General features: G+C 70.4%; 56 protein-coding genes, 1 tRNA gene and 2 rRNA genes (1 of these 59 cut by a window edge). 24 read left to right on the top strand and 35 right to left on the bottom strand.

What is annotated here, in order from left to right; genetic code table 11:
* The 3 genes from DS837_RS06990 to DS837_RS06980 all read right to left on the bottom strand — a co-directional run.
* Window positions 1–777, bottom strand: partial view of a cation acetate symporter gene (locus DS837_RS06990; protein WP_149164092.1) — the beginning only. The gene continues 936 nt to the left of window position 1, outside the view; only the first 777 of its 1713 coding nucleotides appear in the window; the start codon lies at window positions 775–777; its stop codon lies off the left edge, out of view.
* Window positions 777–1079: a DUF485 domain-containing protein gene (locus DS837_RS06985; RefSeq protein WP_149164091.1), complete on the bottom strand. Its 303-nt coding sequence runs from the start codon at window positions 1077–1079 to the stop codon at window positions 777–779. The genes DS837_RS06990 and DS837_RS06985 overlap by 1 nt, the downstream gene beginning before the upstream one ends.
* Before the next feature lie 218 nt (window positions 1080–1297).
* Entirely contained in the window at window positions 1298–1822 is a 525-nt protein-coding gene (locus tag DS837_RS06980; protein ID WP_149164090.1) for a DUF1178 family protein, read from the bottom strand.
* 132 nt (window positions 1823–1954) lie between these two features.
* On the opposite strand from DS837_RS06980, the gene DS837_RS06975 reads away from it, so the two are divergent.
* Window positions 1955–2587 carry a class I SAM-dependent methyltransferase gene (locus DS837_RS06975; RefSeq protein ID WP_149164089.1) on the top strand — a complete coding sequence of 211 codons (633 nt, stop codon included), beginning with the start codon at window positions 1955–1957 and terminating at the stop codon, window positions 2585–2587.
* A gap of 7 nt (window positions 2588–2594) precedes the next feature.
* Here DS837_RS06975 and DS837_RS06970 read toward each other — a convergent pair whose 3' ends face one another.
* The 4 genes from DS837_RS06970 to DS837_RS06955 form a co-directional block, all read right to left on the bottom strand.
* On the bottom strand, window positions 2595–3431 hold the full coding sequence (locus DS837_RS06970) for a carbon-nitrogen hydrolase family protein (protein WP_149164088.1): 837 nt from the start codon (window positions 3429–3431) through the stop codon (window positions 2595–2597).
* Complete coding sequence (grxC, locus tag DS837_RS06965; protein WP_014239199.1) at window positions 3428–3691, bottom strand: glutaredoxin 3; 264 nt, start codon at window positions 3689–3691, stop codon at window positions 3428–3430. The genes DS837_RS06970 and grxC overlap by 4 nt, the downstream gene beginning before the upstream one ends.
* Window positions 3692–3767: 76 nt before the next feature.
* Complete coding sequence (locus tag DS837_RS06960; protein ID WP_149164087.1) at window positions 3768–4511, bottom strand: ComF family protein; 744 nt, start codon at window positions 4509–4511, stop codon at window positions 3768–3770.
* Between the two features lie 25 nt (window positions 4512–4536).
* Window positions 4537–4803, bottom strand: coding sequence for a flagellar biosynthetic protein FliQ (locus DS837_RS06955; protein WP_149164086.1), 267 nt, complete (start codon window positions 4801–4803; stop codon window positions 4537–4539).
* 92 nt (window positions 4804–4895) lie between these two features.
* On the opposite strand from DS837_RS06955, the gene DS837_RS06950 reads away from it, so the two are divergent.
* On the top strand, window positions 4896–5792 hold the full coding sequence (locus tag DS837_RS06950; protein ID WP_149164085.1) for a methyltransferase domain-containing protein: 897 nt from the start codon (window positions 4896–4898) through the stop codon (window positions 5790–5792).
* 111 nt (window positions 5793–5903) lie between these two features.
* Here DS837_RS06950 and DS837_RS06945 read toward each other — a convergent pair whose 3' ends face one another.
* The 3 genes from DS837_RS06945 to DS837_RS31985 all read right to left on the bottom strand — a co-directional run bounded on the left by DS837_RS06945 (window position 5904) and on the right by DS837_RS31985 (window position 7599).
* Window positions 5904–6671: a sulfite exporter TauE/SafE family protein gene (locus tag DS837_RS06945; RefSeq protein WP_149164084.1), complete on the bottom strand. Its 768-nt coding sequence runs from the start codon at window positions 6669–6671 to the stop codon at window positions 5904–5906.
* A gap of 92 nt (window positions 6672–6763) precedes the next feature.
* Entirely contained in the window at window positions 6764–7369 is a 606-nt protein-coding gene (locus DS837_RS06940) for a general stress protein (RefSeq protein ID WP_149164083.1), read from the bottom strand.
* An 83-nt stretch (window positions 7370–7452) separates the two neighbouring features.
* Window positions 7453–7599, bottom strand: a complete 147-nt coding sequence (locus tag DS837_RS31985) for a hypothetical protein (RefSeq protein WP_170295772.1) — start codon at window positions 7597–7599, stop codon at window positions 7453–7455.
* A 104-nt stretch (window positions 7600–7703) separates the two neighbouring features.
* Between DS837_RS31985 and DS837_RS06935 the strand changes: the two genes are divergently transcribed.
* Window positions 7704–8267: an ankyrin repeat domain-containing protein gene (locus tag DS837_RS06935; RefSeq protein WP_149164082.1), complete on the top strand. Its 564-nt coding sequence runs from the start codon at window positions 7704–7706 to the stop codon at window positions 8265–8267.
* Window positions 8268–8274: 7 nt separating this feature from the next.
* Window positions 8275–9282 (top strand): CobD/CbiB family cobalamin biosynthesis protein, encoded by a 1008-nt coding sequence (locus DS837_RS06930; protein ID WP_149164081.1) that lies wholly within the window; start codon window positions 8275–8277, stop codon window positions 9280–9282.
* An 88-nt stretch (window positions 9283–9370) separates the two neighbouring features.
* Here the strand turns inward: DS837_RS06930 and DS837_RS06925 are convergent, their stop codons facing one another.
* From DS837_RS06925 to secA, 3 genes are all read right to left on the bottom strand, one after another.
* Window positions 9371–10879, bottom strand: a complete 1509-nt coding sequence (locus DS837_RS06925; protein WP_247889809.1) for a DEAD/DEAH box helicase — start codon at window positions 10877–10879, stop codon at window positions 9371–9373.
* A gap of 253 nt (window positions 10880–11132) precedes the next feature.
* Window positions 11133–11579, bottom strand: a complete 447-nt coding sequence (mscL, locus tag DS837_RS06920) for a large conductance mechanosensitive channel protein MscL (RefSeq protein ID WP_149164080.1) — start codon at window positions 11577–11579, stop codon at window positions 11133–11135.
* Window positions 11580–11714: 135 nt separating this feature from the next.
* On the bottom strand, window positions 11715–14465 hold the full coding sequence (gene secA / locus DS837_RS06915) for a preprotein translocase subunit SecA (protein ID WP_149164079.1): 2751 nt from the start codon (window positions 14463–14465) through the stop codon (window positions 11715–11717).
* 403 nt (window positions 14466–14868) lie between these two features.
* On the opposite strand from secA, the gene DS837_RS06910 reads away from it, so the two are divergent.
* From DS837_RS06910 to DS837_RS06870, 9 genes are all read left to right on the top strand, one after another.
* The gene (locus tag DS837_RS06910) at window positions 14869–15819 is read left to right on the top strand and encodes a peptidylprolyl isomerase (protein ID WP_149164078.1); all 951 of its coding nucleotides are present in this window, start codon (window positions 14869–14871) and stop codon (window positions 15817–15819) included.
* Between the two features lie 145 nt (window positions 15820–15964).
* Window positions 15965–17203 carry a bifunctional glutamate N-acetyltransferase/amino-acid acetyltransferase ArgJ gene (gene argJ, locus DS837_RS06905; protein WP_149164077.1) on the top strand — a complete coding sequence of 413 codons (1239 nt, stop codon included), beginning with the start codon at window positions 15965–15967 and terminating at the stop codon, window positions 17201–17203.
* A 16-nt stretch (window positions 17204–17219) separates the two neighbouring features.
* Window positions 17220–17738: a GNAT family N-acetyltransferase gene (locus tag DS837_RS06900; RefSeq protein ID WP_149164076.1), complete on the top strand. Its 519-nt coding sequence runs from the start codon at window positions 17220–17222 to the stop codon at window positions 17736–17738.
* Window positions 17738–18181, top strand: a complete 444-nt coding sequence (locus DS837_RS06895; protein WP_149164075.1) for a (deoxy)nucleoside triphosphate pyrophosphohydrolase — start codon at window positions 17738–17740, stop codon at window positions 18179–18181. The genes DS837_RS06900 and DS837_RS06895 overlap by 1 nt, the downstream gene beginning before the upstream one ends.
* 439 nt (window positions 18182–18620) lie before the next feature.
* A complete protein-coding gene (gene recQ, locus DS837_RS06890; protein WP_149164074.1) occupies window positions 18621–20549 on the top strand; it encodes a DNA helicase RecQ in 1929 nt (642 codons plus the stop codon).
* An 81-nt stretch (window positions 20550–20630) separates the two neighbouring features.
* Window positions 20631–20705, top strand: a tRNA-Thr gene (locus tag DS837_RS06885).
* Window positions 20706–20787: 82 nt separating this feature from the next.
* Window positions 20788–22359 (top strand): glycosyltransferase, encoded by a 1572-nt coding sequence (locus DS837_RS06880; protein ID WP_170295771.1) that lies wholly within the window; start codon window positions 20788–20790, stop codon window positions 22357–22359.
* A gap of 169 nt (window positions 22360–22528) precedes the next feature.
* Window positions 22529–22957, top strand: a complete 429-nt coding sequence (locus DS837_RS06875; RefSeq protein ID WP_149164072.1) for a hypothetical protein — start codon at window positions 22529–22531, stop codon at window positions 22955–22957.
* A gap of 52 nt (window positions 22958–23009) precedes the next feature.
* Window positions 23010–23924 (top strand): DMT family transporter, encoded by a 915-nt coding sequence (locus DS837_RS06870; protein WP_149164071.1) that lies wholly within the window; start codon window positions 23010–23012, stop codon window positions 23922–23924.
* 3 nt (window positions 23925–23927) lie between these two features.
* On the opposite strand, the gene DS837_RS06865 is transcribed toward DS837_RS06870, so the two are convergent.
* From DS837_RS06865 to DS837_RS06855, 3 genes are all read right to left on the bottom strand, one after another.
* Window positions 23928–25211: a TRAP transporter large permease gene (locus DS837_RS06865; protein ID WP_149164070.1), complete on the bottom strand. Its 1284-nt coding sequence runs from the start codon at window positions 25209–25211 to the stop codon at window positions 23928–23930.
* Window positions 25211–25720 carry a TRAP transporter small permease gene (locus tag DS837_RS06860; protein ID WP_247889808.1) on the bottom strand — a complete coding sequence of 170 codons (510 nt, stop codon included), beginning with the start codon at window positions 25718–25720 and terminating at the stop codon, window positions 25211–25213. The genes DS837_RS06865 and DS837_RS06860 overlap by 1 nt, the downstream gene beginning before the upstream one ends.
* Window positions 25721–25807: 87 nt before the next feature.
* Window positions 25808–26845 (bottom strand): DctP family TRAP transporter solute-binding subunit, encoded by a 1038-nt coding sequence (locus tag DS837_RS06855; protein WP_211102139.1) that lies wholly within the window; start codon window positions 26843–26845, stop codon window positions 25808–25810.
* Window positions 26846–26994: 149 nt separating this feature from the next.
* On the opposite strand from DS837_RS06855, the gene DS837_RS06850 reads away from it, so the two are divergent.
* Complete coding sequence (locus DS837_RS06850) at window positions 26995–27639, top strand: OmpA family protein (protein ID WP_149164069.1); 645 nt, start codon at window positions 26995–26997, stop codon at window positions 27637–27639.
* Window positions 27640–27862: 223 nt separating this feature from the next.
* Here DS837_RS06850 and tagF read toward each other — a convergent pair whose 3' ends face one another.
* The 3 genes from tagF to icmH are packed head-to-tail and all read right to left on the bottom strand — an operon-like array spanning window position 27863 to window position 31852.
* Entirely contained in the window at window positions 27863–28507 is a 645-nt protein-coding gene (tagF, locus tag DS837_RS06845) for a type VI secretion system-associated protein TagF (RefSeq protein ID WP_014239131.1), read from the bottom strand.
* Entirely contained in the window at window positions 28507–30498 is a 1992-nt protein-coding gene (gene tssM / locus DS837_RS06840; protein ID WP_247889807.1) for a type VI secretion system membrane subunit TssM, read from the bottom strand. Before tssM ends, tagF begins: the two co-directional genes overlap by 1 nt.
* A gap of 10 nt (window positions 30499–30508) precedes the next feature.
* Window positions 30509–31852, bottom strand: coding sequence for a type IVB secretion system protein IcmH/DotU (gene icmH / locus DS837_RS06835; RefSeq protein WP_149164067.1), 1344 nt, complete (start codon window positions 31850–31852; stop codon window positions 30509–30511).
* 101 nt (window positions 31853–31953) lie between these two features.
* Between icmH and DS837_RS06830 the strand changes: the two genes are divergently transcribed.
* On the top strand, window positions 31954–32343 hold the full coding sequence (locus DS837_RS06830; protein WP_170295770.1) for an STAS domain-containing protein: 390 nt from the start codon (window positions 31954–31956) through the stop codon (window positions 32341–32343).
* A gap of 1 nt (window position 32344) precedes the next feature.
* Here the strand turns inward: DS837_RS06830 and DS837_RS31980 are convergent, their stop codons facing one another.
* The 3 genes from DS837_RS31980 to msrB form a co-directional block, all read right to left on the bottom strand.
* Window positions 32345–32515 carry a hypothetical protein gene (locus tag DS837_RS31980; protein ID WP_170295769.1) on the bottom strand — a complete coding sequence of 57 codons (171 nt, stop codon included), beginning with the start codon at window positions 32513–32515 and terminating at the stop codon, window positions 32345–32347.
* Between the two features lie 139 nt (window positions 32516–32654).
* Window positions 32655–33674: an LLM class flavin-dependent oxidoreductase gene (locus tag DS837_RS06825; protein ID WP_149164065.1), complete on the bottom strand. Its 1020-nt coding sequence runs from the start codon at window positions 33672–33674 to the stop codon at window positions 32655–32657.
* Window positions 33675–33841: 167 nt separating this feature from the next.
* On the bottom strand, window positions 33842–34336 hold the full coding sequence (gene msrB, locus DS837_RS06820; RefSeq protein ID WP_149164064.1) for a peptide-methionine (R)-S-oxide reductase MsrB: 495 nt from the start codon (window positions 34334–34336) through the stop codon (window positions 33842–33844).
* Between the two features lie 119 nt (window positions 34337–34455).
* Here msrB and DS837_RS06815 point away from each other — a divergent pair, with 119 nt between their 5' ends.
* The gene (locus DS837_RS06815; protein WP_149164063.1) at window positions 34456–35142 is read left to right on the top strand and encodes a dienelactone hydrolase family protein; all 687 of its coding nucleotides are present in this window, start codon (window positions 34456–34458) and stop codon (window positions 35140–35142) included.
* A gap of 58 nt (window positions 35143–35200) precedes the next feature.
* Here DS837_RS06815 and DS837_RS06810 read toward each other — a convergent pair whose 3' ends face one another.
* From DS837_RS06810 to DS837_RS06795, 4 genes are all read right to left on the bottom strand, one after another.
* Complete coding sequence (locus tag DS837_RS06810) at window positions 35201–36832, bottom strand: alpha-D-glucose phosphate-specific phosphoglucomutase (RefSeq protein WP_149164062.1); 1632 nt, start codon at window positions 36830–36832, stop codon at window positions 35201–35203.
* A gap of 148 nt (window positions 36833–36980) precedes the next feature.
* On the bottom strand, window positions 36981–37811 hold the full coding sequence (locus DS837_RS33040) for a cold-shock protein (protein ID WP_149164061.1): 831 nt from the start codon (window positions 37809–37811) through the stop codon (window positions 36981–36983).
* A 151-nt stretch (window positions 37812–37962) separates the two neighbouring features.
* Window positions 37963–38178, bottom strand: a complete 216-nt coding sequence (locus DS837_RS06800) for a hypothetical protein (protein WP_149164060.1) — start codon at window positions 38176–38178, stop codon at window positions 37963–37965.
* Window positions 38178–38738 carry a hypothetical protein gene (locus DS837_RS06795; protein ID WP_149164059.1) on the bottom strand — a complete coding sequence of 187 codons (561 nt, stop codon included), beginning with the start codon at window positions 38736–38738 and terminating at the stop codon, window positions 38178–38180. The genes DS837_RS06800 and DS837_RS06795 overlap by 1 nt, the downstream gene beginning before the upstream one ends.
* Before the next feature lie 156 nt (window positions 38739–38894).
* Here DS837_RS06795 and DS837_RS06790 point away from each other — a divergent pair, with 156 nt between their 5' ends.
* The 4 genes from DS837_RS06790 to DS837_RS06775 all read left to right on the top strand — a co-directional run bounded on the left by DS837_RS06790 (window position 38895) and on the right by DS837_RS06775 (window position 42080).
* Complete coding sequence (locus tag DS837_RS06790) at window positions 38895–39686, top strand: nucleotidyltransferase family protein (RefSeq protein ID WP_149164058.1); 792 nt, start codon at window positions 38895–38897, stop codon at window positions 39684–39686.
* Window positions 39679–40410, top strand: a complete 732-nt coding sequence (locus DS837_RS06785; RefSeq protein ID WP_149164057.1) for a metallophosphoesterase family protein — start codon at window positions 39679–39681, stop codon at window positions 40408–40410. The genes DS837_RS06790 and DS837_RS06785 overlap by 8 nt, the downstream gene beginning before the upstream one ends.
* Window positions 40411–40538: 128 nt before the next feature.
* Window positions 40539–41450 (top strand): DMT family transporter, encoded by a 912-nt coding sequence (locus DS837_RS06780; protein ID WP_149164056.1) that lies wholly within the window; start codon window positions 40539–40541, stop codon window positions 41448–41450.
* A 117-nt stretch (window positions 41451–41567) separates the two neighbouring features.
* Window positions 41568–42080 carry a MarR family winged helix-turn-helix transcriptional regulator gene (locus tag DS837_RS06775; RefSeq protein WP_149164055.1) on the top strand — a complete coding sequence of 171 codons (513 nt, stop codon included), beginning with the start codon at window positions 41568–41570 and terminating at the stop codon, window positions 42078–42080.
* A 3-nt stretch (window positions 42081–42083) separates the two neighbouring features.
* Here the strand turns inward: DS837_RS06775 and DS837_RS06770 are convergent, their stop codons facing one another.
* The 5 genes from DS837_RS06770 to DS837_RS06750 all read right to left on the bottom strand — a co-directional run bounded on the left by DS837_RS06770 (window position 42084) and on the right by DS837_RS06750 (window position 47588).
* A complete protein-coding gene (locus tag DS837_RS06770) occupies window positions 42084–42860 on the bottom strand; it encodes an ABC transporter ATP-binding protein (RefSeq protein WP_149164054.1) in 777 nt (258 codons plus the stop codon).
* Window positions 42857–43837: an ABC transporter ATP-binding protein gene (locus DS837_RS06765; protein WP_149164053.1), complete on the bottom strand. Its 981-nt coding sequence runs from the start codon at window positions 43835–43837 to the stop codon at window positions 42857–42859. The genes DS837_RS06770 and DS837_RS06765 overlap by 4 nt, the downstream gene beginning before the upstream one ends.
* Window positions 43834–44745: a nickel transporter permease gene (nikC, locus tag DS837_RS06760; RefSeq protein ID WP_149164052.1), complete on the bottom strand. Its 912-nt coding sequence runs from the start codon at window positions 44743–44745 to the stop codon at window positions 43834–43836. Before nikC ends, DS837_RS06765 begins: the two co-directional genes overlap by 4 nt.
* Window positions 44746–44753: 8 nt before the next feature.
* On the bottom strand, window positions 44754–45773 hold the full coding sequence (locus DS837_RS06755; protein ID WP_149164051.1) for an ABC transporter permease: 1020 nt from the start codon (window positions 45771–45773) through the stop codon (window positions 44754–44756).
* A gap of 207 nt (window positions 45774–45980) precedes the next feature.
* Entirely contained in the window at window positions 45981–47588 is a 1608-nt protein-coding gene (locus tag DS837_RS06750; RefSeq protein WP_149164050.1) for an ABC transporter substrate-binding protein, read from the bottom strand.
* A gap of 228 nt (window positions 47589–47816) precedes the next feature.
* Here DS837_RS06750 and DS837_RS31975 point away from each other — a divergent pair, with 228 nt between their 5' ends.
* Window positions 47817–47975, top strand: coding sequence for a hypothetical protein (locus DS837_RS31975; RefSeq protein ID WP_170295768.1), 159 nt, complete (start codon window positions 47817–47819; stop codon window positions 47973–47975).
* A gap of 58 nt (window positions 47976–48033) precedes the next feature.
* Window positions 48034–48255, top strand: a complete 222-nt coding sequence (locus DS837_RS06745) for a hypothetical protein (protein WP_014239111.1) — start codon at window positions 48034–48036, stop codon at window positions 48253–48255.
* A 21-nt stretch (window positions 48256–48276) separates the two neighbouring features.
* On the opposite strand, the gene DS837_RS33035 is transcribed toward DS837_RS06745, so the two are convergent.
* On the bottom strand, window positions 48277–50097 hold the full coding sequence (locus tag DS837_RS33035; protein ID WP_211102138.1) for a tetratricopeptide repeat protein: 1821 nt from the start codon (window positions 50095–50097) through the stop codon (window positions 48277–48279).
* 45 nt (window positions 50098–50142) lie between these two features.
* Here DS837_RS33035 and DS837_RS06735 point away from each other — a divergent pair, with 45 nt between their 5' ends.
* Entirely contained in the window at window positions 50143–50550 is a 408-nt protein-coding gene (locus DS837_RS06735; RefSeq protein ID WP_149164049.1) for a hypothetical protein, read from the top strand.
* A 9-nt stretch (window positions 50551–50559) separates the two neighbouring features.
* Here the strand turns inward: DS837_RS06735 and DS837_RS06730 are convergent, their stop codons facing one another.
* Window positions 50560–52134: a helicase HerA domain-containing protein gene (locus DS837_RS06730; RefSeq protein WP_149164048.1), complete on the bottom strand. Its 1575-nt coding sequence runs from the start codon at window positions 52132–52134 to the stop codon at window positions 50560–50562.
* 184 nt (window positions 52135–52318) lie between these two features.
* On the opposite strand from DS837_RS06730, the gene DS837_RS06725 reads away from it, so the two are divergent.
* Window positions 52319–54187 (top strand): bifunctional diguanylate cyclase/phosphodiesterase, encoded by a 1869-nt coding sequence (locus tag DS837_RS06725; RefSeq protein WP_247889806.1) that lies wholly within the window; start codon window positions 52319–52321, stop codon window positions 54185–54187.
* Between the two features lie 155 nt (window positions 54188–54342).
* On the opposite strand, the gene rrf is transcribed toward DS837_RS06725, so the two are convergent.
* Window positions 54343–54458, bottom strand: a 5S ribosomal RNA gene (rrf, locus tag DS837_RS06720).
* Window positions 54459–54590: 132 nt separating this feature from the next.
* A 23S ribosomal RNA gene (locus DS837_RS06715) occupies window positions 54591–54730 on the bottom strand; the annotation flags it as partial.

Genomic DNA, 54730 nt, shown 5'->3' with positions numbered 1-54730 from the left:
CGCCATGATGGCGGTCGCCTTCGGGTGGACCTGCGTGGCCGTGGCGAACATCGCCTCCGGGCTGAAGCCGAACTTGGCGAGCACCGCGAAGGCCATGAAGGAGGCGCCCGACAGCAGCAGAACCGCCTTGATGATCTGCACCCAGGTGGTGGCGAGCATGCCGCCGAAGGTCACGTAGGCGATCATGAGAACGCCGACGATCACCACCGCCCACATGTAGTCGAGGCCGAACAGCAGCTGGATCAGCTTGCCGGCGCCGACCATCTGGGCGATCAGGTAGAAGGTCACCGTGGCGAGCGAGCCGCAGGCGGCCATCGTGCGCATCGGGGTCTGCTGGAAGCGGTAGGAGGCGACGTCGGCGAAGGTGTACTTGCCGAGGTTGCGCAGCCGCTCGGCGACCAGGAACAGGATGATCGGCCAGCCGACCAGCCAGCCCACCGAGAAGATCAGGCCGTCGAAACCGGAGGTGTAGACGAGGCCGGCGATGCCGAGGAAGGACGCCGCCGACATGTAGTCGCCGGCGATGGCGAGGCCGTTCTGGAAGCCGGTGATGCCGCCGCCGGCGGCGTAGAAGTCCTTCGCCGACTTCGTGCGGCGCGCCGCCCAGTAGGTGATGCCGAGCGTGGCCAGCACGAAGATCAGGAACATGACGATCGCCGAGAGGTTCGTCGCCTGCTTCTGAACCGCGCCTTCGACCGCCGCCGCGTGCACCGACGCGGGGATGAGCGCGCCGGCCGCGACGGCCGCGGCGCCCACACGATTGACCAGCGAACGCATCACTTCGACTCCTCCATGATCTGCCGGTTCAGCTCATCGAACTCGCCGTTCGCCCGATGCACGTAGATGCCGGTCAGGATAAAGGCCGAGACGATGGTGAAGAGGCCGACGGGGATACCCCAGGTGGTCACGCCGCTGCCGATCGGGGTACCCAGGAACCCCTTGCCGAAGGCGACCAGCAGGATGAAGCCGAAGTAGATGACGAGCATGGCGATCGAAAGCGTCCACGCGAATGCGCTACGCTTCTGCACCAGCTCCTGAAACTTGGGATTCGCGAGAATCCTCTGAGCGTTTTCTTTCATAGTGCGTCCCCTCGCGAGTGCCGAGCGATTTTTGCAAGGTCATATTAGACACTCGGGCCATATGGTCTTTGTAACGAACTATCCCGTCAACAACTTTGATGCAGGCCAGCCGCTAAAAAGCGGCTTGACGCAGCCCGCAGCCGTTGTTCCGGGGCATCGTTCACAAACCCATGGCAGCGAAAGGGCAAGGGGTACACGAAATATCGTGAGGCTCGGGCTTAGGAATTGGTGCGCGGAAGCCAAGGTATGCGACCAAAAGTCACACCTTCCTCCTTCAACTCGTCCGCTTCCTTGTCGGTGGCCTCGCCATAGATTCCGCGCGGGTCGGTTTCGCCATAATGGATGCGCCGGGCCTCCTCGGCGAAGCGATCCCCGACGTAATCGCAGCTCTCTTCAACCGTACGGCGAATTTCCGTCAACTGACGCATGACTTCCGCCGCGAAGCGCTCGCGCACCTCCGCCGGCACGGTCGGGGTTGCGGACGCCGGGGGAGCGGCAGGGGCCGGTGCGCCGCCAGCCGCCGTGGGCACCGCCTCCGGCGCGCCGCTCTCGCGGGGTGCGTCGTCCTTGGAGCGGCCGCCTTTGGCGATGCGCGGGGCCATGGGGGCCTTGGCGATGTGCGTGTCGCCGCAGACCGGGCAGGCAATGGCTCGGGCGGCGGCCTGCGTCTCATAGGCGTCGCCGTTGCGGAACCAGGCCTCGAACCGGTGGTCGGCCGTGCATTTCAGAACGAAGAGGATCATGTCCCCGTCGGATGCTCCAAGGTGAGAAGAACGGATGGTCATGATATACGGTCGGTGACCGGTTGCCAGTTCAGCACGACGCCGGCGTCGCGGTCAAACACACGTCATGAAAAGAGCGGGAGCATCCGTCCCTTGTCCACACCGTCCTCCGCCGGATCGCCCCCCATCGGCTCGCCCCATGCCGCGATCAGCCCGCCCTCTCCCTGGGTCGCGCGCTTCGCGCCGCTGGTGCGGGCGGGCGGCCCGGTGCTCGACCTCGCCTGCGGGTCGGGGCGGCATTTGCGGCTGTTCCAGGCGCGCAACCATCCGGTGGTCGGGCTGGACCGCGACCTGCGCGGGGTGACCGACCTGACCGGGACGGCGGGGGTGGAGCTGGTGGAGGCCGATCTGGAGAACGGGGCGCCCGTGCCGCTGCTGCACGACCGCCGCTTCGCCGCGATCGTGGTGACCAATTACCTGCACCGCCCGCTGTTCCCCATCCTTCTCGACGCGCTGGAGCCGGGCGGCCTGCTGCTTTACGAGACCTTCGCGCTGGGCAACGCCCGCTTCGGCCGCCCCGCCTCCTCCGCCTTTCTGCTGCGCAGCGGTGAGCTTCTGGAGGTGGCGCGCGGGCGTCTCCAGGTCGTCGCCTACGAGCATGGCGAGGTCGCCTCGCCCAAGGCCGCGGTGGTGCAGCGGCTGTGCGCGGTCAAGGACCTGGAGGCCGGCAGCGGACTGGACGGCGATCCGGAGCCCAGGCCCCTGCCCCACCCCCTGCCCGCATGACGGGCGGTCAGAAGCCGACCCGGTCGAGCGTGAAGGTCCGGTCGTGGGTCAGGGCCGGGACCATGCGGCGGGCCTCCTCGACGCGGGCCATATCCAGCTCGGCCAGGACGAAGCCCACCGCCTCCTCCGCGTCGGCCAGCACCTCGCCCCAGGGGGCGACGATCAGGGAATGGCCGTAGGTCAGCCGTCCCTGGTCGTGGCTGCCGGTCTGGGCCGGGGCCAGCACGAAGCAACCCGTCTCGATGGCGCGGGCGCGCAGCAGCGTGTGCCAGTGCGCCCGGCCGGTCGGTACGGTGAAGGCCGCCGGCACCGTCAGGATCGACGCCCCCGCCTGGGCCAGCGCCCGGTAGAGATAGGCGAAGCGCAGGTCGTAGCAGACGGTCATCCCCACCCCGCCCCAGGGCGTGGCGGCCAGGACCGCGCGGTCGCCGGGCCGGAAGGTCGCGGATTCGCGGTAGCTCTCCCCGCCCTTCAGGTCGACGTCGAACATGTGGAGCTTGTCGTAATGGGCGACGGTCCGCCCCTCGGCGTCGAACAGGTAACTGCGGTTGGCCACCCGCCCGTCGTCGAGCAGGACGCCCAGCGTCCCGGCGAGCAGCCAGGCCCCGGTCTCCCGCGCCAGATCGGCGAAGAAGGGGATCGCCGGATGCGCGTCGGCCGGCTTCACCCGCTCCAGCACCTTGGCGCGGCCCTGGACGATCATGCTGACATTCTCGGGCAGGGCGATGAAGTCCGCCCCGGCGTCGCGCGCCCGGCGGACCAGATCGCCCGCCGCCTGAAGGTTCGGAAGGATGTCCGTGCCCGCGTTGACCTGGACGCAGGCGGCCTTCAGGACACCGCTCATCCCCCGATTCCCAGAATGGGGTCGAGCTTGCCGGCGCGGTCCAGCGCGTGGATGTCATCGGAGCCGCCGTAGGGCTTGCCGTCGATGAAGACCTGCGGCACGGTCATGCGCCCCTCGGCCCGCTGCACCATCTCCTCGCGGCGGCCCGGCTGCATGTAGAGGTCGATCTCCTCATACGCCACCCCCTTGCTGTCGAGCAGACGCTTGGCGCGCGAGCAGTAGGGGCAGAAGGGCGTGGTGTAGATGACGACGTCGGCCATGCGGAGGGCTCCTTGGCTGTTTTGAACGGTTATAAGATCAACCGCCGCACGGCGTCACCCGTTACGTTTTCATGGCTCACGTCTTGACGACGCGCGCCAGGGTCAGCGCGTCCACCCGCTCCGCCCCGGCGCGCAGCAGCACCCGCGCGCATTCCGACAGGGTGGCCCCGGTGGTCAGGACGTCGTCGACCAGGACGATCCGCCGGCCCGCCACCCGCGGCTCCAACCCCGGCCGGACCGCGAAGGCCCCCTTGACGTTCCGCCGCCGCCCCGAGCGGTCGAGCCCGCCCTGCGACGGGGTGGAGCGGCGGCGGACCAGCAGGTCGGGGATCACCGGGCGCCCGCTCTGCCGGCCCACCGCCTGGGCGAGCAGGGCCGCCTGGTTGTAGCGGCGCCGGAACAGCCGCAGGCGGTGCAGCGGCACCGGGGCCAGCAGGTCGGCGTCGGCCAGCAGCTCCGCCCCGGCACGGGCCAGCCACGCGCCGTAGGCCCCGGCGGCGTGGATGCGGTCGCCGTGCTTGAAGCCGAGGACCAGCGGGCGGCTGCCGTCGTCGTAGGCCAGGACGGCGCGGGCGCGAGCGAAGACCGGCGGCTCGGCGATGCAGGCGCCGCACAGCGGCTCCCCCTCCAGCGCGAAGTCGAAGGGCGTGCCGCATCCGGCGCAGAGCGGCGGCGCGATGAAGGTCAGCCCGCTCCAGCACGGCGCGCACAGCCCGCCCTGCCGGTCCACCGCCCCGCCACAGCACAGGCAGCGCGGCGGCAGAAGCGTGTCGAGAATTCCCGCCAGAACCCTGGTCGCCAGCCGCTGCGGAAGGGTCATGGCGGCGCGCCCCCCTCAGTTCAGGTCAGTTCAGGCCGGCGATGCGGTCGAAGATCACGAAGGTGTAGTCGCGCAGCGCGATGTAGATCGCCGGGCCGGTGATGAACAGGATGGCCAGCGTCGCGAAGATCTTCAGGTCCTGCTGCAGCGTCGATTCGTTGATGTTGGTCGCCTGCTGGAAGATGGTCATCAGCATGCCGAGCACCGTGGTGACGACGAGGACGGGGGTGGTGATCTTGATGATGACGATCAGCGCCTCGTACGTGGCGCCGATGGCTTCCTCGATGCCCATGGCAAGCTCCCGCAGGTTTGCGGCCGACCATAGCACGGCCCGGCCCCTTCGCCGATGGTTGTAGCCCGCCGGGGCTGGGCTATATTGCGGGCATGACCACGCCCGACAGCATGACCGTCTTCGACCGCGCGCTCGTCCGCCGCCGCCGCGACCGCGCCGTCCCCGCATTCGCCGAACACGCCTTCCTGTTCGAAGAGGTCGCCGAACGCCTCGTCGACCGGCTGGAGGACGTGGCGCGGCCCTTTCCCACCGTGCTCGACCTCGGCGCCCATGACGGGGTGATGGGACGGACGCTACGCGGGCGCAAGGGCGTCGAGACTCTGGTCGCCTGCGACCTCTCCCCCGGCTTCGCCCGGCGGGCCGGTCCGCTGGCCGTCGCCGCCGACGAGGAGTTCCTGCCCTTCGTGCCGGAGACCTTCGACCTCGTGGTCAGCAACCTCAGCCTCCACTGGGTCAACGACCTGCCGGGGGCGCTGGTCCAGGTGCGGCAGGCGCTGAAGCCCGACGGCTTCTTCTGCGCGGCGATGCTGGGCGGGGAAACGCTGCTGGAGTTGCGCCGCTGCCTGTACGAGGCGGAGATGGAGGTGGCCGGCGGCGTGTCGCCCCGCGTGTCGCCCTTCGCCGAGATCCGCGACGTCGGCGGGCTGATGCAGCGCGCCGGCTTCGCCCTGCCGGTGGTGGACAGCGACGTCATCACCGTCACCTACAGCGACGCCTTCCGCCTGATGCGCGACCTGCGCGGCATGGGCGAGACCAACGCCGTCCTGGCCCGCCGCAAGGTGCCGGCCACGCGCGCCCTGCTGTTCGACGCCGCCCGCCGCTACGCCGAGCGCTACGCCGAACCGGACGGGCGCATCGAGGCGACTTTCCAGATCCTCTATCTGGCCGGCTGGTCGCCGCACGAAAGCCAGCAGCAGCCGCTCAAGCCCGGTTGTGGGGAGATCCCGCTGGGCGAAGCGCTGAAGGGATCGGCGGGGACGTTTCAGTAATTTAGAGCGAAAAAGAATTCACCACAGAGGCACAGAGCCACGGAGATACGCTTTCGCAAAACCTCTGTGTCTTTGTGCCTCTGTGGTGAATTCTCTCCAGATTCCGCCCCTTCACCCGATCATCCGGATCGCCATCCAGCCCAGCACCCCGGCGTTCACCACCATGATGACCGGCGCCGCCCGCGCCACCGCGGAGCGCCAGGTGCGCCCCGCCAAGTGCCCGGCAAGGCCGACCGCCAGCAGGCTCGGCAGCGTGCCCAACGCGAAGGCCGCCATGCCGAGCGCGCCGGTCAGCGCGCTGCCGCTGGCCGCCGCCACCGCCACCGCACCATAGAGAAGACCGCAGGGAATGAAGCCCAACGCCAGCCCCAGAGCGTAGCCGCGCCAGCCCGTGGGATTGCCGAACAGGGGGCGGGCCAACCGGGACACCCGGTCGCCCCACCAGCGCTGCACCGCGCCGTCGAGCTTCGGCACCCAGGCGGTCAGCCCCTTCACCGCATAGCCCAGGAAGAACAGCGCCGCGAAGGCCAGCAGCGCCACCGACAGCCATTTCAGCCCGGGCAGCGCCCCGACATGGCCGGCGACCGCCGCCGCCGCCGCGCCGATCAGCGTGTAGGTGGTGCCGCGCCCCAGATGGTAGGGCAGCACCGCCGCCCCGGCCAACCGGTGAAACTCGCTCATCCGCGAGGCCGGGACCTGCTCCAGCCGGGCGGTGACCTGGGCCAGCACGAAGGGACCGCACATGCCCGCGCAATGGGTCGATCCCCCGACCAGCCCCGCGGTCAGCAGCGCGACCAGCAGCCCGCCGTCGCGGTCGATGACGACGGCGCACTGGTTGAGGCCGGCTTCGAGAAGCGTCAGGGCCGAATGGGCGTCCAAGGCGGACCTCCGTTTGGAAGACCGTCCGTGTATAGGGGAAGCCCGCCGCGAAGGCCATGACCTGGGTCAACGGAGCCTGGACGCCCCCTCGCTCACCCCTCGGAGCCGGACTGCGCCACCTCATGCACCTCGACCGGCCGGGCGGCGTGGCGGTTCATGATCTCCAGCGCCTGCTGCTCGCGCCCGGCGTCGGCCAGATTGACCCACAGCAGGATGCCGCCCTTGTCGAGGTGCTGGAGCATCGGCTCGTTGCGCTTGTCGGTCAGCCAGTTCGACATGACCGAGCCCATCGCACCGCCGCCCACCCCCGCCGCCGCGGCCGCCGCCGCCGCCGCCAGGGCCGTGCCGCCGGTGGCCAGGACGGCGCCGGTCGCCAGGATCGCCCCGACATAGGCCGGGAACCCGACCGCCACGCCCTTCACGCTGCCGACATCCTCCGGCGAGACGTAGGACTGGCGCGGCGCGTCGGGGTCGTGGGCGATGTCCTCCGCCCGCTGCGGCACATGGCCGAGATGGTCGCGGATGGTTTCATCGTTGGCGAGCACGCTCAGCTCATGGCGCTGGAAGCCGGCCAGGGTCAGCTCATCGACGGCCTTTTGCAGGGCGTCGCGGCTGGCGAAGATGCCCACGGCCTCGCGCACGGCGCCGCGCAGATTGCCGCCGGAGCGGTTCGCGTTCACATCACTTTCGAAGGTCATGGCGGTCGTCCCCTGTTGCGCTTCCCGGTCGATGGTCAACCATGGGCGCCGAACGGAGGTTCCCATTGGGAGATCTGGCAGCATCAGGGCTTTCCTGCGACAGCGGGCGGAGTCACCACGCCGCGCGGCTCCGGCATGGTCCCGAGGAACCACCACAACCCCAACGCGATCAGCGCGGCCTTCACCGCCAGGAACAGGGCGATGTGGCGGGCGAGCGGGTTGCGGACCATGGGCGGCTCCATTGCAGCGGGTCGCCGTCGCCAAACCGGGCCAAACTGGATAGTATCCCCGGCCGAAAGACGGATCACACACGGATCGCACAAAAGGACGCGCCATGAAACGGTTGCTGATGCTCAGCCTGCTGGCCCTCGGCCTGACCGCCCCCGTCGCCGCGCCGGCCCTGGCCCAGATCAACCTTCTGGAAGGCCCCTCCATGGTCAAGGCGGTGACGTCGAACGACGCCAGCGCGCTGCGGCTGCTCCTGCTGAAGGGGGAAAACCCGAATCAGGTCGATGCCAGCGGGCGGCCCGTCCTGCTGGTGGCCATCGGCAACGGCCATCCCGAACTGGTGCGGCTGCTGCTCGACGGTGGGGCCAATCCCAACCGCGCCGACAAGTCCGGCAACACCCCGCTGCACTACGCGGTGGAGGCCGACGCGCCGGAGGCGGTGGACCTTCTGCTCACCAAGGGCGCCAAGGTCGATCAGGACAACCGCCAGGGCATCACCCCGCTGATGACCGCGGCCCGCTTCGGCCGCGTCGATCTGGTGGAGCGGCTGCTGAAGGCCGGGGCGCAGGCCGACCGCACCGACTTCACGGGCCGCACGACGCTGAGCTGGGCGCAGGACAGCCGCAACGCCCGCGTGGCGAACCTGCTGCGTCAGGCGGGAGCGCGGTGAGGCCGCGATGGGCGACGCCCTGCTCACCTCCGTCCTCGGCGCCGCCCCCCTGAACGGTCCGGGGCCGCTGTTCCTGCTGCTGCTGGCCCTGGCTATCGACGCCGCCGCCGGCGACTGGGTCGGGCGCGTCCTGCCCGACCCGGCGGCGCTGGCGCAACGCGTCTGCGCCTGGGCCGACCGGCGGCTGAACCGGGTGGAGCGCGGCAAGACCGCCCGCCTGCTGCGCGGCGCGCTGGTCGTGCTGGCCCTCGTGCTCGCCGCCGTCGCCGTCGGCCTGATCGTCGAGCGGATCGGCGCGCAGAGCCGCGGCTGGCTGCTGGAACTGGCGGTGATCCTCGCCGCCCTGCGCGGGCGGAGCGCCTGGGCGCGGGTGCGCGCGGTGCGGCGCGCCCTGGACAAGGGCGGCGTCGCCCCGGCGCGGGAGGCCGTCGCTTCCCTCACCCGCCGCCACGCCTTCAGCCTGGACGAGCACGGCGTCGCCCGCGCCGCCATCGAGGCCACCGCCAAGGGCTTCGCCCGCAAGCTGGTGGCCCCGGTCTTCGGCTACGCCCTGCTGGGGGTGCCCGGCCTGCTGGTCTGGGCGGTGGTGGACGGCGCCGACACCGCGCTGGGCCACGCCGGCGTGCGGCACGCGCGCTTCGGCCTGACCGCGGCGCGGCTGGACGACGCGCTGAACGCCATCCCGGCGCGGCTGGCGGCGGTTCTCCTGGCGCTGGCCGCGCCCTTCGCCGGGGCGAGGGCCGGCGGCGCCTTCCGCACGATGATGCGGGACGGCGGCAAGGCGGCCTCCCTCAACATGGGCTGGCCGACCGCCGCGATGGCCGGGGCGCTGGGTCTGGCGCTGGGCGGGCCGCACCGCGACGGCGGCGTGGTCATCACCGAACCCTGGATCGGCGAGGGCCGCGCCCGCGCCACCGCCGCCGACATCGGGCGGGCGCTGGCGGTCTACGCCGTGGCCGGATTGATCCTGGCTTTGCTGGTGGCGCTGCTGCTGTGGGGGATCGCGGGGGTGTGAAGTCCCGCCCCCGTCGCCACGGCCCGCCCAAGAAAAAAGGCGCGATCCCGAGGGACCGCGCCTTTTTCATGTCAGCGGCGAACCGCTGTTACCACTTGGACGCCCGGTGCGCCGGCTTGCCGCCCTGGGAGTCGCGGCGGGCATGGCCGCCGTGCTCGTTGCGGGCATGCTCGTTCCGGTTCGCCGGACGACCCTGCGGACGGCCCGAGTTGCCGGCAGGCTCGGCGCCACCGGCATTGCGGACCCACGGCTTCTTGCCGTAGCCGCCGCCGTTGCCGCCACCCGGACGACCCGAACGGCCCGCCGGACGGCCACCGCCGCCGCCGGTCTGGAACGGACGCTGCGGCTCCAGACCCGGAACGACGTGGATGTCGAGACGGGTGCCGGTGTAGCGCTCGATGCGGAACAGGGCGTCGCGGTCGGCGCGGGCGGCGAAGGAGACCGCCACGCCCGAGGCGCCCGCACGGCCCGTGCGGCCGATGCGGTGGACATAGTCCTCCGCCGAACGCGGCAGGTCGAAGTTGATGACGTGGGTGATGTCGCGCACGTCGATGCCGCGCGCCGCCACGTCGGTCGCCACCAGCAGGCGGACCTGACCGGTGCGCAGGCGCTGAAGCGTGCGGTTGCGCTTGAACTGGTCCATGTCGCCGTGCAGGGCGGCGGCGGCGTGGCCGGCGTCGCTCAGCTCCTCGGCCAGCGCATCGGCGTCACGCTTGGTGGCGGCGAAGATGATCGCCTTGCCGACCTCGGGCTGGTCCGCGAAGTGCTTCAGCAGGCGGCGCTTGTGGTCCATGTCGTCGGCGTGGTGCAGGCGCTGCTCGACGTTCACCGCGGTGGTGGCGCTTTCCACGGCGACGCGCACCGGGTTGCGCAGCAGGTTGCCGGCAAGCTGGGCCATGCGGCGGTCCAGCGTGGCGGTGAACAGCAGCGTCTGGCGGCTCTCCGGGCAGCACTTGGCGATGGTTTCCACATCGTCCAGGAAGCCCATGTCGAGCATGCGGTCCGCCTCGTCCAGGATCAGCACCTCGACGGCGCTGAGGTCGATGCGGTTGCGCGACACGTGGTCGAGCAGGCGGCCGGGGGTGGCCACCATCACGTCCACGGCGCGCGACAGCAGGCGGAGCTGGTCGCGGTAGGGCATGCCGCCGACGACGTCCACGATGTTGTACTTCATGAACTTGGCGTACTTGCGGGCGGCGTCGGTGACCTGCTTGGCCAGCTCGCGGGTCGGGGCCAGCACCAGCACGCGCGGGGCGGCGACGCCGAGGCGCGGCAGCTCGACGGTGCGGGTCAGCGCCGGCAGCATGAAGGCGGCGGTCTTGCCGGTGCCCGTCTCGGCGGTCGCCAGGATGTCGCGGCCTTCCAGGGCCGGCGGAATCGCCTCGGCCTGGACCGGGGTCGGGGTGTTGTACTCGAACGCTTCCAGCGCCTTCACGACCAGCGGGTGGACGCCCAGCCCGGCGAACGCGTTGGGGGTAACGGTTTCAGTGGTGTCGGTCACGGTTTCGCCGGCGACAGCAGTCTCGATGACAGAGGTCTCGGTGACGGTGGTCTCGGCAACGAGAACGTCGGCGGCGGTGATTTCGATGGACGACAAGTAGGGTAACCTTTCCTCAGGACCATGACGGCGCACGGCCGCAGCACCAGGATGGTGAGCGGTGGAACGCCGGCGTTTTCGCCGGGAGGAGGTCGGAAGAGGGAGAGGCGTCTGTCCGAAGCTACGGGCGACCGGGTCCCAAGGAAGGCCGTCCCGAAATATCAAAGCGCGTCTCGCTCAAGAGACGCGCGAGCCTCCAGCGATCAAGACGCCTTACATAATGGGTTGCGCTGCACAATCCAAGAAGATTCTTTCACGCCCCCGGTCGAGTCGTGTCCCCGGGAGCGGTTGCCTGCCGTGCGCGCAGCGCATCCCGGATCTCCTCCAGCAAAATCTCCTGGCGGGGCGGCGCCTTCGGCTTGGAATCGTGGAGGAAATGCAGGCGGTTGACCTGCCGCACGATGAGGAACAGTGCCCCCGCCACGATGAAGAAGTTGATCAGGGCGTTGATGAAGCGGCCGTAGTTGATGGTCGCCGCCCCCGCCGCCTCCGCCGCGGCGAGGCTCTCGTAATGGCCGCCGGACAGGTTCAGGAAATAGTTGGAGAAGTCGATCCCGCCCATGACCCAGCCGATTGGCGGCATCAGCATGTCCCTGACCAGCGAGTTGACGATGCCGGTGAAGGCCGCGCCGATGATGATGCCGACGGCCAACTCCACGACGTTGCCGCGGCTGATGAAGGTCTTGAATTCCTGCAACATGGCTGCGCTCCCGCTTGTTGATCGGAAGAACGCCACAGCCCAGCCGAAGTTTCCGGGACCGCAAAAGGAAAGGGGCCGGACCCTGCGGCCCAGCCCCCTCCGGAACATCCCTGACGGCGTTCTTTGCGGCGGCGCTTAGCCGACCTTGCCGTGGCAGTGCTTGTACTTCTGGCCCGAGCCGCAGGGGCACGGCGCGTTGCGCGGCGTGTTTGCCCAGGCGTTGGGGTCGGCCCCCGGCACCACCGAGGCGACAGCCTCGCGGCGGACCATGCCGGCGGGCAGCGGCGCGTCGGCCGGCGGGTATCCCTGAGCGGCGCCCGCTCCGGCCTCGGCCATCGCCAGCGCCGGATCGTCGCGGCCCTCGTGCATCTCCTGCGGCGGACGGGCGTACAGCTCCTCCGGCTGCGGGGCGATGCGGATCTCGACATGCATCAGCACGGCGGTCACCTGCTCGCGCAGGGTCGACAGCATGGTCTCGAACAGCTCGAAGGCTTCCCGCTTGTACTCGTTCAGCGGGTCCTTCTGGGCGTAGGCGCGCAGCGAGATGCCCTGGCGGAGATGGTCGAGCTGGAGCAGGTGATCCTTCCATTCCTGGTCGAGGATCTGCAGCAGCAGGCTCTTCTCCACGTGGCGCATCGTCTCGGCGCCGTAATTCTCCACCTTCTCCGCGTATTTGCGGTCGGCGGCCTCGCGGACGCGCTCCTCGATCTCCGGCTCGGCGATGCCCTCTTCCTTGGCCCAGTCGGCCACCGGCAGGTCCATGCCCAGCAGGCGGTTCACCTCCTCGTGCAGGCCGGCGATGTCCCAGGCCTCGGAGTAGGAGTTCGGCGGGATCGCCTTGTTGACCATGTTGGAGACGACCTGATGGCGCATCTCCAGGACGGTCTCGGCGATGTCCTCGGTGTCCATGATCTCGCGGCGCTGCTCATAGACGACCTTGCGCTGGTCGTTCATGACGTTGTCGAACTTGAGCAGGTTCTTGCGGACCTCGAAATGGTGGGCCTCGACCTTGGTCTGGGCCTTTTCCAGCGCCTTGTTGATCCAGGGGTGGATGATCGCCTCCCCCTCCTTCAGGCCGAGGCGCTGGAGCATGCCGTCCATGCGCTCCGACCCGAAGATGCGCATCAGGTCGTCGTCCAGCGACAGGAAGAACTTCGACGCGCCCGGATCGCCCTGGCGGCCCGAGCGGCCGCGCAGCTGGTTGTCGATGCGGCGGCTCTCGTGCCGCTCCGTGCCGACGACGTAGAGGCCGCCGGCCTGCTTGACCAGCTCGCGCGCCTCGGCGACCTCGGCCTCGATCTGCTTGACCTTGGCCTCGCGCTCCGGCCCCTCCGGCAGGTTGGCCAGCTCCATCTGGATGCGCATCTCGACGTTGCCGCCGAGCTGGATGTCGGTGCCGCGGCCGGCCATGTTGGTGGCGACCGTGACGGCGCCCGGACGGCCCGCCTGCGCGACGATGTAGGCTTCCTGCTCGTGGTGGCGGGCGTTCAGCACGTTGTGCGGGATGCCGCGCTTCTTCAGCAGCTCGGCGATCAGCTCCGACTTCTCGATGGAGGTGGTGCCGACCAGCACCGGCTGCTGGCGCTTGCGGGCGTCCTCGATCAGATCGATGATCGCATCGTACTTCTCCGACGCCTTGCGGTAGACCTCGTCGTCCATGTCCTTGCGCTGGACCGGCACGTTGGTCGGCATGTCCACGACCTCCAGGCCGTAGATCTCCGCGAACTCCGCCGCCTCGGTCATCGCCGTGCCGGTCATGCCGGCCAGCTTCGGGTAGATGCGGAAGTAGTTCTGGAAGGTGATGGAGGCGAGCGTCTGGTTCTCGCGCTGGATCGTCACCTTCTCCTTGGCCTCCAGCGCCTGGTGCAGGCCTTCCGAATAGCGGCGACCCTCCATCATGCGGCCGGTGAACTCGTCGATGATGATGACCTTGTCGTCCTTGACGATGTAGTCCTTGTCGCGCTGGAACAGCGTGTAGGCGCGCAGCGCCTGCTGGGAATGGTGGACCAGCGCCACGTTCTGGATGTCGTACAGCCCGCCCACCTTCAGCAGCCCGGCCTCGGCCAGAAGCTGTTCCATATGCTCCTGGCCGGTCTCGGACAGGCTGACCGTGCGGTTCTTCTCGTCCAACTCATAGTCGTCCCGCGTCAGCTGCGGGATCAGGCGATCCACCTGCACGTACATCTCCGACGAATCGGTGGACGGGCCGGAGATGATCAGCGGGGTGCGCGCCTCGTCGATGAGGATCGAGTCGACCTCGTCCACGATGGCGAAGTTGAAGGGCCGCTGGACCATGTCCTCCAGCCGGAACTTCATGTTGTCGCGCAGATAGTCGAAGCCGAATTCGTTGTTCGTGCCGTAGGTGATGTCGGCAGCGTAGGCGGCGCGGCGCTCCTCGTCGTCCAGCCCGTGCACGATGCAGCCGGTGGTCAGGCCGAGGAAGCCGTAGATCCGGCCCATCCAGGCGCTGTCGCGCGAGGCCAGATAGTCGTTCACGGTGACGACGTGGACGCCCTTGCCCTCCAGCGCGTTCAGATAGACGGCCAGCGTGGCGACCAGCGTCTTGCCTTCGCCGGTGCGCATCTCGGTGATCTTGCCCTGGTGCAGGACCATGCCGCCCATCAGCTGCACGTCGTAGTGCCGCTGCCCCAGCACGCGCTTGCCCGCCTCGCGCACGGTGGCGAAGGCGTCGGGCAGGATGGCGTCGAGCGTCTCGCCCTGCGACAGCCGGCCGCGCAGCCAATCGGTGCGGGCGCGCAGCGCGTCGTCGGAGAGCACCGCCAACTCGGGCTCCAGCGCGTTGATCTGCTGGACGGATTTTTGCAGCGCCTTGACGGTGCGCGTGTTGGCGGTGCCGAAAATCTTGCGGGCGAGAGCACCGAACATGAAAACCTCGGGGGTGGAACGTCGTGAAGCCGGCTTTTTGACCGGTCTCACATAGGCCCGAAGCAAGTTTCTGTCAACGAGACCCGCCCCTTTGCCCGGCCCTTTGCGGCGCGCATCGCGGGGGTGCCGGCCCCGCATCGGCTGTGGATCGGCGTGTGATGCGCCCTGGAAGCACCACCGTTCCGCCGCCATATCGCCTTGAACACGGTCGAAGCAAGGCGCCGAAGCAAGGCGTCATGGCCGCGCATCACGACCGCTTGCCCCGCGCCGCGAACCCATGCTTAATCCCCCGCGGATTCGGGCGCGGGGCCGGACAGCCGGCGCAGCTGGTCATCCGTCATAAGAAGCCCCCTGTCATAACGTTGCCTGTGACAAGACACATCCGCCGGAAGGAAAAGACTCCATGGTGAATCGAGTGTTCCGCGCCGCCCTGCTGTCGATGGCCGCCTGCGGCCTCGCGCTGGCCGCACACGCCCAGACTCCGGCGCCGACTCCGGCTCCCGCCGCCACGCCCGCTCCCGCCGCGCAGGCCGCCCCCGCCACGGCGGACGCCGATCCGGTGGTGGCGCGCGTCAACGGCGAGGCGGTCCACCGCTCCGACGTCCAGCGCATGGTCGCTCAGCTTCCGCCGCAGGTGCAGCAGATGCCGCTGGAGATGATCTACCCGGCGGTGATCGAGCAGCTCGTGAACTCCAAGCTGGTGGCCGAGGCCGGCTACAAGGCCAACCTCGCCGGCTCGCCGGAGGTCAAGGACGAGATCAAGCGCGCCGAGGAGCGCGCGGTGCAGCGCGCCTACATCCAGAAGGAAGTGCAGTCGCGCATCACCCCGGCCAAGCTGGACGAGGCCTACCAGGCCTTCCTGAAGCAGAACCCGGCCCAGGAAGAGGTCAAGGCCAGCCACATCCTCGTCGAGAAGGAGGATGAGGCCAAGGCGATCATCGCCCAGCTCAAGAAGGGCGGCGACTTCGCCAAGCTCGCCAAGGAGAAGTCCAAGGACCCGGTGGCCGCCGAGCAGGGTGGCGATCTCGGCTACTTCACCAAGGACACGATGGTCGAGCCCTTCGCCGACGCCGCCTTCGCCATGAAGAAGGGCGAGGTGAGCAAGGAGCCGGTGAAGACGCAGTTCGGCTGGCACATCATCAAGGTCGAGGACAAGCGCACCCAGCCGCAGCCGTCCCTGGACGAGGTGAAGCCGCAGCTCGAGCAGCAGCTCAGCAAGGACATCGTGACCAACGTCGTCGACGACCTGCGCAAGGTCGCCAAGGTCGAGACCTTCCAGCTCGACGGCTCGCCGATGCCGAAGGAAGAGCCGGCCCAGACCGCTCCGACGGCCGAAGAGCCGAAGAAGAACTAAACTCCGGCAGCGGTTGCCCCCACCCTTCCCACGGCTGACGCCGCGGTCCCCTTCCCTCCCCCGCCCAGCGGGGGAGGGTCAGGGTGGGGGCAAGCGCCTTACATCTCAACACCCCCCGCTCCACCAGCCCCGCGAGCCCGTCCCCATGGCCACGACCGTCTCCCCCTTGGCACCCGCCGGCTTCCCGACGCTCCCGCCCGTGGCGGGCGTGCGCATCGCCACCGCCAACAGCGGCATCCGATACAAGGGCCGCGACGACCTGATGCTGGCCGTGCTCGACGCGGGCACGACGGTGGCCGGCGTGCTGACCAAGTCGCTGACCTGCTCCGCCCCGGTGATCTGGTGCCGCGACAGCCTGCCCCGCGGCTCGGCCCGCGCGGTCGTGGTCAACGCCGGCAACGCCAACGCCTTCACCGGCAAGGCCGGCGACGCCACCGTCCAGGCGACCGTCGAGGCCGCCGCCAAGATCGCCGGCTGCGCCACCGACGAGGTCTACGTCGCCTCCACCGGCGTGATCGGCATCCCGCTGGCCGCCGACGCCATCGCCAAGGTCCTGCCGGGCATGGTCCCGGCCCTGAAGGACGACTCGGCGGCGCTGGAGGCCGGGGCGCGGGCCATCATGACCACCGACACCTTCGCCAAGGGCTCGACCCGTCAGGTCGCCATCGGCGGGACGACGGTGACGATCAGCGGCTTCGCCAAGGGCTCCGGCATGATCGCCCCGGACATGGCGACCATGCTGGGCTTCCTCTTCACCGACGCGGCCATCGCCGCCCCGGCGCTCCAGTCCATGCTGTCGGAGTTCACCGAGCGCAGCTTCAACGCCATCACCGTGGACGGCGACACCTCGACCAGCGACACGCTGCTGCTGTTCGCCACCGGCAAGGCCGGCAACGCCCCGGTGACCGACGCCAACGCGCCGGAGCTGGCCGCGTTCCGCAAGGCGCTGGAGGAGGTGATGCTCGACCTCGCGCTGCAGATCGTGCGCGACGGCGAGGGGGCAACCAAGTTCGTCTCGATCACGCTGGTCGGCGCCGAGAGCGACGCCGCCGCCAAGCGCATCGCCCTCACCGTCGCCAACTCCCCGCTGGTCAAGACCGCGCTGGCCGGCGAGGACGCCAACTGGGGCCGCATCGTCGCCGCCATCGGGCGGGCCGGCGAGCGGGCCGACCGCGACCTCATCAAGATCACCATCGGCGGCACGCTGATCTGCGCCGAGGGCATGGAGGTTCCGGGCTACGACGAGGCGCCGGTCGCCACCCACATGAAGGGCCAGGAGATCGACGTGCACATCGACCTGGGCATCGGCGGCGGCACGTCCCGCGTCTGGACCTGCGACCTGACCCACGGCTACATCGACATCAACGGCTCCTACCGGAGCTGAGGCCGGCCTTGACGCCATGACCGGCGCGCCCCTGCCCGACCGCCTCGACACGCCGCGGCTGACGCTCCGCCCCTTCCGCATGGAGGATGTGGAGCGCTTCGTTCCGCTGATCGGGGATTGGGAAGTGGCGCGCTGGCTTGCCCGCGTGCCCCATCCCTACGGCCCGGAGGACGGGCGCGCCTGGGTCACCCTGGCCGCCCGCAACCGGGCGGAGCGCGCCTCCCTCGACCTGCTGGCGGTCCGTAGGGACGATAATCAGCCCGTCGGCGGCATCGGGGTGATCTTGGCGGACGGCGAAGTCGGCTATTGGCTCGGCCTGCCGCACCAGGGCATCGGCTACGGCACGGAGATGCTGCGGGCCGTCGCCCCCGCCGCCTTCGCGCTGGGCCTGCCCCGCCTGTGGGCGCGGACCGCGCCGGACAACCACCGCTCCCGCCGCGTGCTGGAAACGGTCGGCTTCCTGCCGCTCGACGCTGCCGACCAGTATGAACTGACCGCCGAACGATGGCGGTTCCTCACCCCGGAGACCGCCTGATGCCGGCCTGCTTCGATCCCTCCTCCACCCCGGCCCCCGGTTCCCTGCCCACCCTGCTGGTCGTCGCGGTCGCTCTGGTGGACGCCGACGGCCGCGTCCTGCTGGCCCAGCGCCCGCCCGGCAAGTCGTTGGCCGGGCTGTGGGAGTTCCCCGGCGGCAAGGTCGATGCGGGCGAAACGCCGGAGGCCGCCCTGGTCCGCGAGTTGAAGGAGGAGCTGGGCATCGACACAGCGGCGAGCTGCCTCGCCCCCTTCACCTTCGCCTCGCACAGCTATGAGACGTTCCACCTGCTGATGCCGCTGTTCGTCTGCCGCGTCTGGGAGGGTGACGTGATGGCGCGGGAGGGTCAGAAGCTCGCTTGGGTCTACCCGAACCGCATGGGCGACTACCCCATGCCCCCCGCCGATGTGCCGCTGGTGGCGATGCTGCGCGACCTGCTGTAGCCGGTTGGGGATTTGCAACGCCGGGGAATTGCGCTACCTTGTCGGGAGTGGCCGGCAGGTGCTGCGAACACCCACCGGCACGCTCCTAGTGCTTAGTCAACGGTGGTGCGGATTTCGATCCGCCATCGCCGCCACTGGAGCACCAGGAAAAAGGGCATTTTTGGCATGCCTCTTTCTCCTTTCGAAACGGCGGGTGGCCAATTCCACCCGCCGCTTTCACCTTACACGCGATTGGATGCATTCGCGCCACAGTTTTCCCGCATCGCGCGATGCGCCACCCTTGTCCCCAGGCTCTTTCCGGATTGCGTCTTCACGAATCGGGCGATCTGTGCCACATCATAGCCGTCTCGTTCGGGATCGCATCCCGACCACCAGATTCTGACCCGAACACCAGATTCTAAATCGTCCAAAAACGGACCCGCATCTGAACCGCATCGGCGTGGACTCGCTCTTCAATTTCAAGGCCCATCCGGCGGAGGCGGCCCAGGACCCTGACGGCAACCCCGCCCTGGAGGTGCTGGCGTCGGTCTTCGGCTATTCCGCCTTCCGCGGGCAGCAGGCCGACATCATCGCCCACGTCATCCGTGGCGGCGACGCGCTCGTCCTCATGCCCACGGGCGGCGGCAAGTCGCTGTGCTACCAGGTGCCCGCGCTGGTGCGCGACGGCGTGACGGTGGTGGTTTCGCCGCTGATCGCGCTGATGCGGGACCAGGTGACGGCGCTGCGCGAGTTGGGCGTGCGGGCGGCCTTCCTCAACTCCTCCCTCGACGCCGCCGAGGCGCGCGAGGTGGAGCGGGCCATGGTCCGCGGCGAGATCGACCTCGTCTATGTGGCGCCGGAACGTCTGGTCACCCCGCGCTTCCTCGATCTGCTGGACCGCACCAAACTCGCCCTCTTCGCGCTGGACGAGGCGCATTGCGTCAGCCAGTGGGGCCATGATTTCCGGCCCGAGTATCTCCAGCTCTCCATCCTGCACGAGCGGCACCCGACCGTGCCGCGCGTCGCGCTGACCGCCACGGCGGACGCGCAGACCCGCGCCGAGATCAAGGACAAGCTGGGGCTGACCGAGGCCCGCGTCTTCCTGTCCAGCTTCGACCGGCCCAACATCACCTACCGCGTCGTCCCGAAGAAGAGCGAGCGTCAGCAGATGCTGGCCTTCCTGCGGGAGAACCACCCCGAGGACGCCGGCATCATCTATTGCATGTCGCGGGCGAAGGTGGAGGACACCGCCAACTGGCTGAACCAGCAGGGGCGGGAGGCGCTTCCCTACCACGCCGGGCTGCCGTCGGAGGTTCGCGAAGCGAACCAGGACCTGTTCATCAAGGGCGAGGGCATCGTCATGGTGGCGACGGTGGCCTTCGGCATGGGCATCGACAAGCCGAACGTGCGCTTCGTCTGCCACCTCGACCCGCCCAAGAGCCTGGAAGCCTATTACCAGGAGACCGGCCGCGCCGGGCGCGACGGCCTGCCCGCCGACGCCTGGATGAGCTACGGCATGGCCGACGTGGTGGGCCTGCGCCAGATGCTGGAGCAGTCGGAGGCCGGCGATTCCCACCGCCGCGTCGAGCGCTCCAAGCTGGAGGCGCTGCTCGGCTTCTGCGAGACCTCGGCCTGCCGCCGCAAAGTGCTGCTGAACTATTTCGGCGAGACGCTGGAAGCGCCCTGCGGCAATTGCGACACCTGCCTGGAGCCGGTCGAAACCTGGGACGGCACCGTCGCCGCGCAGAAGGCCCTGTCCGCGGTCTACCGCACCGGCCAGCGCTACGGCGCCGGGCACCTGATCGACGTGCTGCTCGGCAACGCGACGGAGAAGGTGGCGCAGCAGGCTCACGACGCGCTGAAGACCTTCGGCTGCGGCAAGGAGCTGTCGAAGGCGGAATGGCAGTCGGTCTACCGCCAGCTTGTCGCCGCCGGCTATCTCACGGTCGATCTGGAGGGTTATGGCGGCTTCCGCCTGACCGACGCCGGCATCCCGGTCATCAAGGGCCAGCAGACAGTGAAGCTGCGCAAGGACCCCGTCGTCGAGAAGCGCCGCGGCGTCCACGACGCGCTGCGCCGCCACGTCTCCCGCGGCGGCTCCTCCTCCTCCAGCGGCTTGTCAGGAGAGGGCGTGTCGCGGGCGGGTGCGCGCGGTGCCCTGTCGCCGGCCGACGACGCGCTGTGGCACGCGCTGAAGGACTGCCGCACCGAGCTGGCCCGCGCGCAGGGTGTGCCGCCCTACGTGATCTTCCACGACAGCACGCTGCTGGAGATGGTCGCGACGCGCCCGATGGACCGCGCCGCCTTCGCCCGCCTGCCCGGCGTCGGCGCCCGCAAGCTGGAGCGTTATGCCGACCCCTTTTTGGACGTCATCCGCCAGAAAGGATAATTTTATCCATCTCCCAAAAAAGCGCTTGCGCCGGTCCGCCCCCCCGGTTAATTTCCGCGCCCACGACGCACCGACGTCGGCGCCGCAGTAGCTCAGGGGTAGAGCAACTGATTCGTAATCAGTAGGTCCGGGGTTCAAATCCCTGCTGCGGCACCACTCTAAGGCCCTGGAAGGTAACGCCTTCCGGGGCCTTTCCATGTGTGGCAATACTCATCGCGCCCTTTTCCCGACAAGGCCGATGCACCAGCCCCCCTCCCCGTCCCCCCTCACCGACCTCGCCACCATATTGCGTCGTCCCGTGACGAACGGGCACGACCTGAAGGCCATCGAGACCCTCTGCGCGGCCTTTCTCGACCGCCACAGGGCCGAGCGGGCGCGGGCGGCGCGGGAGTTGCCCCGGCTGGCGCGGGGAGCGGACACCGTCCTGCTGCTGTCGGCCATGGCCGCCGTCTCGGGCGATCTGCGCTATTACGACGAACTGCTCGACGCGGTTGAGGGCAACATCGCGCAATCCGGGCTGGAGGGGTTGCTGCACATCCACGCCGGCATTGGGCGCCAACTCTTTTTGATGCGCATGAACCCGGCCAGCCGTCCCGGCTTCTTCGAGGAGCGGCAGTTCCCCTTCTACCGCCGCATCCTCGACGAGATCCGCCGCCGTCAGACCATCGTCCCGCCCGCCCGCCGGGCCGGGGGAGGGGACACAGGGCGGGTCGTGCTGGTGACCAACCAGTTCCTGTCGCTGCGCCACCAGCCGTCGCGGGACCTGCTGTCCTACGCCGCCTTGCTGGAGGACCGCTGCGGGCGGGAGGTGGTGATCCTCAACACCAACATCATGCCGACAGAGGTCCACAGCCTGTTCGTGCCCTCCTTCGCGGCGTCGGTGGAGCCCGCCTTCTCGGGCGATCAGAGGATCGAGGCGGACGGACGGGCCTACCGGATGCTGTCCTCGGTCGAGCCCTGCGTCAGCCCCGGCAAGATCGCCTGGTTCCTGGAGGTCATCGCGGCGCTCGATCCTGACGCCGTGCTGTCGCTCGGCGGGTCGTGCGTCGTGGCCGACCTGATGGCCGGGGCGCGCCCCACCCTGTGCATCCCGACCACCAGCGGGGCCACCCTGTCCTTCGCCGACATCGTGCTGGATTTCGGCGGCGGTACCGCCCCCGCCCAGGGGCCGCTGGCCCGGTCCTGGCGGCCCTTCCGTTTCCTGCATTCGCTGGCCGGGGCGGCGGCGCGGACGGACGCGGCGCGTGCCGCCTTCGGGCTGGATGAGGGCGCCTTCGTCTGCGCCGTCGTCGGCAACCGTCTGGACGAGGAGGCGGACGGCGCCTTCCTCGCCATGCTGGAGGCGCTGTTCGACCGCGTGCCGCGCGCCGTCGCCGTCTTCGCCGGGCACGCCGTCGCCCTGCCCCGGCGGCTGGCCGCGTCACGCCACGCAGCACGGCTGCGCGGCCTGGGCTATGTGTCGGACATGGGCGCCCTGCTGGCGGTCTGCGACGCCTATGTGAATCCCCGGCGGACCGGCGGGGGCGCCAGCGCCGCCGAGGCCCTGGCCGCCGGGGCGGTGCCGCTGTCGCTTCCCGGCGGCGACGTCGCCAGCGTCGTCGGCCGGCACTTCATCCACCCCGACTATGGCGCTTTCGTCGAGCGGCTGGCCGCTCTGGCCGCCGACCCCGCCGCCCTGGCGGCCGCCGCCGCGGAGGCCCGCGTCCAAGGGTCGCTGCGCACCGGGCCGGAGGAAGCCGCCGCCGACCTGTCGCGCTATCTCGACGAGGCGGCGGCGCTGTTCCGCAGCCGGCGGTCCCCAGCGGATTGATTTGGGTGGAGTGATCCGGGCCGCCGCCGTCAACCGCTTTATCGCACAGGCGGAGCAAACTCCCGGCTTGCTTTGGCGCCGGTGCCTTTCCAATATTCCGCGCTCCCCGACCGGGCGTCCGCTGGGACGCCACGGCGGGTGTCTTATTTTCTGCAACGAGGACCTTTTCATGCGCGCCTTCGACGGCCAGCATTCCGACAACGTCGCCATCAAGCGCACGCGGGAGCAGAAGCAGCTTCAGCTCCAGCAGTTGAAGGAGCAGCTCGCCACCCTGAAGTCCCACGCGGCCCCGGCGATCCGTGAAGCGCTGATGAAGCGCATCGCCGAGCTGGACGCGGAGATGCGCCAGCCGCCGAAGCCCCCGCGCGAGGGCCGTGGCGACGGTCCCCGTGGCGAGGGGCGCGGCCCCCGTGGTGATGGTCCGCGCGGTGATGGTCCGCGCGGTGATGGTCCCCGTGGCGATGGTCCCCGTGGCGACCGCCCGCGCCGGGAGGGCTTCTCCCGCAGCGAGACCTTCCGGTCGGATGGTCCGCGCGGTGACGGCCCCCGTGGCGATGGTCCTCTTTCGCCCTTCGCCTCCCCGCGCCGCCGCGGCTGAGCCGCGAAACGCCCCTTGACGGGTCCACGTCCAGCCCCATGAGTCGCCAGCCGTGAGCGAAAACGCCACCCCCGCCCGCCGCCGCCTGTTCGATCAGGCGTGGCTCCTGATGATGTTGCCGCCGCTGTTCTGGTCCAGCAACGCCGTCCTGGGCCGCGCGGTGTCGGGCGAGGTGCCGCCGGTCGGGCTGGCCTTCTGGCGCTGGACGCTGGGGATGCTGCTGGTGCTGCCCTTCGCGTGGCGGCACCTGCGGCACGACGCACGGGTGCTGGCCGCCCAATGGCCGGTCGTCCTGCTGCTGTCGGCGCTGGGCATCGCCGTCTTCAACACTTTCCTCTATGTGGGTCTGCACACCACCACGGCGCTGAACGCGGTGATGATGCAGTCCTCCATGCCGGTGCTGATCGTGCTGATGAGCCTGGCCCTGTTCGGCGACCGGGTGACCCCGCTGCAGGGGGTGGGCATCGCCGTGTCGCTGACCGGCGCCCTGACGCTGATCGCGCGGGGCGACCCGGTGGTGCTGATTGGGCTTCAGCTCGCCGCCGGGGATTTGTGGGTGCTGGCGGCGGTGCTCGGCTACGCCGCCTACACCGCCCTGCTGCGCCGCCGCCCGACGGTGCACGGGCTCAGCTTCATCGCCGTCACCTTCGCGGGCGGCGCGGCGATGCTGCTGCCCTTCTATCTCTGGGAAAGCGTCGGCGGGAACCCCATGCCGATCACCCCGACGGCGCTGGGGGCGGTCGCCTACGTGGCACTGTTCCCGTCGATCGCCGCCTATCTCTGCTTCAACCGCGCCGTGGCCCTGGTGGGCGCCAACACGGCGGGGATGTGCATCCATCTGATGCCGGTGTTCGGAAGCGTCCTCGCCATCCTGTTCCTCGGCGAGCAGCCCCACCTCTACCATGCCGCCGGCATCGGCCTGATCGCGGCGGGCATCCTTCTGGCCACCCGCCGCGCCAAGGCGTAAGGGCTACAGGTAACCGAGCTTCCGCGGCAGCCAGAGCGACAGTTCCGGCACGAAGGTCACCAGAACCAGCGCGCAGAGCATCGCGGCGACCATCCACAGCACCCAGCGCACCGTCGATTCGATGCTGATGCCGGCCACCCGCGTGGTCACCATCAGGTTCACCGCCATGGGCGGGGTGAACTGGCCGATGGCGAGATTCATGGTCAGCATCACGCCGAACCACACCGGGTCCCAGTGGAAGGCGGTCATGATCGGGGTCAGCAGCGGCAGCAGGATCAGGAAGATCGACACCGCGTCCAGCACCATCCCCAGCGCCAGCAGCGCCACGTTCAGCAGCAGCAGGACGAGGACCTCGCTGCCCACCCCCTCGATCGCCAGGGCGGCCACCCGGTCGAAGGCGCCCATCGTGCTGCCCGCCCAGGCGAAGACGCTGGACAGCGCGATGATGAGCAGAACCACGGCGGACATCTCCGCCGCCTCGGCCAGCACCTCGTACAGCTCGCGCCAGGTCAGGCTGCGGTAGACGAAGACGCCGACGGCCAGACCGTAGAAGACGGCGACCACCGCCGCCTCGGTCGGGGTGAAGGCGCCGGTGCGCAGGCCGCCCAGGATGATCACCGGGGCCAGCAGCCCCCAGATCGCCTGCCGCAGGCTGCGCCAGAAGGGCGGGCGCGGCCCGGCGTCCTTTAGGCCGAAGCCGTGCTTGCGCGACAGCCAGATCGTCGGCGCCAGCAGCGACAGGCCGGCCAGGATGCCGGGAACCATCCCCGCCGCGAACAGCGCCGGCACCGACGCTTGGGGCACCAGGACGCTGTAGATGATGAAGGCGACCGAAGGCGGGATCAGGATGGCCGTCGCCGCCGCCGCCGCGATCACGCTGGCCGAGAAGGCCTTCGGATAGCCGGCCTTGTGCATGGACGGGATCATCACCGTGGCGACCGCCGCCGCGTCGGCGGGGCCGGAACCGGAGATGCCGCCCATGACCATGCAGACCAGGATCGCCACCACCGCCAGCCCGCCGTTCTTCGCCCCGACGATGGAGGACGCGAAGGTGACGAGCTGCTTGGCCACGCCCGCCCGCTCGAAGATCAGCCCAGCCAGGATGAAGACCGGGATGGCCAGCAGCGGGTATTTGGCGATGCCGGCATAGACGTTGGTCGGAACCGACAGGATGCCGAGCTGCGCGTCCAGGATCGCCAGCGACCCCGCCAGCCCCAGGGCCACCGCCAGCGGCGCGCCGATCACCAGAAGCAGCAGGAAGCCGCCGAACAGAATTGTCAACGCCATCAAGCCGTTCCCTTCGCCGTGCGGATCAGGCGCCCGATCACGCGCAGGGCGACGACCGCCGACAGCAGCGGAAGCCAGACCGTATAGAGCCACTGCGGGTTGCCCAGGCCGGGCGAGGTTTCCTCGAACCGCCACTGGTCGTAGGTCAGGCGCCCGCCGTACCAGACGAGCAGGCCGAACATCGCCAGAGCCGCCGTCCAGGCCACCAGCTCCGTTACCCGGCGCAGGGCTGGCGGCAATTTCTCGGCGATAAAGGTGATGCGGATGTGCCGGTCGGCGGCGACGGCGACGGCGGAACCGAACAGCGTCATGACCACCAGCAGGAAGATCGAATATTCCTCGGTGAAGGCCAGGGACACGTCGGTCAGGTAGCGCGTCACGACGTTGGCGAAGGTGACGAGGCACAGGGCGGCCATGGACAGGGCGGCCAGCGAACGCTCCAGCGTCACCGGCACCCGCGTCTTGGGCTGCTCCGTCGCCATGCCGGCTTCCAGCAGATCGTTGTTCATCGGAAAATCTCGAAGTGGGAATCGATTGCCCCCACCCTCTCCCCTCGCGGATCAGGATGGGGGCAATGACTTGGGCAGGCTGCAGGCTTACTTCCGGTTGGCGACGGAGGTCTCGGCGGCCTTCACGAGATCGGGGCCGATGGTCTTGGCCCACTTGTCGTAGACGGCCTGGGTGGCCTTCTGGAAGGCCTTCTGCTGCTCGGGGGTGAGCTGCACGACCTCCACGCCCTGGGCGGCGATGTCCTTCAGCAGGCTGTCGTCCTGGGCGGTGATGCCCTTGCGGGCGATGGCGACCTCCTCGGCGGCGGCCTGGACGGCGGCGGCGCGCACCGCCTCCTGGTCTTCCTTCGACCAGCTGTTCCAGACCTCCTTGTTGACCACGAAGATCAGCGGGTCGGCGACGTAGCCCCACAGGGTCAGGTGCTTCTGGCCGAGCGTCGGCAGCTTGCCGGCGACGAACACGCCGACCGGGTTCTCCTGCCCGTCGACGGCGCCGGTGGACAGGGCCGGCTGCGCGTCGGCCCAGCTCATCTGCGTCGGGTTGGCGCCGAGCGCGGTGAAGGTGTCGAGGTAGAGCGGCGAGCCGACGACGCGGATCTTCAGGCCCTTCAAGTCTTCCGGCTTGCGGATGGCGTGCTTGGAGTTGGAGACCTCGCGGAAGCCGTTCTCGCCCCAGGCCAGCGGCACCACGTCCTTGGTGGCGAGCAGGTCGAACAGCTGCTTGCCGACCGGCCCCTGGGTCAGCGCGTCCATCGCCTTGTGGTCGGGCATCAGGAAGGGCAGCGAGAAGAGGTTCAGCTCCTTCACCTGCGGCGACCAGTTGATGGTCGAGCCCACCGCCATGTCGATCACGCCCTGGCGCAGCGCGGTGAATTCCTTGGTCTGGTCGCCGTTCACCAGGGCGGAGCCGGGATACATCTTCACATTGATGCGCCCGTTGGTCTTCTCCTTGACCAGCTCGGCCCAGCGGTCGCCGCCGATGCCCCAGGGGAACGGCTTGCCCAGCACGGTGGACAGCTTGTACTCGGCCTTGTAGTCCGCCGCCGCCGCGCTGCTGGCGACGACGCCCGGCAGAACCATGGCGGCCAGCGCCAGACCGGCGAACAGCGCCTTCATCGACTTCATTCTTGTTTCCTCCCACATACCGCAAACGAAAGATCGGACCGGGATCGTACAGAGGCACGCACGTCTGTTCCACGCGGAATTTGACGGCCCGCCCCCAAGCCTGGAACAATGCGGTCATGCATATGCGCAAAATCCCAACAATCGGGGCATTGACGGTCGGACTTTTAGGGGGCTGGCTGGCTCTTCCGGCGGGTGCGGCCCTGGCGCAATCGGCGACGCCCGCCGCCCCGCTCGGCCCCAACCCCAGCGAATGCGAGATCCAGGCCGCCCTGTTCGGCGCCGCCGGCCCCGGTTGCCCGCCCATCGTCATGAAGCGCCCGCCGCCGCCGCCCGTCGCGGCGGCACCGCCCCCGGCTCCCGCATCAGCCTCCGCACCGGCTCCCGCCCCGGTGGCGGTGCCCGCCCTGCCGGGGCCGCCGCCGGACCCGCCCGTCGCGGCGCTGAAGGCCGGGCTCCGCGCCGCCTTCCGGATCGGCTTCGATTTCAACTCGGCGCGCATCCGCCCGGACTCGCGGGCGGTGCTCGACCGCATCGGCGCGGTGATGACGGCGCCGGAGGCGGCGACCGCCCGCTTCCGCATCGTCGGCCACACCGACGCGGTGGGCGGCGACGCGGCCAACCGGGCGCTGTCGCAGCGCCGGGCCGACGCCGTGGCGGATTATCTGGCGGAACAGCACGGCGTGCGCCGCGACCGGCTGGACACCGCCGGCATGGGCGCGCGGGAACCGCTGCTGCCCAGGACGCCGAAGGCCGCGGAGAACCGCCGGGTGGAGATCGTCAATCTGGGAGGGTGAGGTGGGAGTGGTCGCTTTGTGCGCCCTTCCGGCGTTTTGGCGTCCAATCCCTCTCCCGCCCCGGGAGAGGGTGCCCGCGCAGCGGGCGGGTGAGGGTCATGCGAGGATCAAGGTCCCTGCCCGTTGATGTTACCCTCACCCTTCCCACGCCGGTGGCGTGGGCCCCTTCCCTCTCCCGGGGCGGGAGAGGGAATATCAAAGGCGGCGGTCCTGCCCACTCCCCCTACCCGTCCAGATCGTCCCAGCCCCGCCGCTCCCAGGCGCCGTCGATGAAGGCCGCGGCGCGGGACGAGCGCGGCAGGCCGCAGCAGGTCAGCACCGAGGGCGGAACCCGCCCGCCGCCGCGGCTCCACCACAGGCTGGCGCGGGGCGGCAGCGGGCCGACGCGCTCCTCGACCACGGTCGCGACGGTCGGGTCGGCGCCGTTCGGTTCCGGGCGGCCCAGGATCGCCATGCGGGCGGGCAGCGCGTCCACGTCGGCCCCGGCGCGGCAGGCGTCGGCAGCGATGGATTCCGCGCGGGTGAACCAGTGCAGGCAGGCCACCGGCACCACGGCCAGATCGGTGCCGTAGGGCAGAGTGCCGACGATGGTGAAGGGGTACTGCCGCCCCACCCGGTCGGCGCTGGGCATCATGATGCCGGCCAGCGGCGGCTCCCCGCACAGGCCGGGCGACAGGGCGAAGCGCCAGACCGGGGCCGATTGGAACAGCCGCTCCCAGGGCGAGCCGAGCTGGCGCACCGCCGCGTCGAGAACCTCCGTCAGCCAGGCGTCCCAGGGAAGCAGCACGCCGCGCGGCAGGCCGTAGCCCACGAAATCACCGCGCGCCGGCACCTTCCCGTGGAAGCCCACCGCGAAACCGGGGCTCATCAGCCGGCCCCGCCGTCGTTGGGGGGGCGGGGCATCGGCGCGGTCGGCTGGCCCAGCACGTCGAGGACGCGCGACACCAGCGCCTCGTCCGGCGGCACCGGGGCGAAGCCGGCCTCGACCAGCGCCGCCAGATGGTCGCCGAGCGCCCGGCGCTCCGCCTCATGGGCGGCGCCGGGGAGCGTGCGCTGCCAGTCGGCGGCCAGCCATTCGGCCAGGACCGCCGGGTCCAGCGGCTCCCGCCCGCCGATCATGGCGTAGGCGCGCAGGCTCTGCCGCAGCAGGTCGGGCCGCGCCCAGCCGGTGCGCAGCTGCTCCTCCAGCCGCAGCACGATGCGCGACAGGAACACGCTGCGCAGCGCCCGCCGGTAAACCTCCTCGGCGGGCAGGCCGACGCGCTCCCCCTGCGACAGGCCGAAGCCGAGCAGGGACGCCCGCCGCTCCGCCCGCTCGGTCCAGCCGGCCGGCAGGGCGCGCAGCGCGTCGAGCGCCGGCAGGACGGCGAGAAAGTCGGAATCCTCCACCCGCGTCAGCGAGCGCGGCGGGGTGTCGAGGGCGCGCAGCCGCTCCTCCGCCACCGCCACGGCGGCCTCCGCCCGCACCAGCAGCGCCTCGTTGGCGCGGTGGCTGCTCAGCCCGGCCAGCCCGAGCAGCACACCCGCCGCCGCCGTCCCGCCGAGCGCCCAGACATGGCGCCGCCGCCGCGCCCGCTCCAGCGCGCGGTCCACCCCGACCATGTTGGCCTCGGGGAAGACCACCTCGGGCAGCAGCCGCTCCAGGAAGAAGGTCTGGGCCGGCGATTCCGCGGAGGCGCCGGGCTGGGTGGCGCTGGTCAGGTAGATGCCGCGCAGCAGCGGCACCGCCTCGTTGGCCTCCGCGGTGAAGGCGGTGTCGACGAGGTCGGCCAGCGCCGCCTCGAAGCCCGCCATGCGCAGCGGAAAGGCGAAGGCGTCGCCGCGCCGCTGGATGTCCGGCTCCTGGTGCAGCCGTTCGGGAAGCCGCTCCTCCAGCCGGCGCAGCAGCGCCGCGTACTGCGCGTGGAAGCTGGCCAGCGGGCCGGGCGGCAGGTCCTCCACCGGGAAGGTGATGCCCCAGATCTGGGCGCGCTCCGCCCGGTCCAGCGGGTCGAAATAGGTGGTGAAGCCGTCGACGAGGTCGGCCTTGGTGCACAGCAGATAGACCGGCACGCGGATGCCGAGATGGGCGCGCAGCTCGCCCAGCCGCTGGCGGATGGTGATGGCGTGGTTGTGCCGCTCCGCGTCGCTCCAGGAGGCGAGGTCGGTCAGGCTGATGGTCAGAAGCACGCCGTTCACCGGCTGGCGCGGGCGGTGCTCCTTCAGCAGGTCGAGCAGGCCGGACCAGACGCGGCCGTCGATGGCGCGGCGGCTGTCCTGGGTGGTGTAGCGGCCCGCCGTGTCGATCAGCACCGCCTCGTCGGTGAACCACCAGTCGCAGTTGCGCGTGCCGCCCAGATTCTGCACCGGCATGCCGTCCAGCCCGCCGCCCAGCGCCGCGCCCAGCCGGGCGTTGGCCAGCGCCGTCGTCTTGCCCGAGCCGGGGGCGCCGATCACCAGATACCAGGGAAGCTGGTAGAGATACTGGCCGCCCCAGCGCGCGCCGAAGCGCTGCGTCTTCAGCCGGTCGATCACCGCGTCCAGCCGCTCGCGCACCGTGCCCAGCTCGTCCAGCGACGCCTTCAGCTCGGGATCGCGGGACGCCGCCAGCGCCTCGACGAAGCGGGCGTTGGCGGCGCTCTGCCGGCCGTCCTCGTGCCGGTTCAGCGCGTACCACAGGCCGAGCAGGACCAGCGCCGGCAGCAGGCGGGCGAGACCGCCGAAGCCGAGCAGCGGCATCACCGCCCAGCCGAGCAGCCCGACCGACAGGGCGACCGCGAGCGTGGTCCACCAGCGCAGGCGCGGCGCCATCGCCGGATCGGCGCGGCGGACCCTGCCCTGGGGCGTCTTGGAGCGGGTGTGCGGGGACGGTTCGCTCATGGACCGCGGCCTATTCGGGGTAGAGGCGGACATCGACGCGCCGGTTGGCGCCCCGGTTGGCCGGCGTGGTGTTGGGGGCCAGCGGCTCGCGCTCGCCCCGCCCTTCGGCGGTCAGGCGCTCGGCGCCCAGCGTGCGCTCCAGGATCTTCAGCACGGCCACCGCCCGCGCCTCGGTCAGCGCCTCCGGCGTCGGCAGCCCGCCGCCGCGCGGCGTCTGGTCGTCGGTGTGGGCGACCACCACCACGCGCCCGGCCTCGGGACCCAGCGCCTGCCCGACGCGGTCGACCACGGCGCGGTAGCGGGCGCGGATGGCGTCGCTGCCGGTGGCGAACATGCCCGCCCCCTCGATGCGGATGACCAACGCCCCGTCGTCGCCGGCCAGCACCGCCACGGCGCCGGAGCGGATTTCCGGCTGGAGCAGGGCGGTCACCCGGACGGCCAGCGCCGGCCCCGCGCTGGGCGGCGGCGGCGGGACGGTGCGGACCAGCTCCAGCGGCCGGTCGGGAAGCAGCGCGCCCAGCCGCGTCACCACCGCGTCCGCCCGGCCGCCCAGCGAGGCCGACAGGGTCAGGAACAGCCCGCCGAGCAGCGTCGCCACCGCCACCGCGGCCAGCCAGGGCGGCAGCACATGCCCCAGCGGGCGGAAGCGTTCGGCGACGCCCCGCCATTGCGGCGACAGCGCGCGCTCCCGCTCGCCGCGCAGGCGGCGCAGCACGCGGAACAGCTCGTCCCGCAGATGGGCGAGGTCGTGGGCGCCGCGCGGCTTGTCGCGGAACTTGCCCTCGAAGCCCAGCGACAGGCAGGCGTAGAACAGCTCCAGCTCCAGCCGGTGCAGGCGCGGGTCGCTCAGCATGGTGTCGAGCAGGTCGAAGAAGCGGTCCGGCCCGCCGGCGCCGGGATCGACCACCACCGCCAGCCCCTCGCGCGCCCAGCGGCAGCGCGCCCCCCAGGGGGTGGCCCGCACCACATCGTCCAGCATGGTGCACAGGGCGAAGCGGGCGACGCGCACCTCCTCCGGCGGGACGCCGATGGCGGCGGCCTCCGCCTCGAAGCGGCGGACCTCGGCGAGGATGGCGTCGCGCAAGCCTTCCGGGTTCTCGTGGCCCGAGCGTTCGCGCAGCGACCCGGCGAGGTCGAGCAGCGGCCCGGCGGCGGCCAGCAACGGGTTCAGCGCCCCGCGCAGCCGCGCCGGCTGGTCCGGCGGCGCCTCCGCCTGCGGGCGGTCCTCCGGGGCCACGGCGGGCCCCGCCGCGAGGAAGGCCGGGAGAGCGCGCGGCCCGCCGCCGGACTCGTCGGAAAACTCCCCGCCGTCCCGCAGCCCCGCCCCGCCGCCGAAGCGTCCGTCCGATTCCATGCCCCCGCCGCCGCTCTGCTGTATGATGATCCGTGTGATGGGAATTCCCCCGCCGGAGGAGGTATAGCAGGCCCAGCCGGATGGGGAAATCGGAGGGTTTGATGCAAATCGCGGAAGAGGTGCGCGGCGACGTGACGATCCTGAGCCCGGTGGGGCCGATCGACAGCGCCGCCGCCCCCCGGTTCGAGGCGCGGCTGTTCGCAGCACTGACCCCCGCCGCCTCGGATGAGCCTGGAAAGACGCCGGCCGGGCTGGTGCTCGACCTGTCGGCGGTGACCCAGCTGACCCCGGCGGGGCTGCGCTCGCTGCTGCTGGCGGTGCGGCAGGCGCGGCCGGGCGCGGGAAACGCCGGCGGGCGGTCCGGTGTGCGGATCGTGCTGGCGGCGGTGCCCGGCCCGATCCGCGGCGTGCTGGAGGAGGCCGGGCTGGCGGCGCTGCTGGAAAGCCACGGCGACCTCGACGCCGCCGTGCGCGCCGCCTCACGACAATGAACTAATCCATATTGCGAAGACTGGAATCATAGAGCTGCTGCGCCAGGATAGTCTTCAACAGGGCCTCGACGGTAACGCTCATGTAGCGCGCCTGCTGTTCCAGACGCCGATAGACGTCGAGCGGGAGATCAAGCGTCACGTTGACCCTGCTGGCGTGGGGAAACTCAGGCATATCCCCTCTCCATCTCTGTGAACCGCGTCACGCGACGCCGGGCCACAGACGATAGGACTCCCCTCCGGCGCGGTCCATGGCGCAGTCCGCGAAGCGCGCTGTGCGGTTGCGCCGGACCGCTCCCCCAATTTGGAGCGCGTCAGGCCGCGGCCCGCAGCGCCCCATGGACCTCCGCCAGGATTTCGTAGGAGCGCACCCGCGCCGCGTGGTCGTGGATGGCCGAGGCCACCATGATCTCGTCGGCCCCGGTTTCGGCGAGGAAGGACTCCAGCCCGCGCCGCACCGTCTCCGCCGAGCCGACGAAGGAGCAGGACAGCATGTTCATCGCCTGCGCCTTCTCCAGCGGCGACCAGAAGCTCTCGATGTCGTCGATGGGCGGCGGCAATTGGCCGCGGGTGCCGCGGATCAGCCGGGCGAAGCTCTGCTGGGCGGAGGTGAAGAGCCGGCGCGCCTCGGCGTCGGTCTCGGCGGCGACGACGTTCACCCCGACCATGGCGTGGGGCCGGTCGAGCTGCGCCGAGGGCGTGAAATTCTCCCGGTAGACCTGCAGCGCCCGCATCAGTGCGTCCGGCGCGAAGTGCGAGGCGAAGGCGTAGGGCAGGCCGAAGGCCGCCGCCAGCTGCGCGCCGAACAGGCTGGAGCCGAGGATCCACAGCGGCACCTCGGTTCCGGCGCCGGGCACCGCCTGCACGCGCTGGCCCGGCTGGACGGGACCGAGCAGGGCCTGAAGCTCCAGCACGTCCTGGGGGAACTGCTCCGCCACCGACGGGTCGCGGCGCAGGGCGCGCAGCGTCATCTGGTCGGTGCCGGGCGCCCGGCCCAGCCCGAGGTCGATGCGGCCGGGGAACAGCGATTCCAGCGTGCCGAACTGCTCGGCGATCACCAGTGGCGAGTGGTTGGGCAGCATGATGCCGCCGGCGCCGACGCGGATGGTTGCGGTGCCCGCCGCCACATGGCCGATGACGACGGAGGTCGCGGCGCTGGCGATGCCGGTCATGTTGTGGTGCTCGGCCAGCCAGTAGCGGCGGTAGCCCAGCCGCTCGGCGTGCCGGGCGAGGTCCAGCGTGTTGCGCAGCGCGTCGCCCGGCGTGCTGCCTTCCGGCACCGGGGCGAGGTCGAGGACGGAGATGGGCGGGCGGGATGTGTCGTCGGTCGGCATGAAGGGGGTATCCAATGAAACGGGACGATCGGGGGAGGTGCAGGCTTTGCGAACTTGCCCCCACCCCGGCCCTCCCCCGCGTTGCGGGAGAGGGTGCCTTCCGCGAAGCGGCGGCAGTCCCCTCCACCTCGTAGAGGGGGAGGGCTAGGGAGGGGGCAGAACGCCCGCTAGAACGCCGCCCCCTCCTCCACCCAATCCTGAACGCTCCTCGCCGGCGCCTGCCCTTCCGGCAGGAAGGCCAGCGAGACGGAGTTGATGCAGAAGCGCATCCCGGTCGGCGGCGGGCCGTCGGGGAAGACGTGGCCCTGGTGGCTGCCGCAACGGGCGCACAGCGTCTCCACCCGCACCATGCCGTAGCTGTTGTCCTGCACCAGCTTCAGATGCGCGTTCTCGTAGGGCGCGGTGAAGCTGGGCCAGCCGGTGCCGGATTCGAACTTCGTCCCGGAGCGGAACAGCGGCAGGCCGCACAGACGGCAGGCGTAGATGCCCGGATTCTTGTTGTCGAGCAGGCCGCCGCAGAAGGGCGCCTCCGTCCCGTGGCTGAGCAGGACGTGCCGCTCCTCGTCCGACAGGCGCTCCACCAGCACCGCGCGCTGGTCCGGCGTCGGCGGCGTCAGGTCGAAGGGTCCGGCGGTCGGGGAACGGTCGGCGGGGGCGGACATCGGGCGGCTCCAGTGACGGGGTGACGGTCCTAGGGGATATGGGCCGGTCGGTCGCGGATGACACCCGGCGTCAGGCTGCTATCTTCCCTGCACGGAACGAATGGAGGGAGAGACCAGCCATGACCGGCACGACCACCGGAACGACCGGCGCCTGGACGCACCTGACCGCCTCCGACGGGCACCGGCTGACCGCCTACGAAGCCCGGCCCGTCGGGCCGGAAAAGGGGCGGCTTCTGATCGTCCAGGAGATTTTCGGGATCAACAGCCACATCCGCCGCGTCTGCGACGGCTACGCGGCGGACGGCTACCACACGCTGGCCCCCGCCCTGTTCGACCGGGCGCAGCGCGGGGTGGAGCTGCCCTACGACGAGGCCGGCGTCCAGCGTGGCCGCGAGTTGATGGGCGCGATCAGCGTCGACGACGCGCTGACCGACGTGGCGGCGGGGCTCGCCCATCTCGGCGGGGCGGAGGGGGCGGCCGTCGCCGGCTATTGCTGGGGCGGCACCATCGCCTGGGCCGCCGCGTCGCGCCTGCCGGTCCGCGCCGCCGTCGCCTATTACGGCGGCGGCATCGGCAACCGGCTGGCCGAGGCGCCGCGCGCCCCCGTGCTGCTGCATTTCGGCGAGACGGACCACGCCATTCCCTTGACGGTGGCCGAAGCGGTGCGCCAGCGCCATCCCGCCGCCATCACGCACCTCTATCGGGCCGGCCACGGCTTCAACTGCGACGAGCGCGCCAGCTACGACGCGGCCAGCGCCGCCCTGGCCAAGCGGCGCACGCTGGGCCTGCTCCAGGCGGTGTTCTGAAAAAGAAAAAGGCCCTTCCCCCAGCGTGGGAGGAAGGGCCTTCTTTCAGAACAAATCTTTAGGTGGCGACATCCGGCTTGGTGCGCCCGGTGTGGCGTTCGATGCCGGCCAGCTCCGCCGCCAGATCGGCCAGCGGCTTCAGCGCCGCGGGGGCGTCCAGCCCATGCTCGCCGCCGACCGGCTCGTACCGCTCGAAATAGACGCGCAGCGTGGCGCCCGACGTACCGGTGCCGGACAGGCGGTAGACGATGCGCGACCCGTCCTCGAACCCGACGCGCAAGCCCTGCCGCTCCGACCGGCTGCCGTCCACCGGGTCGGTGTAGGCGAACTCGTCCGCCGCCGCGACGGTGCGCCCATCGAGAACCGTGCCGGCCAGCCCCGACAGCTTCCCGCGCAGCTCGGCGATCAGGGCGTCGGCGGCCTCCTGCGGGATGGCCTCGTAATCGTGGCGGCCGTAATAGGTGCGCCCGTAGGTGCCCCAATGCTCGTCCATCAGCTCGGCGACCGACAGGCCGCGGGCGGCCAGCACGTTGAGCCACATCAGGACGGCCCACAGCCCGTCCTTCTCGCGCACATGGTCGGCGCCGGTGCCGAAGCTCTCCTCGCCGCACAGGTTGATGCGCCCGGCGTCGAGCAGCGTGCCGAAGAACTTCCAACCCGTCGGCGTCTCGTAGCAGGCGATGCCCAGCTTGGCCGCCACGCGGTCCACCGCCCGGCTGGTCGGCATCGAGCGGGCGACGCCCGCCAGACCGCCCTTAAAGGCCGGGACATGGGTGGCGTTGGCGGCCAGCACGGCGAGGCTGTCGCTGGGCGAGACGAAGACGTTGCGGCCCAGGATCATGTTGCGGTCGCCGTCACCGTCCGAGGCGGCGCCGAAGTCCGGCGCGTCCGGCCCGAACAGCCGCCCGACCAGCTCCTCCGCATGGGCGAGGTTCGGGTCGGGGTGATGCCCGCCGAAATCCTCCAGCGGCGTGCCGTTGATGACGGTGCCGGCGGGGGCGCCCAGACGGCGCTCCAGGATCTCCGTGGCGTAGGGGCCGGTGACCGCGTGCATGGCGTCGAACACCATGCGGAAGCCCGACGCGAACAGCTTGCGGATCGCCGCCATGTCGAACAGCGAGTCCATCAGCTCCGCGTAGTCGGCCACCGGATCGATGACCTCCACCGCCATGCCGCCGAGCGCCGTCTCGCCGAGCCGGTCGAGGTCGAGATCCGGCGATTCCAGCGTCTTGTACGCGTCGATGGCCTTGGAGCGGGCGAAGAAGGCGTCGGTCAGCGATTCCGGCGCCGGGCCGCCGTTGGCGGCGTTGAACTTGATGCCGAAATCGCCGTCCGGGCCGCCGGGGTTGTGGCTGGCCGACAGGATCACGCCGCCGATGGCGCCGCGCTTGCGGATGACGCAGGAGGCCGCCGGGGTGGACAGGATGCCGCCGCGTCCGACCACCGCGCGCGCGACGCCGTTGGCCGCGGCCATGCGCAGGATGGTCTGAACGGCGGTGCGGTTGTGGTACCGCCCGTCGCCGCCGATCACCAGCGTGGCGCCGGACAGGCCGTCGACGCAGTCGAAGATGGATTGGACGAAGTTTTCCAGATAGCGCGGCTGCTCAAAGACCTTCACGGCCTTGCGCAGCCCGGAGGTGCCGGGCTTCTGGCCGTCGAAGGGCGTGGTCGGACAGGTGACGGGAACCACTGGACGTCCTCTCTTGGTCGTGTCGGGCCGGGGCGGCGTGCCGTCGCACCGCCGCCCCGCTCCGCCACGATGCGCGGCTTTGCGCCGCCGTTCAACCGGGCCGAACGACACCTTACCTTCGGAAGCCCAACTTCAATGGACCGACGCTTTACGCCTCTTCGACCGAGACGGCTTCCGGACCCTTGTCGCCTTGGCGGACGGAGATGCGGACGCGTTGGCCGTCGTTCAGCCCCTGCAGGCCCGAGCGCTCCACCGCCTTGATGTGAACGAACACGTCCTGGCCGCCGCCGTCCTGGGCGATGAAGCCGAAGCCCTTGGTGGCGTTGAACCACTTCACGGTGCCCTCGGTCTGGGTGGCCGGGCCGCCCGCCGCCGGACGGCGCGGGCCAGCGAAGCCGCCACGGTCACCGCCCCGATCGCCACCGCGATCGTTGAAGCCCCGATCGCCACCGTGATCGTTGAAGCCCCGATCGCCGCCGCGATCGTTGAAGCCCCGATCGCCGCCGCGATCGTTGAAGCCACGGCTGTCGCCCCGGCCACCGAACCCGCGATCACCGCCACGATCACCGCCGCGATCCCCACCCCGGTCGTTGAAACCACGGTTGCCGAATCCGCGCTCGCCCCCGCGATCGTTGCGGTCGCCGAAGCCGCCCCGCTCACCGAACGACGAGCGCGGGCCCTGGGCACGGGCGGGGCGCGCCGGGACAGCGGTGGAGGTGTCGACCGAATGGAGGGCGGAGACCTGGTTGCCCTTGCGTCCCTCGACGATGTCCACCACGACGGTGGCGCCGTCCGGCAGGGACTCGTGGCCGGCGGTGCCGACGATGGCGGCGGGGATCAGGGCGTCGGGCGACCCGTCCTCGAACTTGACGAAGCCGAAGCCGCGGGTCGGATCGTACCACTTGACGGTGGCCTGAACCTGGGTGCCGAGGACGACGGGCTGGCGGTAGACGTGCTGGCGCGGGGGTTGACGGTGCATGAGACCCACTGAACTCCAAAAGGCGACTCGGCACCGGCCTCCGGTGCCCGACAGAAGACATCGCCTTTCCCCGCGCGAATCACAAGACCGCAAGCGTGCCGTTTCGCGCGCCTGCGGTCCTGGTGCCATTTTTCTCCCGGATGGGCCTCTCTCAGATCAGCCGCTCGGGGTTCGGCGGCGGTTCCTCCGGGGGAACGGGGATGGCGTCCGGCGGCTCCTTGATCGGAGGCCGCGACGGGTCGCCGGGCATGTCCGGCATGCCGGGCGGCGGCACCGGCATGTCGGGGGTGGGCGGTGACGGAGGAAGGGGACCCGCAATACTCAGGTCGGCGGCCATCAGTTCGGCCATCATCCGCGTTGTCGCCATCAGCCGCCCCCGCCCATCGTACCACCCGTCGCTCCCGGCGCGGCGCGGGTCAGGCCGCGCGCTTTGTCCAGCGATTCCATGCAAAGCGGCTCGTTGCCGTCCTTCGCGGCGGAGCGCGCGGCGGTCACCAGCGATTCGATCTGGGCGTTGCGCGCCGCCTGCCCCATCGACCCGCTCTCCATCGAGGAGCCGCTGTTCGGCGCGGCGTCGGGCCGCACCGCCGGGGCGGTCGGCATGGGAGCGCCGGTGCGCGGCGGCTCGATCACCGCCCGGTCGCCCGAGGCCGGCGGCGCCACCACCCCGCCCGAGCGGGCGAGCTGGTCCGGCGTCGTCCCGGAACTCCCGCCCAAACCTCCATCGGGCAAGGCTCCATCCCCCGCGGTGGAGCCGGAGCTGCCCGGCGGCGTCGCGACCGGCGGCGGGCTGGCCGACAGGTTGTTCTCGGCGGCGAAGCGGTCGACCAGCGCGGCGCAGCTTCCCTGCGCCAGAGCGGGACCGGCGCCGCACAGCACGAGGCCGGCGGCGAGCAAAAGGCCCTGTGGGATCGGATGTCGTGCCATCGGTTGCCTCCCCATCAGCAATACCACCCTCAACCGGCGTAGCGGTGCTGCGGTTCCGCCTGCCTTTTTCCCGCCATGACCACCATTCGATGGTGCCGTTTCACCCGCTCCTCCTGTTGAAGGCGCGACGGACAACGGCGGGGGAGAGGGGGCGCGATGGACGGCAACCGTGAAAGCCGGGGGCGCGAAAGCCGGGGGCGCGAAGGCCGTGCGGATGTCTCGGCCGAGGCCGAGGCCTTCTACACGGAAAGCCTGAAGGTCCTGAAGGAGTCCGGCATACCCTTCCTGCTGGGCGGCACCTACGCGCTCAGCGCCTACACCGGGATCACCCGGCCGACCAAGGACATCGACATCTTCTGCCGGGGCGGCGACTTTCCGCGCATCCTCGCGCATTTCCAGGACCGCGGCTTCGGAACCGAGATCGAGGACGAGCGCTGGATCGGCAAGGTCCTGCACGGCGACCTGTTCTTCGACGTGATCTTCAACTCCGCCGCCGCCATCAACCCGGTCAACGACCGCTGGTTCGAGGAGGATCACCGCGCGCTGGTCTGCGGCGCCGACGTCCAACTCATCCCGCCGACGGAAATGGTCTTCTCCAAGGCCTTCGTGCAGATGCGGCACAAGTACGACGGTCCCGACGTCGCCCACATGATCCTCAAGCAGCACGCCCACATCGACTGGAAACGGCTGCTCGGCCACATGGAGCAGTACTGGGAGGTGCTGCTGATGCACGTCCTGAACTTCCGCTTCATCTACCCGACGGAGCGCGACCACATCCCCGGCTGGCTGTTGCAGGAGCTTCTGGACCGGCTGAACGAGCGCGCGAAGCTGCCGGTGCCGCAGACCCGCATTTGCCGGGGGCGGCTGTTCTCGCGCGAGGATTATCGGATCGACGTCACGGACTGGGGGTTCGCCGACGTCGTCGGCGAGGAAACCAAGCATGGCTGAACACACTCGGACTGAAGGAACCATCAAGGTCGCCGCCATCGGCGACATCCATGTGGGGGAAACATCCACCCATCCCTACCGCGAGCTGTTCCAGGAGATCGCCGACCGGGCGGACGTCCTGGCGCTGGCCGGCGACCTGACCAACCACGGCAAGCCGCGCGAGGCCGAGGTGCTGGCCGAGGATCTGCGCGCCATCGGCATCCCGGTGGTCGCCGTGCTGGGCAACCACGACCACGAATGCGGCCATGTCGAGGAGCTTCAGCGCATCCTGGAGCAGGCGGGCGTCCGCTTCCTCGACGGCAACCCGGTGGAGATCCGCGGCGTCGGCTTCGCCGGGGTGAAGGGCTTCGGCGGCGGGTTCGAGAACCGCATGCTCGACGCCTTCGGCGAACCCGCGATCAAGCAGTTCGTGCACGAGGCGGTGAACGAGGCCATGCGGCTGGAAAGCGCCCTGCGCCAGCTGGAAACCGAGCGGACGATGGTCGTGCTGCACTACGCGCCCATCGCCGAGACGGTGCGCGGCGAGCCGACCGAGATCTATCCCTTCCTCGGCTCCTCCCGTCTGGCGGAGACCATCGACCGCTTCCACGTCCAGGCGGTCGTCCATGGCCACGCCCACCACGGCAGCTACGCCGGCAAGACCCTGCGCGGCACACCGGTCTACAACGTCGCCCAGACCATCGAGAAGGAGTCGGGGAGGCCGTACGCGCTGATCGAGTTGTAAAGCATCGGCTTCGATTGCCCACACTCCCGCCATGCGACCGCCGCGCTACCGCCCCGGCGGGGTTCCGGATAGGGTGCGGCCACGATGCCCCAGCCTGCGCCCCACCCTGCCCTTCCGAAGCTCCCATCATGCTGACCGCCAACCTCGCCGCCCTGGGCGCCGCGCTCTGCTGGGCGGCCAGCGGGCTGATCGCCATCGGCCCGGTGCGGGCCATCGGCTCGGTCGCCTTCAACCGCCTGCGCATGAGCATCGTCTTCGTCGGCACGGCGCTGGCCGCGACGCTGCTCGGTGGCTGGCAGACGCTCGACCTGCAAGGGGCGGCGATCCTGGCGCTGTCCGGCGCGGTCGGCATCGTGATGGGCGACACCGCGCTGTTCTGGGCGCTGGGGCGCATCGGACCGCGCCGCAATTCGGTCATCTACGCCACCAACGCGCCGATCACCGCGCTGCTCGCCTGGGCCGTGCTGGGGGAGGCGCTGGGGCCGTGGACGGCGGTCGGCATCGCGCTGGTCACCGCCGGGGTGATGCTGGCGATCTTCTTCCGCGCCAGCCCGGTGCCGAACGGCACCGGCACCGTTCCCCATGACTGGGAGTCGGTGCGGGGCCGCCTGCTGGTCGGCGTCGGCGCCTGCCTGATCGCGGCCGTCTGCCAAGCCGCCGGTTCGGTCATCGCCCGGCCGGTGATGGCGGCGGGGGCCGATCCCATCGCGGCGGCGGCGGTGCGCGTCGGCATGTCGGGGCTGCTGCTGTTCGCGGGTGGGCTGCTGCCCGGCCAGCGCTTCGGCTTCGGCCCCGGCCTGACGCCGCGCATCTTCGCCCAGGTGGTGGTGAACGGCTTCATCGGTCTGGGGCTGGGCATGACGCTGCTGCTGATCGGGCTGGCCCACGGCAACGCCGGCGTGGTCGCCACCCTGTCGGCCACCAGCCCGGTGCTGATCCTGCCGATGCTGTGGGTCTGGACCCGCCAGCGTCCGGGGGCCGGCGCCTGGGCGGGCGCCATCGTGGCGGTGCTGGGCGTGGCGCTGATCGTAAATCGTTGAGGGTGGCCGCTGACGCGGACCGAAATTTTTATCTGAAACGGTTGCGTCCGCCAATTTCCGGGGCAGGATGGAGAAACCGGCATCCGGTTCCCGCATTCCGATAAGGCGCGACACCCCATGGCCTCCCCCCGCCGCAAGCGTTCCGGCGCCGATCCCGCCGCGCCGGTGCTGCATCTGACCCGCTTCCTGCCCTACCGCCTGGCGGTGCTGTCCAACACAGTCAGCCACACGGTGGCGAAGCTGTACGAGAAGCGATTTGGCATCACCATCCCGGAATGGCGGGTCATCGCCGTGCTGGGCGGCGGCGAGACGCTGAGCGCGGGGGAGATCGCCCAGCGCACCGCCATGGACAAGGTGCAGGTCAGCCGGGCGATCAGCCGGATGCTCGATTCGGCGCTGATCCTGCGCGAATCGGGCGCCACCGACCGCCGCAAGGCGCAGCTGACCCTGACGCCCAAGGCGCTGGCGATCTACACGGAGATCGTGCCCCTCGCGCTCGCCTACGAGCGGGAGTTGACCGGCGCGCTCACGGAGGAGGAGATGGGCCAGCTCGACGGCCTGCTGGCCAAGCTCCAGGCCCAGGCCGACGCGCTGGCCGCCCGCCCAGGCCCGCCGCCCGAGGCGGGGTGACCCTCACGCGAAGTCCTTGAAGCTGTCCGCCGCCGCGCGGTCGTAGCCCTGGCTGGCGCGCAGGAGCTGGCGCGTGTAGTCCTCCCGCGCGGCACCCCGGCGCAGGGCGTCCACCTCCATCTCCTCGACGACGCGGCCCCGGTTCATCACCGCCAGCCGGTCGCACATGGTGGCGACCACCGCCAGATTGTGGCTGACCAGCACGTAGGTCAGCGCGTGCTCCGCCCGCAGCCGCTTCAGCAGGTTGAGGATTTCCGCCTGCACCGACACGTCGAGCGCCGAGGTCGGCTCGTCCAGCAGCAGCACGCGCGGCTCCAGCACCAGGGCGCGGGCGATGGCGACGCGCTGGCGCTGCCCGCCGGAGAGCTGGTGCGGGTAGCGGAAGCGGAACTGCGGCCCCAGCCCGACGTCGCGCAGCACCCGATCGATCCGCGCGTCGGCGTCGCGCAGGCCATGGATGGCGATGGGCTCGGCCAGGATGCGGTCGATGGTGTGGCGCGGGTGCAGCGAGCCGTAGGGATCCTGGAAAACCATCTGGCAGGACTTGAAGAAGCCCTTCTCGCGGCGACGCCCCTGCGCGGCGCCGGCCACGGCGATGGACCCGGTCCAGTCGTGGTTCAGCCCGACGACGGCGCGCAGCACGGTGGACTTGCCCGACCCCGACTCGCCGACCAGCCCGAAGCTCTCGCCCTCCCGCACGGCGAAGGACACCCCCTGCACGGCGGCCACCGCATCGGCGCCATGGCCGAAGGTGACGCGCAGATCCTTGACGTCGATCATCGCCCGCCCTCCGCCCCATGTCCCCTCTCCCCCCTGGGGAGAGGGTTAGGGTGAGGGGGTTGCGCTTTTGCCGAACCTTCCGGCGATGCCGACGCCCCCTCACCCCGACCCTCTCCCCGGGGGGGAGAGGGGGGGAAATCCTCCAGCCAGGACGGGTCGCGCGCCAGCACCGGCAGCTCCGCCCGCGTGTCGTCCAGGCGCGGCAGGCTGTCGAGCAGGCCGCGGGTGTAGGGGTGCTTCGCCGCGTGCAGCTCCGACGCGCGGCAGGTCTCGACCACCCGGCCGGCGTACATGATGAGGATGCGGTCGCAGAAGGACGCCACGAGGTTCAGGTCGTGGCTGACGAAGATCATCCCCATGCCACGGCGGGAGCACAGCTCGTCCATGATCGCCAGCACCTGCATCTGCACCGTGACGTCGAGCGCCGAGGTCGGCTCGTCGGCGATCAGCAGGTCGGGGTTGGGGATCAGCATCATGGCGATCATGATGCGCTGGCCCATGCCGCCCGACACCTCGTGCGGGTAGAGGCCGTAGACGCGCTCCGGGTTGCGGATGCGCACGGCCTCCAGCATCTCCAGCGTGCGCCGCTTCGCCTCCGCCGTGCCGGCGCTGGAATGGACGCGGTAGGCCTCGGCGATCTGGGCGCCGATGGTCATCACCGGGTTCAGCGAGAATTTCGGGTCCTGCATGACCATGGAGATGCGCCGCCCGCGGATGCCGCGCAGCCGCTTCTCCGGCAGGGTCAACAGGTCCTCGCCCTGGAAGCTCAGCCGGTCGGCGGTGACGGTGCCGGGCGGCGGGACCAGCCGCAGGATGGCCCGCCCGGTCATCGACTTGCCGGAGCCGGATTCGCCGACGATGCCCAGCTTTTCCCGGCCCACGGTGAAGGAGACGCCGCGCACCGCCTGCGTCACGCCCGTCCGGGTGGGGAAGGAGATGCGGAGGTTCTCGACCTCCAGCAGAGGTTTGTCGCTCATTGGCCTTTGGGGTCCAGAACGTCGCGCAGGCCGTCGCCCAGCAGGTTGAAGCCCAGGCTGACCACGAAGATGGCGATGCCGGGCATGGTGGCGACCCACCACTGCTCCAGCACATACTGGCGCCCGGTGGCGATCATCGCGCCCCATTCCGGGGCGGGCGGCTGCGCGCCGAGGCCGAGGAAGCCCAGCCCCGCCGCCGTCAGGATGATCCCCGCCATGTCCAGCGTCACCCGCACGATCAGCGAGGAGGAGCAGAGCGGCACCACATGGCCGAGGATGATCCGCGGCGTCGAGGCGCCCTGGAGCCTTGCGGCGCTGATGAAGTCGCTCTTGCGGATGGTGATCGTCTCGGCCCGCGCGATGCGGGCGTAGGGCGGCCAGCTGGTGATCGCGATGGCGATGATGGCGTTCTCGATGCCCGGCCCCAGCGCCGAGACGAAGGCCAGCGCCAGGATCAGCTTCGGGAAGGCCAGGAAGATGTCGGTGACGCGCATCAGAACCGCGTCCACCCAGCCGCCGAGATAGCCCGCCACCGTCCCGATCAGCAGCCCGGCGACCGGCGCCGTCACCGCGACCAGCGCCACGATCATCAGCGTCAGGCGGGAGCCGTAGAGGATGCGCGTCAGGATGTCCCGGCCGAAGGCGTCGGTGCCCAGCCAGTGCGCCGCGCTGGGCGGCAGCAGACGCTGCGACAGGTCCTGCGTGTAGGGATCGTAGGGCGCGAGCAGCGGGGCCAGCGCCGCCATCAGCACCAGCAGCAGCACGATGCCAAGCCCGATCATGGCCAGCCGGTTGCGCGCGAAGGCCAGCCAGCCCAGATAGACCCGGCCCAGCCGCGCCTGCCCGCGGGACTGCGGCGTCTCCGCCGTCAACCACGCCCGCAGGCCATTTTCAACAGCGTGCGTCATCGTGCCCCTCATCGCGCACGGGGGTCCAGCAAACGGTACAGCAGGTCGGACAGCAGGTTCAGGCCGATGAAGACCGCCCCGACCACCAGCGTGCCGCCCAGCACCGCGTTCATGTCCGCCGACAGCAGCGAGTTGGTGATGTAGAGCCCCAGCCCCGGCCAGGCGAACACCGTCTCCGTCAGCACCGACCCCTCCAGCAGCGAGGCGTAGGACAGCGCCACCACGGTGGTCAGCGGCACCGCGATGTTGCCCAGCGCGTGGCGCCAGACCACCCGCGCCTCGGACATGCCCTTGACGCGGGCCGTCGTGATGTATTCCTGGCGGAGCTGGTCCAGCATGAAGCTGCGCGTCATGCGCGCGATGTAGGCCACGCTGTAAAGGCCGAGGATGCCGGCCGGCAGCACCAGATGGTGAAGCGCGTTCCAGAACACATCGCTCTCGCCGGCCAGCAGGGCGTCCACCGTGATGACCCCGGTTACCGGATCGACCAGCCCCTCGTAGAAGACGTCCACCCGCCCCGGCCCCGGCGCCCAGTCGAGCCGCGCGTAGAAGACCAGCAGCGCCATCAGCCCCAGCCAGAAGATCGGGATGGAATGGCCGATCAGCCCGATCACCCGGATCAGATGGTCCGGCCAGCGCCCGCGATGAACGGCGGCCATCACCCCCGCCGGGATGCCCAGCAGCACGCCGACGACCAGCGCGGCGGTGGCGAGCTCCAGAGTCGCCGGAAAGACGCGCAGGACATCCTCCAGCACCGGGCGGGAGGTCAGCACCGAGGTGCCGAAATCGCCCTGGAGCACGTCGCCGACATAGCGCAGGAACTGCTGCCACAGCGGCAGGTCCAGCCCCAGCTCCTGCCGGACGCGGGCGTAGGTGTCGGCGGACACGCGGTCGCCGACCACGGAGATCACCGGGTCGATGGGCACCACGCGCCCGATCAGGAAGGTGACGAGCAGGAGGCCGAGGACGGTCAACGCCACCGAGACGAGCAACCCCGCCCCGCGAATCGCATGACGCCGCCCCGGCATCCCCGGTCGTTTCAAGATAGCGGCCAAGTTTCACCCGACATGAGTTCAAGGTCCCTCTCCCGCCCCGGGAGAGGGAGGGGACCCGTGCAAAGCACGGGAAGGGTGAGGGTGCCGCCGAGGATCAGCGTCTCGATCCTCGCACGACCCTCACCCGGCGCCTTCGGCGCCACCCTCTCCCGGGACGGGAGAGGGGATGGGCGGCCCGCCTTATTTCTTGCTGACCTTCCAGTAGTAGTTGCTGTCGAAGCTCGGACCCCAGACCAGCCCTTCGACGTTGCTGCGCTCCGCGATCACCTCGGTCTGCTGGAACATGATGACGAAAGGCGACGTCTCTAGAACCTCGCGCTGAAGCTCCTGGTACATCGCGGCGCGCTTGGCGGCGTCGCGCTCCTCGACCGCGGCGGCGGTCTTCTTGGTCAGCTCGGGAATGTCCCAGGCGTTGCGCCAGGACAGCGGCTTGGCCTTCGCGTCGTCGGCGTTGTCCGGGTTGGCGGCGAAAGTGTCGGCGTTGGTGTTCGGGTCTTGGTAGTCGGCGCCCCACTGGTACAGCAGCGCCTCGTGGTTGCGGGCGCGGTACTTGGTGACCACCTGCTTGCCGTCCGCCGGCAGCAGCTTGACCGTGATGCCCGCCGCCGCGGCGCTGCCCTGGATGGCCTGGGCCATGTCCATGCTGGGCGAGGTGTTGCGGACGTCCATCGTCACCGTGATGCCGTCCGGATAGCCCGCTTGGCGGAGCAGCTCCTTCGCCTTGGCCGGATCGTACGTGTACGGGTTCTCCTCCAGCGCGCCGAGGAAGCCCTTGGGCAGGAAGGCCTGATGGACGGTGCCCAGCCCGTTCATGATGGTCTTCGCCATGCCGTCGTAATCCACGGCGTACTTGAAGGCCTTGCGCACGTCGGGCTTGGCCAGCACCTCGTTCTTCTGGTTCAGGCCGAAATAATAGAGCGTGCCCTTGGGCGCCTGGACGATGCGGATCTTGTCGTTGCCGCGCAGCGGCTCGAACTGCTCCGGCTTCAGGTTGCGGGCCACGTCCACGTCGCCCTTCTCCAGCAGCAGGCGCTGGGTCGCCGGTTCCGCGATGTGGCGGATCAGCACGCGCTTCACGGCGGGGGCGCCGCCCCAGTAATTGGCATTGGCCTCCAGCGACAGAAGCTCGCTGGCCTTCCACTGGCGCAGGACGAAGGGACCGGACCCGGCGGAGTTGGCCTTCAGGAAGGCGGCGCCGAAGTCGCCGTTGACCTCCTTGCTCTTGACCAGCTTGGAATCGACCACGCCGGAGACGTCGGCGGTCAGGCAATAGAGCACGAAGGTCGGGGCGTAGGTCTTGTCCGTCTCGAACACCAGGGTGCGCGGGTTGGTCGCGCGGACCTTCTGGTCGACATTCTCCGGCGTCAGACCGAACTGGGTCAGGATGAAGGCTGGCCCCTTGTTCATCTTCACGGCGCGCTGGAGCGAGTAGGCCACGTCCTCCGCCGTCAGCGGGTTGCCGGAGTGGAACTTGATGCCGTCGCGGATGGTGAAGGTGAAGGTCTTGCCGTCGTCGGAGACGGTCCAGCTTTCCGCCACCTGCCCGTAGATCTTGCTGACGTCGTTGACGTCGAAGCGGATCAGCCGGTCATAGACCTGGGCGCCGTATTCCGCCCCCGACAGCTCGAAGATCTCGCCGGGATCGAGCGTCACGATGTCGTCGAACTGCCAAGCCATGACCAGCGTGTCCTTCGGCGTGTCGGCCAGGACTGGCGTGGCCGCAAGACCGAAGGAAAGTCCGGCGGACAGAAGGGCGGCACCGGCCAGACGGCGCGCGAGCGTGTTCATGGTTCCCATACTCCCTGCGTGATCCCGGAACGACCCCGGACGGGGCGAATTCTCTTTGGAATTCTTAGCGGTTAACGGCCGGATGATCCGGCGGCGCGGGTTCGCCTGTCAAGCGGGCGGCGGTCATAGCGCTCCCCATGATCGGACGCGAATGCCGTACCCCGGTCCGGGATGGGCTTGCCGGCCCCGCCCGTCCGTCCACATCACTGGCAAAGCGATGGAGGACCCATGGACCAGGACCGCGAGAACGGCCAGTCGCGCGTGCCCAAGCCGCCCAGCCGCGACGAGGTGGAAAAGATCAGCGACGCCCAACGCTACATCACCGACGACTGGACCGGCGACGGGGGAAAACCGGAGGACCGGCCCACCAACGGCAGTGGACGTTGAGTCCAGGGTCGTCCCCACGTAGCCTCGTCCATCAAGGACCACTCACGCGGGGACGACCATGATCGGAAACGACGGAAAGCCGGTGTCGAAGGAGGGGCTGCGCCAGCACCTCGCCGCCTACAACACGCAGTCGCGCGGCTCGAAGGAGTTCGCGGCGATCCCGCGCGCTCTGGTCACCGTCTGCGACAACCTGAAGGCCGGCAAGACCACCTACGTGAAGTGCCTGGACGGCCAGTTGCAGCTGTCCCGGCGCAAGGACAACAGCGTACAGGCGGCGTAGCGGCCCGTCACCCCTCGCCCTTCACCCCTCCCCCTTCACCGGGAAATCGAACCAGGGCAGGCGCAGGAACTCACAGTCCCGCAGCCGGGGCGTCCGCCCGCGCCGCGTCCAGTCGTAGAGAACGGCGTAGGGCGCCGCCTGGTCCAGCGTCCAGGCCGCCTCGCCCCGGTCGAAGAACCAGCCGATGTAGGCGCCGACGAGCCCGAGGAACTCCCGCCCCGCCGCGGTCGGCGCGATGCCGAGGAAGCTGACGATGATGTCGTCGAACGGCCCGCGGGCGCGGCGGTCGCGCATGATGGTCAGGTCCCAGCCCGCCCCGTCGCGCAGGTCGGGTGGAAGCGGCGCCGTGCATCGGGCGTCGATGTCGGTGATGAAGACCGGCGCCCCCGTCCATCCCAGCAGGTCCCGGGCCACGAAGAAGCGCGCGCAGGCGTAATAGGTGGTCTCCGCCCCCGGCGCGTGGACGGACAGGTCGATGCGCTCCAGCGACCACGACAGCCGCCCCGGCTGGGCGGCGCAGCGGCGGTCCAGATCGGCGCGATCCTCCGCACCGGGATTGACGATGTGGACATGCACGCGGTTGCCCGGCGCATCCTTGAGGGCATGGGACAGGAACCAGCCGCCGAACCGCCTCCAATAGCCGGAATCGACGCTGACCAGTAGGATCGCGCCACCACCAGCCGCGGGCGGAACCGGCATCGACCGTTCCCCCGCCTCCGCGATGCGCGGCCGATACCCGGAGAGCGTGTCGAGGAAGACCGGGCGCGCATCGACCTGCCGCCATTTCGCCGTCTGCGGGTCGGCGCGGATCGCCTCCTCCGACCAGCCGCGCAGATACCGCCGGGCAAGCCGCGAGGCGGTCACCAATCGCCCCCGGCGGTAGAGACTGTGTGCGATACAGGCGGCCGCCGCGCCATCCCCCGGCGCGCACCGTAGCCGGTCCCGTGCCCGCTCGGCGATCCGCTCCAGCCGCGCATCGTCCAGCATGCCGCGATGGATGGTCAGCACGGCGGTGCGGAACAGCGCCACCTCCGCCACCTCCCCCGTTCCGTAATCCAGCGCCTCCAAAAACAGGTCGAGGACACGGCCCAGCGGCTCGCCCCAACTCGCCTCCGGGCGGTCGGCGCGGGGGAACTCCGGCAGGGCGCCGCTGGCCTGCAAAGTCGCCATCGCAAGGTTGCTCAGCGCCGCACCATTGCCCGGACACAGCCGCGCCGCACGGCCATAGCCCCTCACCGCCCCGTCGGCCTCCGCCGCCGCCAGCCGCGCCCGTCCCACGGCCGCCCAGGCGTCGGCGCTGTCCGGCGCCAGGGACAGCGCGTGGGCCAGCCAGCGTTCCGCCGCCGTCGGCTCCGGCCCGCCAGCCAGCAGCCGCCCCGCCGCCAGCGCCGCCGCCCCATAGCCGGGATCGATCCGCAGGGCGGCGCGGAAGCATATCAACGCCTCTTCCACCCGCCCCAGATCGCCGAGCGCCAGCCCCCGGTTGAAGGCCGCCTTGGCCCGCCCCGGCTCCAGCGCCAGGGCGCGCGCGTGCTGCCCGGCCGCCCGAACCGCATCGCCGCCGGTACGGCGCAGGCTGCCGAGATTGTCGTGATAGTCCGCCGCCTCCGGGTCCAGTGTGATGGCTTGGGTGATCAACGACACCGCGTCCTCGCCCCGCCCGGTCTGGCCCGCCAGGACGCCCAGCAGATGCAGCGCGTCGGCCTGCCGCGGATCGGCGTCGAGAATGGCCCGGTAGATCCCGGCGGCCTCGCCCATCCGTCCGGCCCGGTGGTGACCAATGGCGATGGCGTAGGCTTCGGACAGGCTGACCATGACGACTCCGGGCTTCGCTTGCGACATCGCGCCCGTTTGCGGAAGCGCGCCATCCCTCTACCATCGCGGGTCATGAGAACCGATCCCGACGGCCTTCCCCATCATGACGACCGCCGCGCCCTGGCGGAAGCCCTGCGCGCCGCTCTGACGCAGCGCTGTCCGGACGCCGACGCCGATCTGGTCGCGGCGATCGGGGCCATGGCGGCCAGCCGCTTCTTCGGGGTGCGCTTCCGCGCCGAGGGCAACGCCGCCCGCGCCTGGGTCGCCCGCCGCCCCAACCCCGACGTGTTCGAGGTCTGGGACCCCGCCACCGGCGCCTGGGATTTCGTCGAACGCCTGCCCGATCCCTCGCTCCACCAGCCGACGCCGGAGGGCACCGCGCGCATCGCCGCCAAAGCGCAGGAGGCGATGGCCGCGGTCGCCGCCGCCGGGCGTCTGGCCCACGCCCTGGCCGCCGGGATCGAGCCGGACGACGAATAGAAAGCCCGCTCAGGCGGTGGCGAACAGCCCGCCGTCCTCCGGCCCATCCGACCCGTCTTCGGCGTTCGGGTCGGCGTTCGGATCGCCCAGAGCGGTTTCCCAGCCCAGCGCCGGCAGGGCGATGCTGCGCGTGTTGCCCAGCCCGCTGCGCGTGGCGACGAAGCCGCGCTGCTCCATGTAGGTCAGCAGGCGCCGCGCCCGCCCGCGCGACCGGCTGCCGCAGGCGCGGGCCACGTCGGCGTCGGACGGGCAGGGCAGATGGTCCAGCGCCGCGCGGGCCAGCAGCAGGAAGACGACCTGGATGTCCTCCGGCAGGGTGGCCGCCACCTGCGTCGCCTTCTCCCAGGCGGGATTTTCTTCGGTGCCATCCCCCGCCCCGGCGCGGGCCGCCGCCAGCTTGCGCCGGAAGGCCGGCAATTCCAGAAGCTCGCCCCGCACCCCCTGCGTCCGGCAGCGCACCAGGAAATCCTGATACAGCACGGCGATGGAGCGGTAGGGCGCCTCCGGATCGGCCAGAACCGCGCGCAGGATCGCCTCGTAGGCGGCTTTGCGCTCCGCCGCCTGCTCCGGGGTTTCCGGCTCCTCCAGGGGCAGCGCGGGGGCGGCGTCCTCGGCCGCCGGCTCCGCCGGCAGGGGGCGCGGGCGGGAAAGCTGGGCCAGCAGATCGGCGCTGGCGCTGGTCGAGGGGCGCCGCACCGCCAAGCGCGGCGGCTCCGGCTCGCCCGGCCTGAAGATCAGCTCCCGCGCGTCCTCCAGCGTGGTGTCGGGCAGCGGCATCAGCTTCGGGCTGCCGGCCCGCCCCTGCGTCTCCACCGCACCGATGCGCAGCGGCAGCGGACGGCGCGAGATGGCCGGGCCGAGCGCGATGAAATGGCCGCGCTCCAGGTCGCGGAACATCTCCGCGGTGCGGCGCTCCATGCCCAGCAGGTCGGCGGCGCGGGCCATGTCGATGTCGAGGAAGGTGCGGCCCATCAGGAAGTTGGACGCCTCCGCCGCCACGTTCTTGGCCAGCTTGGCGAGGCGCTGCGTGGCGATCACCCCGGCCAGCCCGCGCTTGCGGCCGCGGCACATCAGGTTGGTCATGGCGCCCAGCGAGACCTTGCGCGCCTCGTCCGACACCTCGCCGGCGGCGGAAGGGGCGAAGAGCTGCGCCTCGTCCACCACCACCAGCATGGGGTACCAGTGGTCGCGGTCGGCGTCGAACAGCCCGCCGAGGAAGGCCGCGGCGTGGCGCATCTGCAGGTCCGCGTCCAGCCCCTCCAGGTTCAGCACGACGGAGACGCGGTGCTGGCGCACGCGGGCGGCGACGCTCTGCAGGGCGGCCTCGCTGTGCTCGTCGGCGTTCACCACGATGTGGCCGAAGCGCTCGGCCAGAGTCACGAAGTCGCCCTCGGGGTCGATCACCGCCTGCTGCACCCAGCGCGCGCTCTGCTCGATCAGGCGGCGCAGCAGATGCGACTTGCCGGAGCCGGAGTTGCCCTGCACCAGCAGGCGGGTCGCCAGCAGCTCCTCGAGATCCAGCATCGCCGACGCTCCCGTCGCGCCAGCCGTCATGGCCGCCCCCATGTCGATGCCGACCTTCATGCCCCGCCGCCTCCCAGATCCGCCATCGTCTGCGTTGAAGCGCACCCCTATAGCGCAAAGCGGGTCCGGGGTGCGAAGGGCATTTTGGATCGTCCTCCGCGCAGACGCCTTGCCTTTGTCACGAAATCGAAAAGATCATCCGCTACAAGATGGGCTTGCCCGCGACGAACATGGACAGCCGGCGGTGGACGAAGCCATGGCCTCGGTGCCAGCAGAAGAATGGGACGAACGCTCCGGCACCCCGGCGGGGAGCGCCCGCAAGGCCGCGCTGCCGGCGGAATGGACCCGTCTTCTGGCCGGGCTGTCGGTCGCCTTTCAGCCCATCGTGCAGATGCGGACCGGGCGCTGCCACGGCATGGAGGCGCTGCTGCGCGGCCTGGAGCGCAGCCCCTTCGCCAGCCCCAACGACCTGCTGGACACCGCCTGCATGCAGGGCCTGCTGGCCGAGGTCGAATGCGCCCTGCACGCCAAGGCGGTGGCGGCCTTCCGCGCGCTGGACCACTGGCCGAACGCCAAGCTGTTCCTGAACATCGACGCGCGGGTGGTCGGGGTGGCCGGTTCCCCCTGGCTGCCCCCCTTCGCGCTGGATGGCGGCGCATCCGACCCGCGCCTGACCATCAGCTTGGAAATCTCCGAGCGGCGCGAGCTTCGCCCCGACCACAGCATCGAGCAGGCCATCGACCGCTACCGGCAGGCGGGCATCGGGGTGGCGCTGGACGATTTCGGTGTCGGCTTCGCCGGGCTCCGGCTGCTCTACGAATCCAAGCCCGACTATCTCAAGATCGACCGCTACTTCGTCGCCGGCATCGACCACGACACGCGCAAGCGGGCCATCGCCCACGCGCTGGTCGGCTACGCCCACGCGCTCGGCATCCTCATCATCGCCGAGGGGGTGGAGACGGAGAAGGAATTCTACACCTGCCGCGATCTCGGCTGCGACTTCGCCCAGGGCTATCTGATCGCCCGGCCCAGCGTGGATCTGCGCGCCATTCCCGAACGCTACGGCATCGTCGAGGAGATGAACCGCCGGGACCGCCGCAAGCCGAACGAGGCCCGTCTCCGCCTGTCCGAGGTGATCGAGCGGCAGACGCCGCTGGCGGTCAATTCCCCGAAGACGGAGCTTCTCGACTATTTCCGCGGCGACGACAGCCCGTCCATCGCCCCCATCGTCGACCGCCAGCAGCGCCCGCTGGGGCTGATCCGCGAGCGCGACCTGAAGCGCTTCGTCTATTCCCGCTTCGGCAGCGAGCTTCTGCGCAACAAGGGGCTGGGCGACACGCTGCTCGATCTGGTGGTGAAAAGCCCGGTCTGCGACATCTCCACCCCGCTCGACCAGGTGATCGAAGCCTTCTCGGCGGAGGAGGCCAGCGACGGTATCATCATCATTGAAGGCGGCGAGTATGCCGGCTTCCTGTCCAGCGGCGCGCTGATCCGTCTGGTGCACGAGCGCAACCTCGCCATGGCCGCGGACCAGAACCCGCTGACCCGTTTGCCGGGCAACGCCGCCATCGTGCGCCACATCGAGCGGGCCCTTCAGGAGCAGGACCGCGGGCATGTCCTGGCCTATCTCGACTTCGACAACTTCAAGCCCTTCAACGACCGTTTCGGCTTCCGCCAGGGCGACCGCGCCATCCTGATGTTCAGCGAGCGGCTGAAGGCCTGGGCCTCGGGCAACGGCGGCTTCGCCGGCCACATCGGCGGCGACGATTTCTTCGTCGCCCTCAGCGGCGCCGCGGACGAGGACGCGCTCGCCCGCGTGGCGGACCTCGTCGCGCAATTCCGCTCCGACGCGGAGAGCCTCTACGATCCGGAGGCGCGGGAGGCCGGCTGTTTCGAGGGCAAGGACCGCTACGGCGCGGTGCGGCGTTTCCCGCTGCTGTCGGCCAGCGGCGTCGCCGTGGTGATCTCTCCCGGCGTGCATCGCCTGACCTCCGACGCGATCAACACCGCCATCGCCGGCCACAAGGCCATCGCCAAGGAAAGCCCCGACAAGCTCTGCACCGTCCACTTCCCGCCCTTCTGTCCCCTCCCCTGCGCAGCGGGGGAGGGTTAGGGAGGGGGCCCGCAGCGACGGCCAGGCACAACGAAAAAGCCGGCGCCTCCCACAGGGGAAAGCGCCGGCCTTGCCGTTCATGGAGCCGATTGTCAAGTGTTTGTGTGAAACCTGCTGCGTCCACGTCCTTGGATGGCGTGGCGTGTGCCGTGGTGACCTGGCGGCGACCTACTCTCCCACGTCTTAAGACGCAGTACCATCGGCGCTGAGGCGTTTCACGGCCGAGTTCGGAATGGGATCGGGTGTTGGGAGCCTCGCCATGACCACCAGGTCACCAAGGCACACGCGAACCATCCGGACAGGGACGGCAGAGGTTTCGTTAAGTGAGGACGTTTTCTGCATGCTTGCGGTGTTGGCTCGTTGCGTCCAGGGCTTGCCGCTGCGCGCGGGCCGCCGTCTGGAGAGGATCAAGCCGATCGAGCGATTAGTAAGGCTCAGCTTCAGGCGTTGCCGCCCGTCCACATGCCTCCTATCGACGTGATGGTCTGTCACGGCTCTCAAGGGAGTTCTGGTTTTGAGGTGGGTTTCCCGCTTAGATGCTTT

This window comes from Azospirillum brasilense (assembly GCF_008365405.1).
Lineage (GTDB): Bacteria > Pseudomonadota > Alphaproteobacteria > Azospirillales > Azospirillaceae > Azospirillum > Azospirillum brasilense_D.
Note: the sequence above shows the minus strand (reverse complement) of the source record. Positions and strands in the feature narration are given on the sequence as shown.

Bases quoted from the DNA above. Each gene is read 5' to 3' on its own strand.
- DS837_RS33040 (WP_149164061.1), bottom strand. From the start codon at position 37,811: ATGCACCGTCAACCCCCGCGCCAGCACGTCTACCGCCAGCCCGTCGTC.
- DS837_RS06880 (WP_170295771.1), top strand. From the start codon at position 20,788: ATGCACCAGCCCCCCTCCCCGTCCCCCCTCACCGACCTCGCCACCATA.
- DS837_RS06780 (WP_149164056.1), top strand. From the start codon at position 40,539: ATGCTGACCGCCAACCTCGCCGCCCTGGGCGCCGCGCTCTGCTGGGCG.
- grxC (WP_014239199.1), bottom strand. From the start codon at position 3,691: ATGGCCGACGTCGTCATCTACACCACGCCCTTCTGCCCCTACTGCTCG.
- DS837_RS06755 (WP_149164051.1), bottom strand. From the start codon at position 45,773: ATGCCGGGGCGGCGTCATGCGATTCGCGGGGCGGGGTTGCTCGTCTCG.
- DS837_RS06895 (WP_149164075.1), top strand. From the start codon at position 17,738: ATGCCGGCCTGCTTCGATCCCTCCTCCACCCCGGCCCCCGGTTCCCTG.
- DS837_RS06750 (WP_149164050.1), bottom strand. From the start codon at position 47,588: ATGAACACGCTCGCGCGCCGTCTGGCCGGTGCCGCCCTTCTGTCCGCC.
- DS837_RS33035 (WP_211102138.1), bottom strand. From the start codon at position 50,097: ATGTCGCAAGCGAAGCCCGGAGTCGTCATGGTCAGCCTGTCCGAAGCC.
- argJ (WP_149164077.1), top strand. From the start codon at position 15,965: ATGGCCACGACCGTCTCCCCCTTGGCACCCGCCGGCTTCCCGACGCTC.
- DS837_RS06735 (WP_149164049.1), top strand. From the start codon at position 50,143: ATGAGAACCGATCCCGACGGCCTTCCCCATCATGACGACCGCCGCGCC.
- DS837_RS06970 (WP_149164088.1), bottom strand. From the start codon at position 3,431: ATGAGCGGTGTCCTGAAGGCCGCCTGCGTCCAGGTCAACGCGGGCACG.
- DS837_RS31980 (WP_170295769.1), bottom strand. From the start codon at position 32,515: ATGCCTGAGTTTCCCCACGCCAGCAGGGTCAACGTGACGCTTGATCTC.
- DS837_RS06790 (WP_149164058.1), top strand. From the start codon at position 38,895: ATGGACGGCAACCGTGAAAGCCGGGGGCGCGAAAGCCGGGGGCGCGAA.
- DS837_RS06930 (WP_149164081.1), top strand. From the start codon at position 8,275: ATGGGCGACGCCCTGCTCACCTCCGTCCTCGGCGCCGCCCCCCTGAAC.
- DS837_RS06950 (WP_149164085.1), top strand. From the start codon at position 4,896: ATGACCACGCCCGACAGCATGACCGTCTTCGACCGCGCGCTCGTCCGC.
- DS837_RS31985 (WP_170295772.1), bottom strand. From the start codon at position 7,599: ATGGTCCGCAACCCGCTCGCCCGCCACATCGCCCTGTTCCTGGCGGTG.
- DS837_RS06985 (WP_149164091.1), bottom strand. From the start codon at position 1,079: ATGAAAGAAAACGCTCAGAGGATTCTCGCGAATCCCAAGTTTCAGGAG.
- DS837_RS06910 (WP_149164078.1), top strand. From the start codon at position 14,869: ATGGTGAATCGAGTGTTCCGCGCCGCCCTGCTGTCGATGGCCGCCTGC.
- nikC (WP_149164052.1), bottom strand. From the start codon at position 44,745: ATGACGCACGCTGTTGAAAATGGCCTGCGGGCGTGGTTGACGGCGGAG.
- icmH (WP_149164067.1), bottom strand. From the start codon at position 31,852: ATGGAATCGGACGGACGCTTCGGCGGCGGGGCGGGGCTGCGGGACGGC.
- msrB (WP_149164064.1), bottom strand. From the start codon at position 34,336: ATGTCCGCCCCCGCCGACCGTTCCCCGACCGCCGGACCCTTCGACCTG.
- tssM (WP_247889807.1), bottom strand. From the start codon at position 30,498: ATGAGCGAACCGTCCCCGCACACCCGCTCCAAGACGCCCCAGGGCAGG.
- DS837_RS06765 (WP_149164053.1), bottom strand. From the start codon at position 43,837: ATGAGCGACAAACCTCTGCTGGAGGTCGAGAACCTCCGCATCTCCTTC.
- DS837_RS31975 (WP_170295768.1), top strand. From the start codon at position 47,817: ATGGACCAGGACCGCGAGAACGGCCAGTCGCGCGTGCCCAAGCCGCCC.
- DS837_RS06955 (WP_149164086.1), bottom strand. From the start codon at position 4,803: ATGGGCATCGAGGAAGCCATCGGCGCCACGTACGAGGCGCTGATCGTC.
- DS837_RS06860 (WP_247889808.1), bottom strand. From the start codon at position 25,720: ATGAACAACGATCTGCTGGAAGCCGGCATGGCGACGGAGCAGCCCAAG.
- DS837_RS06935 (WP_149164082.1), top strand. From the start codon at position 7,704: ATGAAACGGTTGCTGATGCTCAGCCTGCTGGCCCTCGGCCTGACCGCC.
- DS837_RS06855 (WP_211102139.1), bottom strand. From the start codon at position 26,845: ATGAAGTCGATGAAGGCGCTGTTCGCCGGTCTGGCGCTGGCCGCCATG.
- DS837_RS06800 (WP_149164060.1), bottom strand. From the start codon at position 38,178: ATGGCGACAACGCGGATGATGGCCGAACTGATGGCCGCCGACCTGAGT.
- DS837_RS06830 (WP_170295770.1), top strand. From the start codon at position 31,954: ATGCAAATCGCGGAAGAGGTGCGCGGCGACGTGACGATCCTGAGCCCG.
- DS837_RS06900 (WP_149164076.1), top strand. From the start codon at position 17,220: ATGACCGGCGCGCCCCTGCCCGACCGCCTCGACACGCCGCGGCTGACG.
- DS837_RS06875 (WP_149164072.1), top strand. From the start codon at position 22,529: ATGCGCGCCTTCGACGGCCAGCATTCCGACAACGTCGCCATCAAGCGC.
- DS837_RS06815 (WP_149164063.1), top strand. From the start codon at position 34,456: ATGACCGGCACGACCACCGGAACGACCGGCGCCTGGACGCACCTGACC.
- DS837_RS06785 (WP_149164057.1), top strand. From the start codon at position 39,679: ATGGCTGAACACACTCGGACTGAAGGAACCATCAAGGTCGCCGCCATC.
- DS837_RS06940 (WP_149164083.1), bottom strand. From the start codon at position 7,369: ATGACCTTCGAAAGTGATGTGAACGCGAACCGCTCCGGCGGCAATCTG.
- secA (WP_149164079.1), bottom strand. From the start codon at position 14,465: ATGTTCGGTGCTCTCGCCCGCAAGATTTTCGGCACCGCCAACACGCGC.
- DS837_RS06960 (WP_149164087.1), bottom strand. From the start codon at position 4,511: ATGACCCTTCCGCAGCGGCTGGCGACCAGGGTTCTGGCGGGAATTCTC.
- DS837_RS06795 (WP_149164059.1), bottom strand. From the start codon at position 38,738: ATGGCACGACATCCGATCCCACAGGGCCTTTTGCTCGCCGCCGGCCTC.
- DS837_RS06865 (WP_149164070.1), bottom strand. From the start codon at position 25,211: ATGGCGTTGACAATTCTGTTCGGCGGCTTCCTGCTGCTTCTGGTGATC.
- tagF (WP_014239131.1), bottom strand. From the start codon at position 28,507: ATGAGCCCCGGTTTCGCGGTGGGCTTCCACGGGAAGGTGCCGGCGCGC.
- DS837_RS06770 (WP_149164054.1), bottom strand. From the start codon at position 42,860: ATGATCGACGTCAAGGATCTGCGCGTCACCTTCGGCCATGGCGCCGAT.
- mscL (WP_149164080.1), bottom strand. From the start codon at position 11,579: ATGTTGCAGGAATTCAAGACCTTCATCAGCCGCGGCAACGTCGTGGAG.
- DS837_RS06745 (WP_014239111.1), top strand. From the start codon at position 48,034: ATGATCGGAAACGACGGAAAGCCGGTGTCGAAGGAGGGGCTGCGCCAG.
- DS837_RS06730 (WP_149164048.1), bottom strand. From the start codon at position 52,134: ATGAAGGTCGGCATCGACATGGGGGCGGCCATGACGGCTGGCGCGACG.
- DS837_RS06980 (WP_149164090.1), bottom strand. From the start codon at position 1,822: ATGATCCTCTTCGTTCTGAAATGCACGGCCGACCACCGGTTCGAGGCC.
- DS837_RS06825 (WP_149164065.1), bottom strand. From the start codon at position 33,674: ATGCCGACCGACGACACATCCCGCCCGCCCATCTCCGTCCTCGACCTC.
- DS837_RS06775 (WP_149164055.1), top strand. From the start codon at position 41,568: ATGGCCTCCCCCCGCCGCAAGCGTTCCGGCGCCGATCCCGCCGCGCCG.